The sequence below is a fragment of the Haemophilus sp. THUN1692 genome, assembly GCF_059704395.1.
This window is the reverse complement of record NZ_AP046579.1, coordinates 1433189-1488375: the sequence shown is the minus strand read 5'-3', so window position 1 is coordinate 1488375 and position 55187 is coordinate 1433189. Positions and strand designations below refer to the sequence as shown.

Sequence of the window (55187 nt, the reverse complement as noted above, 5' to 3'; positions counted from 1 at the left end):
CTGCTTTTACATATTGTAATGCGGCTTGTGCGGCGAGTTTTTTCATTTCTAATTGATTCATTTCTTTTCCTTTCCTTATCTTAATAAGTAAACGATCGAGTTACTTTATTACGAGAGTATTTAATAAACAAGTGTAATTTTTCTGCAACGAGAGGTTTAACGGATGAGCTATGATTCCGTTAAAAATAATTCCAATAGTTCATTGAGAAATAACTTGCCATGCTCAGTGATTTGCCAAGAATCAGCGTTTTCCACAATATAGTTTTGTTGAATGGCAAAATCAATTTGATTTTTTACCGCACTTTGAGATAAACCTGTGTAATCTTCAAATTCTTGTTTGGGCACCGCTTCTAACAAACGAAAGCGATTCATAAAAAACTCAAAAGGGCGGTCAATTTCTGGCACGTTTTTTTCTTCGTAAAGATATTCGCCACGCAAATAACCTTTCGGGTGCTTGGTTTTAGAAAAGCGGGTAATCTCGCCATTAGGGAAGGTCAGTTTCCCATGTGCGCCACAGCCAATAGCTAAATAATCCCCAAACCGCCAATAATTCAAATTATGTTTACATTGAAAATCAGCCTTTGCATAAGCCGAGGTTTCATATTGCTGGTAGCCCGCTACGGTTAAAAGTTGGTGGCCTTGCTCAAAAATATCCCAAAGCTCATCATCATCTGGTAATTTAGGTGGGCGGTAAGCAAACATCGTATTTGGCTCAATAGTGAGCTGATACCAAGAAAGGTGAGGAGGAGATAGCTCAATAGCTTGGCGAAGATCATCTAAGGCCTCTTCTAACGTTTGGTTTGGCAAATCGTGCATTAAATCCAAATTGAAACTTTTTAGCCCAGAAACTTTCGCTAAATTGACCGCACTTTTTGCCTCTGCTGCATTATGGATTCGTCCAAGACGCTGTAATTTGTCATCATTGAAACTTTGAATTCCCATAGAAATTCGCGTGATGCCTGCGGATACATAACCTTTAAAACGTTCAGCTTCTACCGTACCAGGATTAGCTTCTAATGTGATTTCAATATTATCTTCAAAATCAATCTGCGTTTTTATTTCTTTTAAGAGATACGCAATGCTTTCTGCCGAGAACAAACTTGGCGTACCGCCACCAATAAAAATTGAATGGAGTTTTCGTTGTTGAATGGAATCTTTAAAGCGCTGTAAATCGGCCTGTAGATCTTTTAGAAGGTGATGAATATAGTCTTGTTCTGGTATATCGCCTTTTTGTGCGTGCGAATTAAAATCACAATAAGGGCATTTTTGAACGCACCATGGAATGTGTACATAAAGAGAAAGTGGAGGAAGTTTGAGCATTCTGTTATTAACAAGTTTTAAATGTGAGAACAGTTAGAAAAAATACAAATTAACGTTGTGTAAATATGAAATTTTAGCTGACGCTGTGAATGTTGATAAAAAGGGCCTGTTTTCACAAGCCCTAAAACATTCAATTAATTGACCGCTCTTGTTGTCTTACTGGTCGCTTTACGGCGGGGTGATTTTGCCACTTTAGTTTCAACTTTGACAAATTCAATGCCTTCAGGCGGATTTTCCAATGCAAGACCAAGTACTTCATCAATGGTTTCTACTGCATGAATCGCAAGATTTTGTTTTACGTTTTCTGGAATTTCTTCGAGATCTTTAACATTCTCTTTTGGAATTAATACGGTTTTAATTCCGCCACGATGTGCCGCAAGAAGTTTTTCTTTTAATCCACCAATTGGTAATACTTTACCGCGTAAACTGATTTCACCTGTCATGGCTACATCAGCACGTACAGAATTACCTGTTAAGCAAGAAACTAATGCCGTACACATTGCAATACCTGCACTTGGACCATCTTTTGGTGTCGCACCATCTGGCACGTGAATGTGAATATCGCGTTTTTCATGGAATTCAGAATTGATACCCAATTTTTCAGCACGTGCACGGACTACGGTCATCGCGGCTTGGATAGATTCTTTCATCACATCGCCTAATGAACCAGTGAAGGTTAATTTACCTTTGCCAACCACTGACGCAGTTTCAATAGTCAGTAAGTCACCGCCCACTTCAGTCCACGCAAGACCTGTTACTTCACCCATACGGTTTTGGGTATCCGCTTTACCAAATTCAAAACGTTTCACACCAAGATAATCGTGCAGATTATCTGAATTTACCGTGATAGATTTAAGTTTTGGATTTACTAATAAATTTTTCACTGCTTTACGGCAGATTTTTGAAATTTCACGTTCTAATCCACGCACACCAGCTTCACGAGTGTAATAGCGGATAATATCTAAAATGGCATTTTCTTCGATGGTTAATTCGCCTTTTTTCAATCCATTACGTTCAATTTGTTTTTGTAACAAATGTTGCATCGCAATATTGAGTTTTTCATCTTCGGTATAACCAGAAAGACGAATGACTTCCATACGATCTAATAATGGACCTGGAATATTCATGGAATTTGATGTTGCTACAAACATCACATCAGAAAGATCATAATCCACTTCTAAATAGTGATCATTAAACGTGGTGTTTTGCTCAGGGTCGAGTACCTCAAGCAATGCTGATGCTGGATCACCTCGCATATCGGATGCCATTTTGTCGATTTCATCAAGCAAGAATAATGGATTTTTTACCCCCACTTTTGCCATCTTTTGAATTAATTTACCTGGCAATGCACCAATATAGGTTTTACGGTGACCACGGATTTCTGCTTCATCGCGAACACCGCCTAATGCCATGCGTACATATTTACGACCAGTAGCATTGGCAATAGACTGACCAAGAGACGTTTTACCTACCCCTGGTGGTCCTACTAAGCAAAGGATTGGACCTTTGATTTTGTTTAAACGCGCTTGCACCGCAAGGTATTCTAAAATACGTTCTTTCACTCGTTCTAAACCATAGTGATCCGCATCTAAAACTTGTTGAGCTTTTGCGATATCTTTCTTCACTTTGGTACGTTTATGCCATGGCACTTGAAGCATCCATTCAATGTAGCTACGAACAACGGTCGCTTCAGAAGACATGGCTGACATCATTTTGAGTTTTTGTAGCTCATTTTCCACTTTATCGCGTACGTCCGCAGGCATGCCTGCCGCTTCTACTTTTTGACGAAGTTGTTCCACTTCATCAATCGTATCTTCATTTTCGCCACTATCCATTTCTTTGCGAATAGCTTTAATTTGCTCGCTTAGATAATAGTTACGTTGGCTTTTCTCCATTTGTTTTTTTACGCGACCACGAATACGTTTTTCAACTTGGAGAATGTCCGCTTCTGATTCCATCATACCAAGCAAATATTCTAAGCGGTCTTGCACGTTAGCAAGTTCCAACACGCTTTGTTTATGACGAACACTTACCGGTAAATGAGCCGACATTGTGTCTGACAAACGATCTGCATCACCAAGGCGATGAAGTGCATTTAATACATCTGCAGGGATTTTTTTATTTAAGGTGAGATAATTTTCGAATTCAGAAAGTACCGCTTTTTTCGCAACATCTAACTCTTTTTCATCACCATAAGTGGTTTCGATAGGGGTAATTTTTGCGGAAAAGCACTTTTCGCCATCTTCAAAGCTGTTAATTTTCGCGCGGTTTTGACCTTCAACTAGCACTTTCACTGTGCCATCAGGTAATTTTAGTAATTGAATAATGTTAGCAATGGTACCCACATCAAATAAATCTTCAGGGGTAGGTTCTTCCAAATCTGCTTCTCTTTGAGATACCAAAAGAAGCTGTTTATCATCGTTCATCGCTTCTTCAAGAGCATTAATTGATTTTGCACGCCCTACAAAAAGTGGCATCACCATATAAGGGAAAACGACGACATCGCGTAATGGCAATACGGGCATCGTACGTTGGGTATTCTTCGCCATAATTTATCTCTCTTAATTCTTTCCTATAATTTGGGTAAATATTGGGGTAGGGAAACAGGAATTCAAGGAAAAGATTATAACAAAGTCTGAGTTGTAAAGTGGGTTTTAAACAAAAAAGAATTTTGGCAAATGAAGTGATAATCGCTAAAATGGCTGATAATTTTATTAAATTTCACAAAATATTGAGTTATGTCCACGAAAAATAATTTTATTTTCCCCACTTACGTTCAAATGTATCCTTATTCCAAGGATCGCCCTTTTCTCAAACAAGTGCGGGAAAAATTACGCTATTATGGCTATAAATGGTTGTATCAAAAGCAATGTAGCCAATTAGTGGATTTTCTTAATACAGAAACTCAATGGCAGCCTTTGTTTACACAAGATTATTATCGTGTGAACACCGTGTTGACAACTTTTTGCGATAAACGCTTTTCTGCTTCAGAACGTTTACCTGCGATTACGGAGAATTTACGTTTGGCAGAAGAAAAAATGGGACGTTCGCTTTGCCAACAATTATTAGATCAACAAAATATCGTGTTAACACAATTAACAGATGATTTGCGTTTATCTTTGAGTATCAATCATATAGATCCCTTTGAAGGGTATTTTTCTATTAATATTCGTAATCAACATAATGAGCGAGTATATGATGCGTCTTTCACTTTTTTGAGCCCGAATAAATTGCTTATTGCCTCGATTCAAGGCCCCTCAAGTGGCAATGCTCAAGAACTTGTAAAACAGGCTACGAAAGCATTGCACGGTATGCGTCCAATGTTTCTGTTAGTCAATGCATTCAAAATGCTCGCTGAAAAATGGAAATGTGAGCTAGTGGGCATTCCGCACAAAGCACAAGGAAAATATCGTCTTTCTGCGCGCAGTAAGATTTTGTTTAATTACGATGAGTTCTGGCAAGAGAATCAAGGGGAATATGGCAATAATTATTGGCAATTACCTTTAGATATTGAACGCAAACAGTTAGAAGATATCGCAAGTAAAAAACGTTCTATGTATCGTAAGCGTTATGAAATGTTAGACCAAATGGCATTGGATATTCAGCAACTTTAACGAAGAAAGTGCGGTAAAAATGAAAGAAATTTTACCGCACTTCTCAATTAGTTTTCTTGTTTTTTCACTTCATCCCACAACAAATCTAATTCAATAAGTGGCACATCATTAACTTGCTTACCTTGTTGTTGAACCGCTTGTTCTACTGCTCGAAAACGACATTCAAATTTTAAATTCGCTTTCCGTAATGCATCTTCAGGATCACATTTTAAGTGGCGAGCAAGATTGACGGTTGCGAACAATAAATCACCGATTTCCTCTTCCACTTTATTTTGTTCAATCGAAGTGCGGTTAATTTCAGCTTGAACTTCTTCTAATTCTTCCCGCACTTTGTCAAATACGGGTGAAATTTCTTCCCAATCAAACCCTACTTTTGAACAATGTTTTTGTAATTTTGCTGCTTGTATAAGAGAAGGCAAAGCACGAGGTACATTATCTAAAATAGAGGTTTCAGCACTTTTACCTTGTTTTTCTTTGGCTTTCATTTCGTTCCAACGGGAAAGGGCTTCTGTTTCGTCCCCCGCTTTTGCATCACCAAACACGTGAGGATGACGGCGCACAATTTTTTCAGCGACATCTTGTAACACATCGTCAAAAGTAAAGTATTTATCTTCTGTTGCAAGCTGGCTGAAGAAAACGACTTGTAACAATAAATCTCCTAATTCTTCGCGTAAATTTGGTATGTCTTTTTTCTCAATCGCTTCAATTACTTCGTAAGTTTCTTCCGTTAAGCAAGGAATCATGGATTCATAATTTTGTTTTAAATCCCAAGGGCATCCGCCATTTGGATTACGAAGTTGGGCGATGAGGTGAATAAAATCTTGAATAGAGTAGCGCATAATTTTATTTCCTTTGATGGAATGTTTTGGATAGTATAACGAACAAGAAAAATGGTGCAAATACCGTCGCTTTTTAGGCACATTTTCTTTATACTTTGCGCATTGAAATACTATTGATAAAGCTGGGAAAAATGGAAAAAATTATTATCGACCACGATCGTTTTCTTCGCACGATTTCGCGTATTTCTCACGAAATTATTGAAAAACATCAAACGTTAGATGATCTTGTGATTGTTGGGATTAAACGCCGTGGCGCGGAAATTGCCGAATTATTACAACGTCGAGTTGAAGAATTAAGTGGTATAAATTTACCTTCAATGGAACTGGATATCACCTTTTATCGCGATGATTTAACTTTGGTTGATCAGGAAGATAAAATGCCAGTTTATAGTGGTTCATCACAATATTTAAATATTCAAGATAAAACCGTCATTTTGGTTGATGATGTGTTGTTTACTGGTCGAACCATTCGTGCAGCAATGGATGCTCTCACCGATTTTGGTCGTGCTGCAAAAATTGAATTAGTGATTTTTGTTGATCGCGGGCATCGTGAATTACCAATTCGTGCTGATTACGTAGGTAAAAATGTACCAACAAGCCGTGATGAACTTGTGCAAGTTCGCACTGAAAAACAAGATGGCTGTTACGAAGTTGCTATTCTTGGGAAATAGATCTTGTCTATTGTGAACCTTCAATAGAATTGTTACTCTAACCAACGTTATTGACTCTTTTTTGATGAGATTAAAATGAAAAAATTTATTCTAAAATCTTTTTTATTGGCTACTTTAGGTTGTGTTGCTTTTACTTCTATGGCTCAAGCAGGAGAACGCGTTGTCGCAACAGTAGATGGCATTCCTATTTTAGAAAGCCAAGTTCGTGCAAATATGGGTAAAAAAGGCGATCGCCAAAATGCACTTGATAAAATTATTGATGATCTTTTAGTACAAAAAGCGATTCAAGAATCTGGTGTAAAAATTGATCCTCGTGAAATCGATCGTGTTGTGGAAGATACTGCGGCAAGAAATGGTTTAACTTATGGTCAATTTTTGGATGCGTTAGATTATCAAGGCATTTCATTAAATACATTTCGTCAACAAATTGCCAATCAAATGATGATGGGGGCAGTGCGTAATAAAGCTATCAATGAAAGCGTTGCGGTGACGCGTGAAGAAGTTGTTGCGCTTGGTCAAAAAATGTTAGATGAGGCAAAATTGCAAGGCACAGCACAAAAAGTAACGGGTAAAGAATACGAAGTTCGTCATATTTTGTTAAAACTTAACCCGATGTTAAATGATGTACAGGCCAAAGCTGAATTAACAAGAATTCGCTCTGATATTATTGCGGGCAAAATGACTTTTGCGGACGCCGCTTTAAAATATTCTAAAGATTATTTATCGGGTGCGAATGGCGGTAGTTTAGGTTATGCGTTCCCAGAAAGTTACGCGCCACAATTTGCACAGACTGTTGCGCAAAGTAAACAAGGTGTAATTTCTGCGCCATTTAAAACTGAGTTCGGTTGGCATATTTTGGAAGTGACAGGAACGCGTGATGGTGACCGCACGGCGGATGCTTATACGCAAAAAGCCTATGAACATTTGGTGAATAGTCAGTTACAAGACGCAAATAAAGATTGGGTAAAAGCATTACGTAAAACTGCGGATATTCAATATTTTAATAAATGATTTAATGTTTAAAAGAAAGGGGCTTAATTGCCCCTTTTGTTGTTTTTTATTTTCTCTTTCTTATACCTTATGAAGAAATTTTTAATTGCGATTTTACTTTTAATTTTGATTTTAGCGGGCGTGGCTAGTTTTGGTTATTACAAAATTACTGAATTTGTAAAAACACCAGTAAATGTGCAGGCAGATCAACTTTTAACTATTGAACGTGGTACAACAGGTTCAAAATTAGCCGCACTTTTTGAGCAAGAAAAGTTAATTGATGATGGAAAATTATTACCTTATTTGCTGAAGTTGAAACCTGAGCTAAATAAAATAAAAGCAGGGACTTATTCTCTTGAGAATGTTAAAACAGTGCAAGATTTACTGGATTTGCTTAATTCAGGTAAGGAAGTGCAGTTTAATGTAAAATGGATTGAAGGAAAAACCTTCAAGGATTGGCGAAAAGATCTTGAAAATGCACCGCAATTGGTGCAAACCTTGAAAGATAAGAGTAACGAGGAAATTTTCACATTACTTGATTTGCCAGATGTTGGTAGAAATCTTGAACTAAAAAATGTGGAAGGTTGGCTTTATCCTGATACTTACAACTATACACCTAAATCGACAGACTTGGAGTTACTTAAGCGATCGGCTGAGCGAATGAAAAAGGCGTTAAATAAGGCGTGGAACGAGCGTGATGAGGATTTACCTTTAGCGAATTCTTATGAAATGTTGATTTTGGCTTCTATCGTAGAAAAAGAAACGGGTATTGCTACTGAGAGAGCAAAAGTGGCCTCTGTATTTATCAACCGTTTGAAGGCAAAAATGAAATTACAAACAGATCCAACGGTAATTTATGGTATGGGTGAGAATTACAGTGGTAATATTCGTAAAAAAGATTTAGAAATGTCAACGCCTTATAATACTTATGTGATTGATGGATTGCCGCCAACGCCAATTGCTATGCCAAGTGAAAGTTCATTACAAGCTGTTGCAACCCCTGAAAAAACAGATTTTTATTATTTTGTGGCAGATGGTTCTGGTGGACATAAATTTACCCGAAATTTGAATGAACATAATAAAGCGGTACAAGAATATTTACGTTGGTATCGCAGCCAGAAAAATGCTAAATAAAAGTGTGGAAGAAAACATGAAAGGAAAATTTATTGTCATTGAAGGTTTGGAAGGTGCGGGGAAAAGCTCCGCTCATCAATCTGTTGTGCAAGTCTTGCATGAACTTGGTATTCAAGATGTCGTATTTACACGCGAGCCTGGTGGAACACCATTGGCAGAGAAATTACGTCATTTAATTAAACATGAAACTGAAGAACCTGTGACAGCGAAAGCAGAGTTATTAATGCTTTATGCGGCACGTATTCAGTTAGTGGATAACGTGATTAAACCTGCTTTAATGCAAGGAAAATGGGTGGTAGGTGATCGCCACGATATGTCATCTCAGGCGTATCAAGGTGGTGGACGTCAATTAGACCCGCATTTTATGCTCACTTTGAAAGAAACCGTATTAGGTGATTTTGAGCCAGATCTCACAATTTATTTGGATATAGATCCGATTGTCGGTTTAGCGCGAGCTCGTGGACGTGGCGAGTTAGACCGTATTGAGCAAATGGGTTTAGATTTTTTCCATCGCACTCGAGCACGCTATTTAGCGTTAGTAAAAAATAATCCAAAAGCAGTGGTGATTAATGCAGAGCAGAGTATTGAACTTGTTCAAGCTGATATTGAAAGGGCGGTAAAAAATTGGTGGAAATCAAACGAAAAATGACCGCGCTTTATCCTTGGTTAATGCCAATTTATCATCAAATTGCTCAAACCTTTGACGAAGGTTTGGGACACCATGCTGTGCTGATTAAAGCTGATTCTGGTTTAGGTGTAGAACGTTTATTTGATGTACTTGCACAGAAAATAATGTGTGTGGCTCAAGGCGATAAACCTTGTGGTCAATGCCATTCTTGCCATTTAATGCAAGCCCATAGCCATCCAGATTATCACGAATTAAGCCCTATTGATGGTAAGGATATTGGTGTTGATCAAGTACGCGACATTAATGAGATGGTTGCTCAACATGCACAACAAAACGGCAATAAAGTGGTGTATGTGCAAGGTGCGGAACGTTTGACAGAAGCGGCTGCCAATGCGTTATTGAAAACATTGGAAGAGCCTCGTCCAAATACTTATTTTTTACTTCAGACGGATAGTTCAGCAAGTTTATTAGCAACCATTTACAGTCGTTGTCAAGTGTGGAATCTGTCTGTGCCTAATGAGCAAACGGCTCTTGATTGGTTGAAATCAGAAAGTGCGGCTGAAAATCAGGAAATTTTGACCGCACTTGCGATGAATCTTGGTCGTCCGCTTTTAGCATTAGAGACGTTACAACAAGGACTTATTGAACAGCGTAAAAATTTCTTACGTCAATTTTGGGTGTTCTATCGCCGACGTTCACCATTGGAATTGCTTCCATTGTTTGATAAAGAACGCTATGTTCAGCAAGTGGATTGGATTTTGGCTTTTCTTTCCGATTGTTTAAAACATAAACTTGAAATTGGTAGTCATCGACAAGTTGCCGATCTTGGCCGTGGTATCGAACAATTCAGCGATGAGCAAACCGCTCTTGGTTTATTACAAGCAATCAAGATTATGCAAAAAGTGCGCTCAGATTTGCTTACAATTAATGGTGTGAATATTGACTTGATGCTATTAGATGGCTTGACTAGATTAGTAACTGAAGTATTTGAAACGCAATAAATTAAAGATATATCGTCTATGGTGTTCAAGCCTTAGGTATAAGGAAAAATAATTATGTTCATTGTTGACTCCCACTGCCATTTAGATGCTTTGGATTATGAAAATTTACACAAAAACATTGCAGATGTCGTGGAAAAAGCGCGCGCGCGTGATGTGAAACATTTGCTCGCGATTGGTGTAACATTAAGCCGTTTTGAGCAGGCTTATGACTCTTTACGCGAATTTAATAATGTCTCGCTTGCTTGCGGTGTTCATCCCCTTGATTTTGAAGAGGAACCTTATGACGCAGAACGCTTATTACGTTTAGCGCAAGATCCAAAAGTGATTGCGATTGGCGAAATTGGATTAGATTATTATTACAGTGCGGACAATAAAGCGGAGCAACAAGCGGTGTTTGGTAGCCAAATCGATATTGCAAACCAATTAGATAAGCCTGTGATTATTCATACACGTTCTGCGGGTGATGACACTATTGCAATGTTACGCCAACACCATGCTGAAAAGTGCGGTGGCGTTATTCATTGTTTTACGGAGACCATGGAATTTGCGAAAAAAGCGTTGGATTTGGGTTTTTACATTTCTTGTTCTGGCATTGTAACCTTTAAAAATGCCGAAGCGATTCGTGAGGTTATTCGTTATGTACCAATGGATCGCTTATTGGTGGAAACAGATTCGCCTTATCTTGCGCCAGTGCCTTATCGGGGGAAAGAAAATCAACCAGCTTATACGAGAGAAGTATGTGAATACGTGGCAATCTTAAAGGGCATTTCTGCTGAGGCGTTTGCTCGAATCACCACGCAAAATTTCGAGCGTTTATTTAAAATTCGTGTAGAATAAATGCACAGTTCTGACTAAGGAAAAGTATGCGAAAGTTTTTTAAATATTTCTTATTTATAGTTGTTTTTTTATTCCACGGTTTTATGTTTTCCGTAGTGAATTATGTATTTCCTCATTACGATGTGACGCGTGTTACTGGCGTAGAAGTTAAACGCGTTGATAAAGATGGCCCCATCACAAAATCGAATCCAGCTGATGGCCCAACACGTGATGTGTATTACATCAATACGCAAAATGACGATGGCAAAATTATGGTGTATCGCAATGAAGATACACGTTGGGGTTTTCCATTCTACTTCAAATTTGGCTCAGCCAATTTACAGGCTGAAGCTCAGGCTTTGGGTAATGACAATAAACTTGTGCAAATTAAATACTATGGTTGGCGTATTACGATGATGGATGAATATCGCAATGCAACCTCAATTAAAGAAATTACTGCTGATGACACGCCAAGTCTTCCAATCGTTTCTTGGATTTTCTATGCATTCCTGTTAGCTACTTTATTTTTGTCTATTCAATTTGTTCGCGGCTGGTTTGACAGCGAAGAGTAATATCCTGAACGGCCGCAAAGTGCGGTCGTTTTCTTTCATATTTTTGAGTAATGATTATGGAATTATTTCATACTATGTTGGCGATTATTGCCTTAATTCTAATTAGTGCAGTTGTTTCTTCTGCAGAAATTTCACTGGCGGGTTCGCGTAAATTGAAATTACAAACCCTTGCGAATGAAGGGGATGTGCGCGCGCTTCAAGTGCTTAAATTACAAGAGCATCCTGGTCGTTTTATTACTGTGGTTCAAATAGGTTTGAATATGGTGGCGATTCTTGGTGGGGGAATTGGTGAAAGCGCACTAAGCCCTTATATTGCGGAAATTTTAAGTCGTTCTTTTGTGGGAGATTGGATTGAACCAACCGCTTCTACAATCGCCTTTGTATTGGTTACTTGTTTCTTTATTTTATTTGCTGATCTTATTCCAAAACGTATTGCCATTACTTATCCTGAAATGGTGGCGTTGCGCGTTGTCGGCATTATGAATTTCAGTATGTTTGTGTTTAAGCCGCTTGTATGGTTTTTTGATACGCTTGCTAATGTATTTTTCCGCTTATTTCGTATTTCCACTGTGCGTGAAGATGGTATGACGTCTGAAGATATTTTCGCCGTAGTAGAAGCAGGCGCAGAGGCAGGTGTATTAAAAACTCAAGAGCATTATCTCATTGAAAACATTTTCGATATGCAAGCACGTACAGTAACTTCCACTATGACAACCCGTGAAAATATCGTGTATTTAGACCGCACTTTTTCTCGCCAAGAAGTCATGGATACGCTTTCTCGTGATTCTCATTCTAAAATTGTGATTTGTGACAATAGCCTAGACAAAATCTTAGGTTATGTAGAATCCCATACGTTGCTCACCATGTATTTGCAGAATGAAAATGTGGTGCTTACAGATCCCAAACTACTCCGTAAAGCATTATTTGTGCCTGATACGCTTTCTCTTTACGAGGTGTTGGAATTATTTAAATCTACCGGTGAAGATTTTGCGATTATTGTGAATGAATATGCCCTTGTAGTGGGTATCGTTACGCTAAATGATGTCATGAGTATTGTCATGGGGGAATTAGTTTCTAACGAAGAAGAATATATTGTTAGTCGTGATGAAAATTCGTGGCTTATTGATGGTGCAACGCCATTAGAAGATGTGACACGAGTGTTAGATATTGAATCTTTCCCAGATGAAGAAAATTACGAAACCATCAGTGGCTTTATGATGTATATGTTACGTAAAATCCCGAAAAAAACAGATTCTGTGGTTTACGGAAAATACAAGTTTGAAGTGATTGATACGGAAAACTTTAAAATCGATCAGATTTTGGTGTCTTTAGTAAAAGAGGCGGAATAATTACTGCCCTTTCTTTAATCCCCTTCAGCCAGTATAATGGCGGCGTTTTATTAACTTTAATCAGGTATGACTATGTTTAAAAAAATCTCTGTTTTATTTTTTACGTTAATGTTGGCAGGTTGTTCTTCTTGGTCATCGGTTACCAACTATATTCCATTTATGGGGAACGATAAAAAAGTGATTGATTTAGATAAGGATAAAATCGATCAAGAATCTTATGCGGTTGCTTATGAAGCGACTGTGGCGACATATAAAGGTCGCGTGAATGAAAATTTCTTTGTAGATAATTTTGCAAGTGGTGCGAATGACTGGTATTTAGGCCGTATTTTAGTTCCTGTGAAACAAATTCAGGATAAACTTTATACAGGCGGACATGATTCTGATGTATATGCTTATTATAGTGGCGTGTTACATGCGGAAGCATTGCAAGCTAACCTTAAACGTTTGAGCGCAAATTGTTGGGAAAAAGTGGATTCGCAAAGTATGACTCAAGGTATTTATGATGCGATGCGTGATTTGCAAAAAGGCAAAGAGCGCGGTGAAAATGATGAATATATTGCGCAAGGTAGTGAAGCACTGCTGAAAGCCTGTACATCTAAATAATTGTTTTTCAACAAGCTGCTGGTCGATTTATTTCACCAGCAGCTTTATTTTTAAATTATTAAGGAGCAAGAATGTTAGAACTTTCGGAAAGCAACATTCATTTAAATGCTAACACAGCTGATAAACAACAAGCGATTGAAATGGCAGCGTCCGCATTAGTTCAAGCAGATAATGTGGAAAATGGTTACTTGCAAGGAATGCTAGCGCGTGAACAGCAAACCTCAACCTTTTTAGGCAATGGCATCGCTATTCCTCATGGCACCTTGGATACTCGTTCGATGGTAAAGAAAACGGGTGTGCAAGTGTTTCAATTTCCTCAAGGCATAGAATGGGGCGAAGGAAATATTGCTTATGTCGTGATTGGTATTGCGGCGCGCTCTGATGAGCATTTGTCCTTATTACGTCAACTTACTCACGTTCTGAGTGATGAAGATACCGCAGCGAAATTAGCAAAAATAACGGATGTTGCTGAATTTCGTGAGATTTTAATGGGTGAAACTATCAAACCGTTTGAAATTCCTGCTGCTAATATCAGTTTAGATGTAGATACCCAAAGTTTATTAACTTTAGTTGCGATTAATGCGGGTCAATTGCAGGTGCAAAGTGCGGTAGAAAATCGCTTTATTTCTGAAGTGATTAATAATGCGGCATTACCGCTTGGCAAAGGATTATGGGTAACGGATTCTGTCGTCGGAAATGTGAAAAATGCTTTAGCATTTAGCCGTGCCAAAACAATTTTTAGCCACAATGGCAAAGCCGTAAAAGGCGTGATAACCGTTTCAGCCGTCAGTGATCAAATTAATTCAACTTTAGCGCGTTTATTAGATGACGATGTTCAAACAACCTTGCTCAATGGTAATTCAACAGAAATTTTGACCGCACTTTTGGGTTCATCGAGTGATGTTGAAACTCAATCTGTAGAAGGTGCTGTTGTAGGAACCTTTACGATTCGTAATGAACATGGTTTACATGCGCGTCCAAGTGCAAATTTGGTTAATGAAGTGAAAAAATTCACTTCGAAAATTACCGTGCAAAATCTTACTCGTGAAAGTGAAGTTGTCAGCGCAAAAAACTTGATGAAGATAGTTGCACTTGGTGTAACACAAGGGCATCGTTTACGTTTTGTGGCAGAGGGGGAAGATGCAAAACAAGCTATTGAAGCATTAGGCAAATCGATTGCTGATGGTTTGGGCGAGAATGTTTCTGCGGTGCCACCATCCGAACCAGATACCATTGAGATTATGGGGAAACAAATTCACGCACCAGCGGTAAGCGAAGATAATAACTTGCCAGCAAATGCCATTGAGGCAGTGTTTGTGATTAAGAACGAACACGGTTTGCACGCTCGCCCAAGTGCAGTGTTGGTAAACGAAGTGAAAAAATATAATGCCTCTGTGGCGGTTCAGAATCTTGATCGTAATTCTCAATTAGTGAGCGCTAAAAGCTTAATGAAAATTGTGGCATTAGGCGTAGTGAAAGGGACTCGTTTACGTTTTGTTGCGACGGGCGATGAAGCGCAACAGGCTATTGACGGAATCGGTGCTGTGATTGAATTGGGTTTAGGGGAATAGTATGGCAAGCGTCGTAACAATTACCTTAAATGCCGCTTATGATTTAGTAGGGCGTTTAAATCGTATCCAACTTGGTGAAGTAAATACCGTAGAAACCCTTGGCTTATTTCCTGCAGGGAAAGGCATTAATGTCGCAAAAGTACTAAAAGATTTAGGCGTTGATGTTGCAGTAGGTGGGTTCTTGGGCGAGGATAATTCAGTTGATTTCGAGCAAATGTTTAATAAGCAAGGCTTGGAAGATAAATTCCACCGTGTGGATGGCAAAACGCGTATCAATGTAAAAATTACCGAGACTGAAGCGGATGTGACAGATTTAAATTTCTTGGGATATCAAATAAGCCCACAAGTTTGGCAACAATTTGTGACGGATTCTTTGGCTTATTGTTTAGATTATGACATTGTCGCAGTGTGTGGCAGTTTACCTCGAGGTGTATCTCCTGAATTATTTGCTGATTGGTTAAATCAGCTTCACCAAGTTGGCGTTAAAGTTGTGCTTGATAGTAGCAATGCTGCGCTCACCGCTGGATTAAAAGCGAAACCTTGGCTAGTAAAACCCAACCATCGAGAACTTGAGGCTTGGGTTGGTCGTCCATTAAATCGTCTTGAAGAAATTATTGCTGCTGCATATCAACTCAAAGCGGAAGGCATTGAAAACGTGATTATTTCAATGGGCGCAAAAGGTTCTTTATGGATTAATAATAAAGGCGTGCTCAAAGCCGAACCAGCAAAATGTGAAAATGTAGTGAGTACTGTTGGAGCAGGGGATTCAATGGTAGCAGGCTTAATTTATGGTTTTGAAAAAGGTTTATCGAAAGCTGAAACCTTAGCTTTTGCTACGGCTGTGTCCGCTTTTGCAGTGTCTCAAAGTAATGTTGGTGTGAGTGATTTGAGTTTACTTGATCCCATTTTAGAAAAAGTACAAATAACGATGATTGAAGGATAATATGAAGTTATTTTTAACCCAATCAGATAATGTAGGCGATGCGAAAGCCTATTTATTACATGAAGTTTTTCGAGCTGCTGCACAAAAAGCGAATGTCTCCATTGTAGAAACACCAGCTGAAGCAGATCTTGTTCTCGTATTTGGTTCTGTATTACCAAACAACCCCGCTTTAGTCGATAAAAAAGTCTTTATTATCGGCGAAGCTATCGCCATGATTTCTCCTGAAGTAACGTTGGCAAATGCCTTAGCGAATGGGGCAGATTATGTTGCACCGAAAAGTGCGGTGACTTTTACAGGTGTTTCTGGTGTAAAAAATATTGTTGCGATAACTGCTTGTCCAACTGGCGTTGCACATACGTTTATGTCAGCCGAAGCGATTGAAGTCTATGCGAAAAAACAAGGTTGGAATGTAAAAGTTGAAACCCGTGGTCAAGTTGGGGCTGGTAATGAAATTACTGCAGAAGAAGTTGCCGCGGCTGATTTGGTATTTGTTGCAGCAGATATTGATGTGCCTTTAGATAAATTTAAAGGTAAGCCAATGTACCGCACTTCAACAGGATTAGCCTTGAAGAAAACCGAGCAAGAATTTGATAAAGCATTTAAAGAAGCCAAAATTTTTGATGGTGGAAATAATGCGGGATCGAAAGAAGAAAGCCGTGAGAAAAAAGGTGTGTACAAACACTTAATGACTGGCGTTTCTCATATGTTGCCGTTAGTGGTTGCAGGTGGGTTGTTGATCGCGATTTCCTTTATGTTCAGTTTTAATGTAATTGAAAATACAGGAGTTTTTCAAGATCTTCCCAATATGTTGATGAATATCGGTAGTGGTGTGGCGTTCAAGTTAATGATTGCCGTGTTTGCTGGTTACGTTGCATTTTCTATCGCTGATCGTCCAGGGCTTGCAGTTGGTTTGATTGCTGGGATGCTAGCAAGTGAAGCGGGTGCAGGGATTCTTGGCGGTATTATTGCGGGTTTCTTAGCGGGCTATGTGGTTAAAGGACTGAATGTGATTATTCAATTGCCAGCAAGCCTGACTTCATTAAAACCGATTTTAATTTTACCGCTCTTGGGTTCGATGATTGTTGGTTTGACGATGATTTACCTTATCAATCCACCAGTGGCTGAAATTATGAAAGAGCTAAGTAATTGGCTTACTTCAATGGGCGAAGTGAATGCGATTGTGTTAGGCGCAATTATCGGTGCAATGATGTGTATCGATATGGGCGGACCGGTAAATAAAGCAACATACACCTTTTCTGTTGGATTGATTGCATCCCAAGTTTATACGCCAATGGCTGCGACAATGGCCGCGGGGATGGTTCCACCAATTGGTATGACAGTTGCAACTTGGATTGCTCGCAATAAATTCACAGTTAGCCAACGCGATGCGGGGAAAGCATCATTTGTTCTTGGTTTATGTTTTATTTCTGAAGGTGCATTACCATTTGTAGCAGCAGATCCAATTCGTGTTATTATTAGTTCTGTGATTGGTGGTGCCGTGGCTGGTGCGATTTCAATGGGATTAAATATTGCATTACAAGCTCCACACGGCGGATTATTTGTCATTCCATTTGTATCTGAGCCATTGAAATATCTTGGTGCAATTGCGATTGGTGCTTTATCAACAGGTGTGGTTTACGCCATTATTAAATCGAAAAACAATGCGGAATAATACCGCACTTTGAATGTAAAAAAGCCGATTCATTTGAATCGGCTTTTGTTTTGGAATAGATTTATTTTTCACGATCGTCGATGGTTTGCAGCAAATAATTTCCTTCGGCGTCAGCAAGACTACGGAAACCTACATTCGTGATTTTATAGGGATACTTTGTTCGATAAGTAAAGTTTTCGTGATGATGACCGTGGAATACTTGCTTAACCCCCATCTTCATTGCCAAATCATTAATTACTTGGAAACCCATCGGATGTGGTTTAGGGGCTTCGTGACAAATCAACACATCCGCTTGTTGGTTTTCTAAAATTTCAATATCTGATGGAAAAATTGACGTGCGATGACGCAAAGGCACCCCGCCTCGCCAGATCTTCTCCTGTGGGCTATATTGGCAATAATGAATAGGATCAAAAAACATAGGGCGACTCGGTGGCATCCAGATTTGCCCGCGGAATACACCGCCTAACCCCGCAATGCGGGTGCCTTGAATATCAACTACGCGATTGTGTAAATTGCGTGATTGCCATTCAGAGCCCCAAATCGCATCAAAAGCACTAATTGTTTTGCTATCATGATTTCCATGAATAAACCAAATATCACAATGTTGCGCAAGTTTATCCAACTCATCTGTTGTCGTGAGCTGTAAATCGCCTAAAATTATGAGTGCGACATTCTCCAGTTCTCTCACAAAAGGGTAAATATGATCGTAGCTTCCGTGTGGATCACCGGCAAATAAGATCATTGATGTTTTCCTTTTATAACAAATGGACTATTTTGCAATTCACTGATTTCTTCTTCATTTAGCACTTTCTCAATGACTGCTTTCACTTGGTTATAGCGATCAAGATAACTTGGCGATTCAATCTCTATGTAAGGGACTTTATATTTATCTAACAGTTTTTTGAGTAGTTGTTGAAATTGTTGGCGTTGTTTTTGTGAGCCTAAGCTACGCAAGCCATCATCCACCCATTCAGTATTATTTTTAAGCAAAATAGTGACGTCGAAGGGATATTCTTTAATCATCGAGTCTAAAAATGGATGGGCTTTTCCTTCATACTGAATGCAGAACGCTTGCGTGGTGATGAAATCTGTATCAATAAATGCAATTTTATGTGCATGGCGCACGGCATAATCAATATATCGTTGGTGACCAAGAGCCATTTGCGGATAGTCAGAATATTGCATAGCCTGCTCATTACCACCGAGCTTTTCAAATACAAATTCACGCCCGTATTCCCATGCAGACGTGGTATTAAATACAGCTGCTAACTTATTAACCAGTACGCTTTTACCACTGCTTTCTCCGCCTAAAATCGCCACAGTTTTAGCAAAGAAAGGGCGAACTTCTTTTGGAATAAATTTCCAATATTGGAATGGTGTGGTGCGAATTTTGGTTGCGGACACATTAAAGAAAGTGCGGTCAGGATCAACTAACGAAACTTCTAAACCTAAGTATTTCTCGTAAGGCGCTTTATCTTGAGGTTCGCTACTAAATACGATTGAAGGTTCGAAATGTTTTTCATGGAATAAGGTTTTAACCGCTTCACTCCAAGATTGCCAGCCGTTTGGATAACTCGGAATACCGTCTTCAATCAAATGATGAATAAAAATCTGATTTTTTTGATATTTGAAAATTTGCTGCATCCAACGCAAACGATCTTGCACAGTTGGCATACGTTTCATTTTACTATCGTAAAACAATTTCAAATCGCGCTCTGTATCACTACACACGATAACGTGCAATTCATCTACTTTACTGAACGCTTCATAAATCATATTTATATGGCCTGTGTGTACAGGATAAAATTTCCCGAAAATGACACCGACTTTTTTCTCTTTTGCTTTTGACATAATCCGCTCTTAATAGCGTAAGAATTGAGTGCGTTTATTGTAGGCTAAATGAAAATATTTTTCACGTTATGATTTAGTGACTAGGTATTTTGCGCTATACTTAGCGCGCATTCTCAGGGCAGGGTGAAATTCCCTACCGGTGGTAAAGCCCACGAGCGTTTAAAAGTGCGGTCAATTTTTGGCAAATTTTCCCTGCTAAATTGTCCTGATTTTCACTTTTAAAGTCAGCAGATTTGGTGAAATTCCAAAGCCGACAGTAAAGTCTGGATGAAAGAGAATAAAACGAGTTGGGTTCCCAAATCGTTCATTTTATTTGCATTTCTCAGCCCTGATTCTGGTATTTAATTGAAATCTCAAATTAGGAAATTACTATGAATCAGTCAATTTTATCTCCATTCGGCAATACTGCTGAAGAACGCGTATTTAACGCAATTAATGCCTTCAAAAATGGAAATGGCGTATTAGTTTTAGATGATAAAGATCGTGAAAATGAAGGCGATTTAATTTTCCCAGCAGAAACAATCACGCTAGAACAAATGGCAAAATTAATTCGTTATGGCAGTGGCATTGTTTGTTTATGCATTACTGATGAACGTTGCCAACAACTCGATTTACCGCCAATGGTAGAACACAATAATAGCGTAAACAAAACAGCTTTTACGGTGACGATTGAAGCCGCGAAAGGTGTGTCTACAGGTGTATCTGCCGCAGACCGAGTAACAACCATTCAAACCGCGATTGCGGATAATGCACTTCCAACAGATTTACATCGCCCTGGCCATGTCTTCCCACTTCGTGCAGCAAATGGTGGCGTACTTACTCGCCGCGGGCATACTGAAGCTTCCGTTGATTTAGCACGTTTAGCAGGATTTAAAGAAGCTGGCGTTATTTGTGAAATCACGAATGACGACGGCACAATGGCTCGCGCCCCTGAGATTGTAGAATTTGCAAAGAAATTTGGTTATTCTGTGCTTACCATTGAAGATTTAGTTGAGTATCGTTTAGCACATAATATTTAAAATGAAGAAGTACGGTGAAAATTTCTATGATTTTTCACCGCACTTTTTATCTTATATCATTCCACATTTTATTTATTATTTATTTGGGTAACTTTTATGCACAGCACAGCACAGCACAGCACAATTATGTCATTAGTTTAACTACTGAACAAAAACGCCGAAAACACATTACCGAAGAATTCGGTAAGCAGAATATTCCCTTTGCATTCTTTGATGCTATCACGCCTGACCTTATTGAAGAAACCGCTAAAAAATTTAATATAACCTTTGATCGTTCATCAAAAGCAACTTTGTGTGATGCTGAGATAGCTTGTGCATTAAGCCATATCGTTTTATGGAGTTTCATTTTAGAAAATAATTTAGATTATATTAATATTTTTGAAGATGATATTTATTTGGGAGAAAATGCAAAAGAATTATTGAATATTGATTATATACCTGAAGATACTGATATATTGAAGTTAGAAGCTCATGGAAAAATAATTTATGGAAAGCGTAAGCAAATAAAATGTAATAGAAATATTTCCCGATTGAAATTTAAACATACTGGAACGGCTGGCTATTCAATCACCGCTAAGGGTGCCAGATATTTATTGAATAACATAAGAAATAAACAACTTTATCTTGCTATTGATACTATAATTTTTGATGAATTATTAAGCCAAAAAGATTATAAAGTTATGCAACTTTCCCCTGCAATATGCGCTCAAAGTTTTATTCTGCATGATGAAAATCATTTTGAGAGTAGTTTGCATAATGATAGGGAAAAAGTGCATAAAAACCAAATTCCTGCTAAACCTTTAGCTAAAATAAAAAATGAATTAATTAGAATAAAAAAACGGATATTCGGAAAACAAGTCCCATTTAAATAACAAAAGAGCGGTTAAAAATCTCATTGAATTTTAATCGCTCTTTTTTTGTTTATTTTGCTTTTGACAAATTTATTGCACCTTCATAGCCTAATTGTCGCCAAGCTTCATAAACCGTTACTGCGACAGAATTAGATAAGTTCATACTGCGGCTATTGGCTGTCATTGGAATGCGGATTTTTTGTTCCATCGGCATTTCATTCAAAATTGACATTGGAATTCCGCGAGTTTCTGGACCAAACATTAAATAATCACCAAGTTCAAACTTCACTAGGCTATGTGCTGGACTGCCTTTTGTTGTGAGTGCAAAGAGACGTTTGGGTTTTTCGCTTTCTAAAAAGGTTTCAAAAGTCTTGTGGCGTTTGATTTCCGCAAATTCGTGATAATCCAAACCTGAGCGGCGTAAGCGTTTATCATCCCAGGTGAAACCTAGCGGTTCAATTAAGTGCAAGCGAAATCCTGTGTTAGCACAAAGGCGGATAATGTTACCAGTATTTTGTGGGATCTCTGGTTCATATAAAACAATATCTAACATAATTTTTTCTCTAATTCTGATATAAACGATAACTCACCATTCCAGTCGTTTTTTCTTTCAATAACGTCCAGTTTTCAGGTGTGATGAGCGGTTTATCTTTCTCTGTTTCTACGTAAATTAACGCATTGGGTTTTAGCCAATTATTTTCACAAAGCAAGTTAATTGCTTGTTCTGCCAAATTAAAATGAAAGGGTGGATCTAAAAACACGACATCAAAGTGCGGTTGATTTTGTGGCTGTTTTAGAAAATCCAAACTACTTTGATTAATCACTTCAGCCTGTTCTGATGAGCATTTGAGCGTTTGTAAATTCTTTTTTAATTGATTGGCGACGGTTTTATCTAATTCTAAAAAAGTCACCCTTTTCGCTTGGCGAGAAAGTGCTTCAAAACCTAATGAACCACTCCCCGCAAAGCCATCTAAACATTCAGACTGATGAATATAAGGCATCAACCAATTAAAAAGCGTTTCTTTCACTCTATCGCCAGTTGGGCGTAAGCCTTCTGAATTTAATACTGGAAGTTTTCGCCCTCGCCATAGCCCAGCAATAATGCGAACCTCGCCCTTTGCATTTGGCGTTTGTATTTTTTTCATAAAGATTCGATTTTTATTGAAAATTGTGCTTAGTTTAGACGATTTTTTGCTAGAATAAACGACATTTTTATCGGATTACAGTTAAGAGAGCATTTTATGGCTGAAGAAAATAAAAAAGGTGGATTTTGGGCATCGTTATTTGGGCGTAATAAAAAGCAAGATGAACCTAAAATAGAGCCGATAATTGAAGAAGAAAAGATTAAAGATGTCGAGCCATCTATTGAAAAACTTGAAACTCATGATTTAGTTGAAGAAAAGCCTGAATTAGAGATAGTAGAAAGTGCGGTGGATTCTAAGCCGTTTTTAGCAGAAAGCATTGAAACGAATGAAATCGTTGAAGAAGAAAAAATACAGGAAATTTCAACCACACTTGAGCCAGTCGAAGAAATCATCGAAGCGAAAAATTTAGAAGATGAGCTTCCGATTACAGAAACCGTGGTTGAATCTGAAATTGTTGAAGATATTAAAGATGAGCTTCAGCCTGTTGTTGAAATTGAAACTCGCGAAAAGCCAAGTGAAGGGGGCTTTTTTAGTCGTTTAGTTAAGGGATTACTGAAAACTAAACAAAATATTGGCGCGGGTTTTCGTAGTTTTTTCTTAGGAAAGAAAATTGATGATGAGTTGTTTGAAGAATTAGAAGAACAACTTTTGATTGCGGATATTGGCGTGCCGACAACAAGTAAAATTATCAAAAATTTGACTGAGCATGCAAGTCGCAAAGAATTACAAGATGCTGAGCTTTTATATCAACAACTAAAAGTAGAAATGGCAGATATTCTTGAGTCAGTGGCACAACCGTTAGAGATTGATAGCACGAAAAAACCTTATGTGATTTTAATGGTGGGCGTAAATGGCGTGGGTAAAACGACGACAATTGGTAAGCTTGCACGTAAATTTCAGGCTGAAGGAAAATCAGTGATGCTTGCGGCGGGCGATACTTTCCGTGCGGCGGCCGTTGAGCAGCTTCAAGTTTGGGGAGAACGCAATCACATTCCAGTTGTTGCGCAAAGCACTGGTTCTGATTCTGCATCGGTGATTTTTGATGCGATGCAATCAGCGGCTGCACGTAATATTGATATTCTTATTGCGGATACCGCGGGTCGTCTACAAAATAAAAATAACTTAATGGACGAACTGAAAAAAATTGTTCGTGTTATGAAAAAATATGACGAAACTGCACCACATGAAATTATGCTTACGCTGGATGCTGGCACGGGACAAAATGCTATTAGTCAAGCGAAGTTATTTAATGAAGCTGTGGGCTTAACAGGGATCTCTCTAACTAAATTAGATGGCACGGCAAAAGGCGGTGTGATTTTTGCCATAGCCGATCAGTTTAAGTTGCCTATTCGCTATATCGGTGTAGGTGAGAAAATTGAAGATTTACGTGAGTTTAATGCGAAAGAATTTATTGAGGCATTATTCGTTCATGAAGAAGAATAAAAAGAATAAGGAAAAATTGTGATTAAGTTCTCAAATGTTTCTAAAGCCTATCATGGAGCAACGCAGCCAGCGTTACAAGGCTTGAATTTTCATCTTCCAGTGGGAAGTATGACTTACTTAGTTGGGCATTCAGGCGCAGGGAAAAGTACATTGCTCAAGCTTATTATGGGGATGGAAAAAGCCAATGCCGGTCAAATTTGGTTTAACGGGCACGATATTACTCGCTTGTCGAAATATGAAATTCCATTTCTGCGTCGCCAAATTGGTATGGTTCACCAAGATTATCGTTTATTAACAGATCGTACAGTGGCGGGAAATGTGGCATTGCCATTGATTATTGCAGGTATGCATCCAAAAGATGCGCATATACGTGCGATGGCATCTTTAGATCGTGTAGGATTGCGTAATAAAGCCCACTATTTGCCACCGCAAATTTCTGGCGGGGAGCAGCAACGCGTTGATATTGCACGTGCGATTGTGCATAAGCCTCAACTCTTACTAGCAGATGAGCCAACGGGTAATTTAGATGATGAACTTTCTTTAGACATTTTTAATTTGTTTGAAGAATTTAATCGCCTAGGAATGACTGTGTTAATTGCTACTCACGACATTAATTTAATTCAACAAAAACCAAAACCTTGTCTTGTACTTGAACAAGGTTATTTACGTTATTAAGGAATAATCATGAGCCGACCAACGGATGCATCCTTTTTTGTTCAAATAGCCTATACTTTGCGTGCAGTATGGGCAGATTTATGGCAACGTAAATTTGGCACGCTGCTCACGATTTTGGTGATTGCTGTATCTCTGACGATACCAACTGTGAGCTATTTAATGTGGAAAAATTTACATTTAGCAACCACTCAATTTTATCCTGAAAGTGAATTGACGATTTATCTTCACAAAAATTTAAGTGAAGAAGACGCGAATTTAGTAGTAGAGAAAATCCGTCAACAAGATGGGGTGGAATCACTGAATTATGTCTCTCGTCAAGAAAGTTTAAAGGAATTTAAAAGCTGGTCTGGCTTTGGTGAAGAATTAGAAATTCTAGATGATAATCCATTGCCTGCAGTCGTCATGGTAAAACCGACGAGCGAATTTAATGTTTCAGAAAAACGTGATGAGTTACGTACGAATTTAAATAAAATTAAAGGCGTGCAAGAAGTTCGCTTGGATAACGACTGGATGGAAAAATTAACCGCACTTTCTTGGTTAATCGCCCATGTGGCAATTTTCTGCACTGTATTAATGACGATAGCGGTCTTTTTAGTTATTGGTAACAGTATTCGCTCTGATGTGTATAGTAGCCGATCAAGTATTGATGTGATGAAATTGCTTGGTGCGACAGATCAATTTATCCTTCGTCCTTACCTTTATACGGGGATGATTTATGCTGTGTTAGGTGGGTTAGTTGCAGCAATTTTTAGTAGCTTTATTATCAGCTATTTTACTTCTGCAGTGAAATATGTAACGGATATTTTTGCTGTCCAATTCAGTTTGAATGGATTAGGCGTTGGCGAATTTGTATTTTTATTAGTGTGTTGCTTAATTATGGGATATGTTGGTGCGTGGATTGTAGCAAAACGACATATTACGCTATTAGATAACCATCAATAATTTTAATATGCTCTAAGTGCGGTGATTTTTCTAGGTATTTTTCGATGAGAAAATACGGCGATAAATGACCGCACTTTTTATTTGCTTTGAATAAATCCCTTGCAATTTGTTTAACTTTTGTGTAGTATTCACGAGCTTTCGATATGAAAGCCGTTTAATGTAATCATTTATTAAACGAGCATGACGATATGTCACGCTAAACAATGTTTCCGATTTGGAGACTATATAACAGGTAACTTGCACCTCCTTTTCTATTTTGAAGTTAGAATTGTGATTGGTGTTAGTTTTTTATTAGCTAAATTTTATTGGAGCTCTGGTCTAATGCAGAACCAAAGAATCCGTATCCGCTTAAAAGCTTTCGATCACCGTTTGATCGATCAATCTACTGCGGAGATCGTAGAAACAGCTAAACGTACTGGTGCACAAGTTCGTGGTCCAATCCCTTTACCAACTCGTAAAGAGCGTTTCACCGTGTTGATTTCTCCACACGTGAACAAAGACGCGCGTGACCAATACGAAATTCGTACACACAAACGTTTAGTAGATATCGTAGAGCCAACAGAAAAAACTGTTGATGCATTAATGCGTTTAGATTTGGCTGCCGGCGTGGACGTGCAGATCAGCCTAGGTTAATTAAGAGGTTATTACAATGATTGGTTTAGTCGGTCGTAAAGTTGGTATGACCCGTATCTTCAATGAAGACGGTGTTTCTGTACCAGTTACCGTTATCGAAATCGAAGCCAACCGCGTAACTCAAGTTAAAACTCTTGAAAACGATGGCTATACTGCAGTTCAAGTTACTACTGGTTCTAAAAAAGCGAATCGTGTAACTAAACCTGAAGCAGGCCATTTCGTGAAAGCAGGTGTTGAAGCTGGTCGCGGTTTATGGGAATTTCGTACTGAAGGTGAAGAATTCACTTTAGGTCAAGAAATCAATGTTGACATCTTTGCAGATGTTAAAAAAGTAGATGTTACTGGTACTTCTAAAGGTAAAGGTTTCCAAGGTGGTGTTAAACGTTGGAACTTCCGTACTCAAGATGCGACTCATGGTAACTCTTTATCACATCGTGTACTTGGTTCTATTGGTCAAAACCAAACTCCAGGTCGTGTGTTTAAAGGTAAAAAAATGGCAGGACATTTAGGTGCTGAGCGTGTAACCGTTCAATCACTTGAAGTTGTTCGTGTAGATGCTGAGCGTAAATTGCTATTAGTAAAAGGTTCTGTACCTGGTGCTATCAATGGCGATGTTATCGTTAAGCCAGCAGTTAAAGCATAAGTCTAGGAGATAGAGATGGAATTACAAGTTGTAGGTGCAAACGCACTAACTGTTTCTGAAACTACCTTCGGACGTGAGTTTAACGAAGCTTTGATTCACCAAGTTGTTGTTGCTTATGCAGCAGGTGCTCGTCAAGGTACTCGTGCGCAAAAAACTCGTGCTGAAGTGTCTGGTTCAGGTAAAAAACCTTGGCGTCAAAAAGGTACAGGTCGTGCTCGTTCTGGTGATATCAAATCACCAATCTGGCGTTCTGGTGGTACAACCTTCGCGGCTAAACCACAAGATCACAGCCAAAAAGTGAACAAGAAAATGTACCGTGGTGCTATCAAAAGCATTCTTTCTGAATTAGTTCGTCAAGACCGTTTGGTTGTTGTTAAAAAATTCGAATTAGATGCACCAAAAACTAAAGTATTAGTACAAAAATTAAAAGATTTAGCAGTTGAAGATGCGTTAATTATCACAGCAAGTTTAGATGAAAATCTGTTCTTAGCGGCACGTAACTTATATAAAGTTGATGTACGTGATGTTCAAGGTATCGATCCAGTTAGCTTAATCGCTTTCGATAAAGTGATTGTTACTGTTGACGCTGTGAAACAAATTGAGGAGATCCTAGCATGAGTCAAGAACGTTTGCTAAGCGTGCTACGTGCACCGCACATCTCTGAAAAAGCAACTAACAATGCTGAAAAATCTAACACTGTTGTACTTAAAGTTGCTTTAGATGCGAACAAAGCTGAAATTGCTGCTGCTGTTGCTCAATTATTTGAAGTAAAAGTTGACTCAGTTCGTACTGTGGTTGTTAAAGGTAAAACTAAACGCCGTGGTAACAAAATGGGTCGTCGCAGCGACTGGAAAAAAGCTTATGTAACTTTAGCCGAAGGCCAAAACTTGGACTTCGTGGACAGTGCAGAGTAATCGGAGGAAATTAGAGAATGGCTATCGTTAAATGTAAGCCGACCTCCGCTGGTCGTCGTCACGTTGTTAAAATCGTGAACCCTGAATTATACAAGGGTAAACCTTACGCGCCTCTTCTAGATACTAAATCTAAAACTGGTGGTCGTAACAATTATGGTCGTATTACCACTCGCCACATCGGTGGTGGTCATAAACAACATTACCGTTTAATCGATTTCAAACGTAACAAGTTAGATATCCCAGCGGTTGTTGAACGTTTAGAATATGATCCAAATCGTTCAGCTAACATTGCTTTAGTGCTTTATAAAGATGGTGAACGCCGTTATATCTTAGCACCTAAAGGTTTGTCAGTTGGCGATCAAATCCAATCTGGCGTTAACTCACCAATTAAAGTGGGTAACTCATTACCAATGCGTAATATCCCAGTTGGTTCAACAGTACATAACGTTGAATTAAAACCAGGTAAAGGCGGTCAAATCGCTCGTTCTGCTGGTGCTTATGTACAAATCATCGCTCGTGAAGGCAACTACGTAACTTTACGTTTACGTTCAGGCGAAATGCGTAAAGTATTAGCTGAATGTGTTGCTACAATCGGTGAAGTTGGTAACTCAGAACATATGCTTCGCGTATTGGGTAAAGCTGGTGCTAACCGCTGGAGAGGTATTCGCCCTACAGTTCGTGGTACTGCAATGAACCCAGTAGATCACCCACACGGTGGTGGTGAAGGTCGTAACTTTGGTAAACACCCAGTAACTCCTTGGGGCGTTCAAACTAAAGGTAAGAAAACTCGTCACAACAAGCGTACTGATAAATATATCGTACGTCGTCGTGGCAAATAATTTAAATTAATAAGAGGATAAGCCATGCCACGTTCTCTCAAGAAAGGTCCTTTCCTTGACCTACACTTGTTGAAGAAGGTAGAGAAGGCGGTGGAAAGCGGGGATAAAAAACCAATCAAAACTTGGTCCCGTCGTTCAATGATCATTCCTTCAATGATCGGATTGACCATCGCAGTCCATAATGGTCGTCAGCACGTTCCTGTTTATGTATCTGATGAAATGATCGGCCATAAATTAGGTGAATTTGCACCGACTCGTACATACCGCGGTCATGCGGCAGATAAGAAAGCTAAGAAATAAGAGGTAAATAGATGGAAACTATCGCAAAACATCGTTACGCTCGCACTTCTGCCCAAAAAGCTCGCTTAGTTGCCGATTTAATTCGTGGTAAAAAAGTTGCGCAAGCATTAGAAATCTTAACTTTTACTAATAAAAAAGCTGCGGCTTTAGTGAAAAAAGTATTAGAGTCTGCTATTGCTAACGCAGAGCATAATGATGGTGCAGATATCGATGATCTTAAAGTTGCTAAAATCTTCGTTGACGAAGGTCCTAGCATGAAACGTGTTATGCCACGTGCTAAAGGTCGTGCAGATCGTATTTTAAAACGTACTAGCCACATTACTGTGGTTGTGTCAGATCGTTAATAAGTAGAGGAATAGCAATGGGTCAAAAAGTAAATCCAAATGGTATTCGCCTAGGTATTGTAAAACCTTGGAACTCTACTTGGTTCGCGAATACACAAGATTTCGCCGACAATCTTGACGGTGACTTCAAAGTACGCAAATTCTTAACTAAAGAATTAGCAAACGCTTCGGTTTCACGTATTACTATTGAGCGTCCAGCGAAAAGTATTCGTGTAACAATTCACACAGCTCGCCCTGGTATCGTTATCGGTAAAAAAGGTGAAGATGTTGAAAAATTACGTAACGCAGTATCTCAAATCGCTGGCGTTCCGGCTCAAATCAACATTGCTGAAGTGAAAAAACCGGAATTAGATGCAAAATTAGTTGCAGACAGCATCGCTTCTCAATTAGAACGTCGTGTAATGTTCCGTCGTGCTATGAAACGTGCGGTACAAAGTGCAATGCGTTTAGGTGCTAAAGGTATCAAAGTTGAAGTTAGCGGTCGTTTAGGTGGTGCAGAAATCGCACGTTCTGAATGGTATCGTGAAGGTCGCGTACCTCTACATACTCTTCGTGCGGACATCGATTATAACACTGCAGAAGCTCACACAACTTACGGCGTAATCGGCGTTAAAGTGTGGATCTTCAAAGGTGAAATTCTTGGTGGAATGGCTGCCGTTGCGCAATCAGAACAACAACCTGCCGACAAGCCTAAAAAGGCTCCACGTGGCAAAGGTCGTAAGTAAGGAGAAACGCTAAATGTTGCAACCAAAACGTACAAAATTCCGTAAAGTTCACAAAGGCCGTAACCGTGGTATCGCGGGTGGTACTGAAGTTAGCTTCGGTACATTCGGGTTAAAAGCAGTTGGTCGTGGTCGTTTAACCGCTCGTCAAATCGAAGCGGCACGTCGTGCAATGTCACGTGCAGTAAAACGTCAAGGTAAAATCTGGATTCGTGTATTCCCAGATAAACCAATTACTGAAAAACCATTAGAAGTCCGTATGGGTAAAGGTAAAGGTAACGTTGAGTACTGGGTAGCCCTAATCCAACCGGGTAAAGTGCTTTATGAAATGGATGGTGTGTCTGAAGAAGTAGCAAGAAACGCATTTGCATTAGCAGCTGCTAAATTGCCAGTTAAGACCACTTTCGTAACTAAGACGGTGATGTAATGAAAGCTCAAGATTTACGTACAAAAAGTGTTGAAGAGCTGAATGCTGAATTAGTAAACCTTTTAGGTGAACAATTCAAGTTGCGTATGCAGACAGCCACCGGTCAGCTTCAACAAACCCATCAGGCTAAACAAGTGCGTCGTGATATTGCACGTGTAAAAACTGTATTAACCGAAAAGGCGGGTGAGTAATGACTGATAAAATTCGTAGCGTACAAGGTAAAGTTGTTAGCGACAAAATGGAAAAATCTTTCGTTGTTGCTATTGAACGTAAGGTAAAACACCCTTTATATGGTAAATTTATCCGTCGTACAACTAAATTACATGTACACGATGAGAACAATGAAGCCAAAGTTGGTGATACCGTAGAGATTCGCGAATGTCGCCCTCTATCAAAAACCAAATCTTGGACTTTAGTTCGTGTAGTTGAAAAAGCAGTTATTGCTTAATTTTCTACATTAAAAAATTTAAAGCCTTAGCGAAAGCTAGGGCTTTTTATGCTTTAAAGTGTGGTTAAAAAATAATATAAATAAAAGTATATTATGTGTGAAATTTTGTTTAAATAAGTTGAGATAGAAAATAGAATGGACAAGAGCTAAGAAAGTAACCGTAACAGCAGTTATTTTAGGTGCTGTTGCGGGTTATCAATTTAATGATTATGTTGAACAAACAAGATTTCCTATTGAGGTAGAATACCAATTAATGAGTAATTGTATTGGAAATTATGCTATCTTAGAAAAAAGAAAGATTTGTGCATGTGCGTTAGCTAAAGCAATAAATACAGTAGGAAAAGGTGGCGGAGAATATGAGTTTAAACAAAGTTTTAGTAAATATTATCAGAGATGTGATTAATTTGCTCTCTTTTTCAGTGAGCAAATTGTATTAGTGGTAACGATGTAAAAATTTTACTAGTTCAAATGGAATTTGTTGAAATGCTTTTTCAATACCAACAGATAAAATGGGTTCACTATATTGATAACCTGTTTGCTGTTCGATTTTTTGAAAAAAACGCCCTGAAGGATCAACCATCAAATAGGAATGGGTCATTTCTTCGTTATTCTCTGCGCTAATGATATTTTCAAATTGGCGATGATTTTCAAGAAAATAGTGAAATTGCTGATCATTAATTGAAAGAGCATCATTCATAATTGGTAAAACTTTAAATATTTTCCATTTTGTTGGTTTTACCTGTGAAATGAATTCCGATAATGATTCTGAGTAGTTATGTTTATTTACAACAGTATTAATTTTAATTTGAATTGTTGGGTTAATGCTGCGAATTATTTCAATATTCCGCAATAATAACTGATAATCCATAGCTTTATTATTAGTTTGGCGACCAATAAGTAGGTTTGTATTATCTTTAATTGAATCAATACTAAAGCCGATCATTTTAAATTGATTGGCAATAATTTGATTTAACTCTGGAGTTAATTTGCTACCATTTGTAATAGCAGCATAAAATCATATTATGCTTTTTAGCTTGCATAATAATGTTCTTTATTGCACTACGATATAAGAAAGTTTCACCGCCAACAAGATTTAATCGAATTTGTTCAAAGTGGCTTTGATATTTGTGATTAATTAGGGTTAAAAGCGTTTGAAATTGTTCAATTAGTTGAGAAACCTCATTATCAGAATGTAAGAGTTCTTTTTTATCTGGTTTTTGCCATTTGGCAAAACAGTATTGGCATTTAAAATTGCGGGCTTCCGTAATATGCCAATTAATAACTAGCTCGTTCATTTTTTTGCTCCATTATAACATTTTTTAAACCCAAATTTTTTCACATGCTTTTTAATATTTAAAAAAGCACGCTTGTCGCTAGGAGATGAAGCAACAAAAATATGTTGCAAGCCATCTGGAGAGATGAGTAAACTATGCTTGCTTCTATGTGTGAATAGCCAACCAATTTTTACAAGTTGAGTCACAAATTGATTAATATGTTTATCTGATGAATATTTCATATCAATTTCCTCTAATCTTAGCGCTTGGTGGTTCATTTTCACGATGAGAGCCTGATGTTCTTTGTGTATTACAAAGAGCAAATGTTTCCCGATACAGTTGTTTTCGAATTTTCATAACGAAATCCTTTTATTGATGAACATAATTTAATGTCCTAAAGCAATTGCTTTAGTGGAAACTAGTATAAGCAGCGAGATGGGGACAAATCGGGACAATTTGATAAAAATGAGAAAATTATGGAGAGCGTTCAATCATTATTACTCAAAAAAGAACTTAAGATTTTATTACGAAACGTGGGCTGGGATGTAAGAAGACTTGCTAAAGAATTATGTGATGATTATGCTAGATCGGGAGCGTGTGATGTTGATGAAGAAAAAGAATATGAAAAAATAAAAAAGCAGCTTTCTCGTTCGTCAACTAAGCCTGAGGTTTGGCACAGGTATATAAAGTTTATAACAGAACATAGATGCAATAAGCAAAAATATCAATATATACCAATAAATGAAAATGGTTCGTCTGAATTTGATGAGTTAGCTAATTGGATTAGAGATTTTACGTTGCAAACTGATTATAGCACCGAACGTCGTAAGCAGCATTGTTAGCTAAAGAGTGGTTAAAAAAATCAACGTTTTTGGACCGCTCTTTTTTTTTTGTGTGATTACAATTAATCTTAGTGGTAAACTGAAAATTCAGTTGATTTTAAGTGGTGAATTTGCTAGACTCAACAGCCTGTTTACCTTGGGGTAACAGGTTCGTCCCGAAAGGGTGTTTTTTTAATCTTAACGGAGCACTAATATGATCCAAGAACAGACTATGCTGGATGTTGCTGATAATTCAGGCGCTCGCAGCGTAATGTGTATCAAGGTTCTAGGTGGATCGCACCGTCGTTATGCTGCGATTGGTGACATCATCAAAATTACTGTAAAAGAAGCAATTCCACGCGGTAAAGTAAAAAAAGGTGATGTATTAAAAGCAGTTGTTGTGCGCACCAAGAAGGGTGTTCGTCGCCCAGATGGCTCAGTTATTCGTTTCGATGGTAACGCTTGTGTAATTTTAAATAATAACACTGAGCAACCAATCGGTACTCGTATTTTTGGACCAGTGACTCGTGAACTTCGTTCTGAGAAATTCATGAAGATCATTTCTTTAGCTCCAGAAGTACTGTAAGGGGAATGTAATGGCTGCTAAAATCCGTCAAAATGATGAAGTAATTGTTCTTACTGGTAAAGATAAGGGCAAACGTGGCAAGGTAACTAAAGTGTTACCAAACGGTAAAGTGTTTGTTGAAGGTATCAACATCATTACTAAACATGAAAAACCAGTTCCTGCATTAGGAAAAGCTGGTGGTTTAGTGAAAAAAGAAGCTGCAATTGACGCTTCAAATGTTGCGATTTTCAATCCTAAAACAAATAAAGCTGACCGTGTAGGTTTTAGATTCGAAGACGGCAAAAAAGTACGTTTCTTCAAATCTAACAATGAAATTATCTAACAAACTGGAGTAATGCGATGGCGAAACTGCATGATTACTACAGAGATCAAGTAGTAAGCGAATTAAAAAATAAATTCGGCTACAAATCTGTCATGCAAGTCCCACGAATCGAAAAGATTACCCTGAATATGGGTGTGGGTGAAGCATTGACCGACAAAAAATTGCTAGACAACGCAGTAGCGGACTTAGCAGCAATCAGCGGTCAAAAACCTTTAGTAACTAAAGCTCGTAAATCTGTTGCTGGCTTTAAAATCCGTCAGGGATATCCAATCGGTTGTAAAGTAACACTACGCGGTGAGCGTATGTGGGAGTTCTTTGAACGTTTAATTACAATTGCTGTTCCACGTATTCGTGACTTCCGCGGTTTAAGCGCGAAATCATTCGATGGTCGTGGTAACTATAGCATGGGTGTGCGTGAACAAATCATCTTCCCTGAAATCGATTACGATAAAGTAGATCGTGTACGTGGTTTAGATATCACTATCACAACTACTGCTAAGAATGATGAAGAAGGTCAAGCACTACTTGCTGCCTTTAATTTCCCATTCCGTAAATAAGGCAGGTTATAATGGCTAAACAATCAATGAAAGCACGCGATGTAAAACGCGTTAAATTGGCTGAAAAATTCTACGCAAAACGTGTTGAATTAAAGAAAATCATTTCTGATGTCAATGCCTCTGATGAAGATCGTTGGGATGCAGTGTTAAAGTTACAAACTTTACCACGTGATTCTAGCCCATCTCGTCAACGTAACCGTTGCCGCCAAACTGGACGTCCTCATGGCGTTTTACGTAAGTTTGGTTTAAGCCGAATTAAGGTTCGTGAAGCTGCAATGCGCGGTGAAATCCCGGGCCTTAAAAAAGCGAGCTGGTAATATACCACTTTATTTTGGAATCGGAGAAAAAGTACAATGAGTATGCAAGATCCAATCGCAGATATGCTGACCCGTATTCGTAACGGTCAAGCTGCGAACAAAGTTGCAATCAATATGCCTTCTTCCAAGCTAAAAGTGGCAATTGCCAACGTATTAGCTGCTGAAGGTTATATCGAAAGCGTAAAAGTTTTAGAAGGTGCTAAACCTGAATTGGAAATTACTTTAAAATATTTCCAAGGCAAACCAGTTGTAGAAAGCATCCAACGTGTAAGTCGTCCTGGTCTTCGTATTTACAAACGTAAAGATGAATTACCAAAAGTTATGGGCGGTTTAGGTGTTGCAGTTATTTCTACATCTAAAGGTGTTATGACTGACCGCGCTGCTCGTCAAGCAGGTTTAGGCGGTGAGATCATCTGTTATGTAGCTTAATAGAGGGGTAGGAAAATGTCTCGTGTTGCAAAGGCACCTGTTAATATTCCTGCCGGCGTTGAAGTTAAACTCGACGGTCAGCTATTAACAGTAAAAGGTAAAAATGGCGAGTTATCTCGCAAAATTCATGAATCAGTTGAAGTAAAACAAGATAACGGACAATTTACGTTCACTCCACGTGAAGGTTTTGTTGAAGCAAATGCTCAATCGGGTACTGCACGTGCATTAGTTAATGCAATGGTTATCGGTGTTACTGAAGGTTTCACTAAAAAATTAGTATTGGTGGGTGTAGGTTACAGAGCTCAACTTAAAGGTAATGCAATTGCATTAAGTTTAGGCTATTCTCACCCAGTAGAGCACACTTTGCCGGCAGGTATTACTGCAGAATGTCCATCTCAAACCGAAATCGTATTGAAAGGTGCAGACAAACAGTTGATCGGTCAAGTTGCAGCAGATATTCGTGCTTATCGCCGTCCTGAGCCTTATAAAGGTAAAGGGGTACGTTACGCTGATGAAGTGGTACGTATCAAAGAGGCTAAGAAGAAATAATTAAGGTAACACTATGGATAAGAAATCAGCTCGTATCCGTCGTGCAGCTCGTGCACGTCATATGATGAGAGAGCAAGGTGTAACTCGTTTAGTTATTCACCGCACTCCGCGTCATATTTATGCACAAGTTATTGCACCAAACGGTTCAGAAGTGCTTGCCGCTGCTTCAACTGTTGAGAAAGCAATTCGTGAGCAAGTAAAATACACCGGTAATAAAGATGCTGCTGCTGCAGTAGGTAAAGCTGTTGCAGAACGCGCATTAGCAAAAGGCGTTCAAGCTATTGCTTTTGATCGTTCCGGTTTTAAATATCATGGTCGTGTCCAAACTTTAGCGGACGCTGCACGTGAAGCTGGTCTACAGTTCTAATGAGGTAAATTGAGATGTCAAACATCGAAAAACAAGTTGGTGAACTGCAAGAGAAGCTAATCGCAGTAAACCGTGTATCAAAAACTGTAAAAGGTGGTCGTATTATGAGTTTCACTGCATTAACTGTGGTGGGCGATGGTAATGGCCGAGTAGGTTTTGGTTATGGTAAAGCACGCGAAGTTCCAGCAGCGATCCAAAAAGCAATGGAAAAAGCACGTCGTAATATGATTAACGTTGCTTTGAATGAGGGTACATTACAGCATCCAGTTAAAGGTGTTCATACTGGTTCACGTGTATTTATGCAGCCAGCAAGCGAAGGTACAGGTATCATCGCTGGCGGTGCAATGCGTGCAGTATTAGAAGTTGCAGGTGTACGTAACGTTCTTTCTAAAGCGTATGGTTCTACCAACCCAATTAACGTTGTTCGTGCAACTATTGATGCATTAGCAAACATGAAATCACCAGAAATGGTTGCTGCAAAACGCGGTAAAACTGTTGATGAAATCTTGGGGTAATGAATAATGGCTAAAACTATTAAAGTAACACAAGTTCGTAGCTCAATTGCTCGTTTACCGAAGCATAAAGCTACCTTGCGTGGTCTTGGTCTTCGCCATATGCACCACACTGTTGAGTTAATTGATACGCCTGCAGTACGTGGTATGATTAACCAAGTTTCATACATGGTTAAAGTGGAGGAGTAAGAGATGCGTTTAAATACTCTGTCTCTGGCTGAAGGTGCAAAGCATAACGCTAAACGCCTTGGTCGTGGTATTGGTTCAGGTTTAGGCAAGACTGGTGGTCGTGGTCATAAAGGTCAAAAATCTCGTACTGGTGGCGGTGTTCGTCGCGGTTTCGAAGGTGGTCAAATGCCGTTATACCGTCGTTTACCAAAATTTGGTTTTACTTCAATGAAGGCTGCAGTAACTGCAGAAGTTCGTTTGAACGAGTTAACCAAAGTTGAAGGTAATGTAGTAACCTTAGAAACATTAAAAGCAGCCAATATCTTAACTAAAGATATCCAATTCGCTAAAGTAGTTTTAGCGGGTGAAGTGAAATCTGCGGTAACAGTTCGTGGTTTGCGTGTAACTAAGGGTGCAAAAGCAGCAATTGAAGCTGCTGGCGGTTCAGTTGAGGAATAATTAGCAAATGGCTAAACAACCAGGTTATCAAGCAAGAAGTACTAATAGCGGTAAAGGTGAATTAAAAAGCCGATTACTTTTCGTTTTAGGTGCGCTTATCGTTTACCGAATTGGTTCTTTCATTCCGGTTCCTGGTATTGATGCGGCTGTGCTAGCTCAATTAGTTGAACAACAAAAAGGCACCATCATTGACATGTTTAACATGTTCTCTGGTGGTGCATTAAGCCGTGCATCTATCTTAGCATTAGGTATTATGCCGTATATCTCGGCATCTATTGTAATTCAGTTGCTTGCAACGGTTTCTCCTGCTTTAGCAGAATTAAAGAAAGAAGGTGCTGCTGGTCAACGTAAAATTTCTAAGTATACTCGGTATGCGACAGTTGTTTTTGCAACCATTCAGGCAGTAGCTATTTCAACAGGTTTACCAAATATGTTACCAGGCTTAGTGCCAAATGTTGGATTTGCTTTTTACTTCACTTCAGTTGTTAGCTTAGTAACTGGAACTATGTTCCTCATGTGGTTAGGTGAACAAATTACTGAAAGAGGTATTGGTAACGGTATTTCAATTCTTGTTTTTGGCGGTATCGTAGCTGGTTTACCATCAGCTATACTTCAAACTATTGAGCAGGCTCGTCAAGGACAGATGCATCCATTAGTGCTTCTTCTGATCGCAGCTATTGTATTTGCAGTAACTTATTTCGTTGTTTTTGTTGAAAGAGGACAACGTAGAATTCGCGTTGAATATGCAAAGCGTCAACAAGGTCGTCAAATTTTAGGTGGTCATTCGACACATTTACCATTGAAAGTAAATATGGCAAACGTAATGCCGGCAATTTTTGCCTCAAGTATTATTTTATTTCCAGCTACCTTAACTCAATGGTTTGGACAAAATGATAAGTTTGAGTGGTTAAATAATTTATCTATGTTGTTGAATCCTGGTCAGCCTCTTTATTTGCTTGTTTATGCTGTAGCAATTATTTTCTTTAGCTTCTTTTACACTGCAATGCAGTATAATCCGCGAGATACAGCAGATAATCTAAAAAAATCTGGTGCATTTATTCCAGGAATTAGACCAGGGGAACAAACCTCTCGTTATATTGATAAAGTTATGACTCGTCTTACACTGATTGGCGGTCTTTATGTAACGTTTGTGTGTTTAGTTCCTTATATTATGACATCGGCTTGGGATGTTAAATTTTACTTCGGTGGAACATCTCTTTTAATTGTAGTCGTTGTAATTATGGATTTCATCGTGCAGGTTCAGAGTCACTTAATGTCGTCTCAATATGAATCTGCGTTGAAAAAAGCAAACCTTAAAGGTTTTGGACAATAATTGTTCATTTAGTAGAAAAGGATAAGCAATGAAAGTTCGTGCTTCCGTAAAGAAAATGTGTCGTAACTGTAAAATTGTTAAACGTGAAGGTGTTGTACGTGTATTGTGCAGCGATCCTAAACATAAACAACGTCAAGGTTAATTCATATTTTTTCTTGCAAAGAACCAGTTGAGCAGTTATACTGCTCAACTCATTTATGTCCTTGGTATTCTGTTTGAGTATCCTGAAAACGGGCTTTTCAAGATCAGAATACCAAATTAGTTAAAATAATAGGAGTGCATAGTGGCCCGTATTGCAGGCATTAACATTCCTGATCATAAACACGCTGTAATCGCTTTAACTGCAATTTACGGTATTGGTAAGACTCGTTCAAAAGCTATTTGTGCTGTAGCGGGTATTGCTGAAGATGTTAAGATCAGAGAATTGTCTGAAGAGCAGATTGACAAACTGCGTGACGAAGTTGGTAAATTTACCGTTGAAGGTGATTTACGTCGTGAAGTAACACTAAACATCAAACGTCTTTTAGACTTAGGTTGTTATCGTGGTTTACGTCACCGTCGTAGTTTACCGGTACGTGGTCAACGTACTAAAACTAATGCGCGTACCCGTAAGGGTCCACGTAAGCCGATCAAAAAATAGTCGGGGTAAATAAAGAATGGCTAAAGCACCAGTTCGTGCACGTAAACGTGTAAAAAAACAAGTCGTAGATGGCGTAGCACATATTCACGCATCTTTCAATAATACAATCGTTACTATTACTGACCGTCAAGGTAACGCTCTAGCATGGGCGACTGCAGGTGGTTCAGGTTTCCGTGGTTCTCGTAAATCTACCCCGTTCGCTGCACAAGTTGCTGCTGAACGTTGTGCTGAAATTGTTAAAGAATTCGGCTTAAAGAACTTGGAAGTTATGGTTAAAGGTCCGGGTCCAGGTCGTGAATCTACAATTCGCGCGTTAAACGCAGCGGGTTTCCGTATCACGAATATTACTGATGTGACTCCGATTCCTCATAACGGTTGTCGTCCACCGAAAAAACGTCGCGTCTAAGACGTATATAGGATAGTTGGAGAAAGAAAATGGCAAGATATTTGGGTCCAAAACTCAAGCTCAGCCGTCGTGAAGGTACTGATTTATTTCTTAAATCAGGCGTGCGTGCGATTGATTCAAAATGTAAAATTGATACAGCACCTGGTCAACATGGTGCTCGTAAACCGCGTTTGTCTGACTATGGTAGTCAATTACGTGAAAAACAAAAAGTTCGTCGTATCTATGGTATTTTAGAACGTCAATTCCGTAACTACTATAAAGAAGCAAACCGTTTAAAAGGTAACACTGGTGAAAATTTATTAGTGTTATTAGAAGGTAGATTGGATAACGTTGTTTATCGCATGGGATTTGCTGCAACTCGTGCAGAAGCTCGCCAATTAGTGAGCCATAAAGCGATTGTTGTAAATGGTCGTGTTGTTAACATTCCATCTTTCCAAGTTTCTGTAAATGATGTTGTTGCTGTTCGTGAGAAATCTAAAAAACAAGCACGTATTAAAGCGTCATTAGAATTAGCAGAACAAAGAGAAAAACCAACATGGTTAGAAGTTGATTCTGCAAAAATGGAAGGTGTGTTCAAACGTGTTCCTGAACGTTCTGATTTATCAGCAGATATTAACGAACATCTGATCGTTGAGCTTTACTCTAAATAATAGTTAAGCTTAAAAGCAAAGAGAGGATAAAATGCAGGGTTCTGTTACAGAATTTTTAAAACCACGTTTAGTAGATATTGAACAAATTAGTTCAACTCATGCTAAAGTGATCTTAGAGCCGTTAGAGCGTGGTTTTGGCCATACTCTAGGTAATGCATTACGTCGTATCCTTCTGTCTTCAATGCCAGGTTGTGCTGTAACTGAAGTGGAAATTGATGGCGTATTGCACGAATATAGTAGTAAGGAAGGTGTTCAAGAAGATATTCTTGAAGTTCTTTTAAACCTTAAAGGTCTAGCGGTTAAAGTACAGAATAAAGATGATGTTATTCTGACACTAAATAAATCTGGAATTGGCCCTGTTGTTGCAGCGGATATTACCTATGATGGTGATGTTGAAATTGTGAATTCGAATCATGTAATCTGTCACTTAACTGATGAAAATGCATCAATCAGTATGCGTATTCGAGTTCAGCGTGGTAGAGGATATGTTCCAGCTTCAGCTCGCACTCATAGTCAAGCAGAGGAGCGTCCAATTGGTCGCTTACTTGTTGATGCTTGTTACAGCCCAGTTGATCGCATTGCATATAATGTTGAAGCAGCTCGTGTTGAACAACGTACTGACCTAGATAAACTTGTTATCGAGTTAGAAACTAATGGTACGCTTGAGCCTGAAGAAGCAATTCGTCGTGCTGCAACAATCTTAGCAGAGCAACTCGATGCATTCGTTGATTTGCGTGATGTTCGTCAACCTGAAATTAAGGAAGAAAAACCGGAATTTGATCCGATTTTATTACGTCCTGTAGATGATTTAGAGTTGACAGTTCGTTCTGCTAACTGTTTGAAAGCAGAAACAATTCATTATATCGGTGATTTAGTACAACGTACAGAAGTTGAATTATTAAAAACACCTAATCTTGGTAAGAAATCTCTTACTGAGATTAAGGATGTGCTCGCTTCACGTGGCTTGTCACTTGGTATGCGCCTTGAAAATTGGCCACCAGCAAGTATTGCTGAAGACTAGTTTGGTCATAGGTTAAGATTTTTCTGAGAAGGATAAGATCATGCGCCATCGTAAGAGTGGTCGTCAACTAAACCGTAATAGCAGCCATCGCCAAGCGATGTTTCGTAACTTAGCAAGTGCTTTAGTTAGTCATGAAATCATTAAGACTACTTTGCCTAAAGCTAAAGAATTACGCCGTGTAGTTGAACCGTTAATTACATTAGCAAAAGTAGATAGCGTTGCAAACCGTCGTTTAGCATTCGCTCGTACTCGCAACGTTGAAACTGTTGCAAAATTATTTAATGAATTAGGTCCACGTTTTGCTCAACGTGCAGGTGGTTACACTCGCATTTTGAAATGTGGTTTCCGTGCAGGCGATAATGCACCAATGGCATACATTGAGTTAGTTGATCGCCCAGAAGTTGCTGAAGCAGCTACTGAGGAATAAAAATCAATTCAAAGGAAAAGCTCACTTTTTAGTGAGCTTTTTTATTATAGCCAGCCAAAAGTCTGGCTATAAAAACCATACGCTATGCGTATGGAGCCAAATAGCTTAAGCGATGAACAGAAAAAATCCTCGCTATATAATGAACAAGGCTGACAACCAAAATTCAACATATAGGAGGATTATCATGGTAAGTAAAACCAGTGACGATTCAAGTCTATCACACACAAAATGGAACTGTAAGTATCACATTGTATTTATCCCGAAGTATAGAAGAAAAGCAATTTATGGAAAGTTAAGAGCAGATATAGGTCAAATATTGAGGCAGTTATGTGACTATAAAAATGTGGAGATAATAGAAGCGCATGCAATGCCAGACCATATCCATATGCTCTTAAAAATCCCAGCTAAAATATCAGTATCAGGTTTTATGGGCTATCTGAAGGGGAAGTCAGCGCTGATGATTTTTGAAAGACACGCGAACTTAAAATATAGATATGGAAATAGGCATTTCTGGGCGAAAGGATTTTTTGTAAGCACAGTAGGGTTAAATACAAAAGTGGTAGAGGATTATATAAGAAACCAAGAAAAAGAAGATATGGTTCAAGATAATTTATCAACGAAAGAACATGTTGACCCCTTTAAGGGTTAATCAAGGAAATAATTAGACGCGGTTGTCAGTTCTCACAAGCCCCTTGAGGGGCTTGTGAAGTATAGGCTCTTATAGGGGAGCCTAAAAACCGCACGTTTTACGTGCGGATTGTTATTTTATATGTAAGTAAAAAGTGCTTTATTTACTGAAATATTATTTAGATAGATAGTTCAAAACATAATCTTGAATTTAAGAGCAGATTCGTAAATGTCTTGTATTTTTGTCTAGAATTCCTTGTTTCTTTAATTCTTGACTAATACGAATAGCAGTTTCTGTTTCGCATCCACAAAATTCAGCTACTTCTCGGTAGGTCCAAGGATAATCGGGATAACTTTCAGTTAGATTTTCAATTGCATCAATTATACGCTCGTAGCTTCGTTTATAGGCTGTACTACTTACTCGGTGTTCTGCGTCATATAATTCATTCGAAAGTTGTTTTATAAGATAGCAGGAAAAATCAGGATTATTTGCGATAAAAGTAGTGTGATTTCCAGGAAATATACGAATAATATCTGTTTCTAGTAACACCTTTGCACTACAATGATAAGTTGTTTCACTAAAGATTGTTCTAAACCCAAAATACTCGTTAGCATGATAAAGTCGAATCAAGGTTTCTTTACCATTTTCTAAGCTATGATAAAGCCCAACTAGCCCCTGTCTTAAAAAATAAAATTCTTTAGGTTTTTCACCTTGAGTATAAATTAAGCTGTTTTTCCCTAGTGTTTTACTTTCAGAAATAACGCATTGGTGTAGGTTTTGAGGTAAATAAGGTGATGAGCTTGACATAAATATCCTTTTAATACATAAAGAACTTTAGGTTACTATACAAATTTCTGTTTTTATCCGCTATAAGCAAGTTTTAAAAGTGTTAACTTGGTAACAAAATTTTTATTTTAAATGAATAATGTTATTTTGCTTTACCAAAGCATTTTGCAAATTCTTTCAAATAGGGTTCCATGTGAGAGAGCGCTGCATAATAGGCTTCACATAGTTGATTATGTGGTTTTCCAAATCCTTGAACCGTTCGATGTTTTGGGCAACCTCCATGACGGCAAAACGAAATTTACAGCTTTTGCATCGTTCGGAAAGAAAGGATTTCGCTGAACCGAAATGTTTTTGTTTTATGTTATCAACCAATGTTACTAGTGGTGTTTCTATCAGGTTTCCCAACTTGTACTCAGAGTAAACATAATGATCGCAACTATAAATATCTCCATTTTGTTCAATAACTAATTGATCACCACAGGTTTCACGAAAAATACATAAATCAGGTTGTAATTCAAGATAGGCCATAAACCATTGTTCAATAAACTGAATCCCAATTTTTCCTACATCATTAGCGTACCATTCATCAAAAATATTAATTAGAAACTGCCCATAATCCTTTGCAGAGGCTTGTTGCTTATAATCTCCCGTTAGTGGAATAAATTGCATATATGGCGATCCAATTCGTTTTAGAAAATGATAGATTTCTTTTCCATGTAGGACATTTAGGTTATGCACTACTGTGAGAGTATTAAAAGACACTTGATAGTTATGTAGTAAATCTAGTGCATCTATTACTTGTTGAAATGTGCCTTTGCCATTTTTAGTTAAACGATAGGCATCATGTAAGTGTTCTGGACCATCTATAGAAAGCCCCACAAGAAAATTATGATCATGTAGAAAACGGCACCAATCGGCATTAAGTAATACACCATTGGTTTGTAGAGAATTTTCAATTTGTTTTCCATTAGCATATTTATGCTGAAAATCGACCGCTCTTTTATAGAAATCAAGGTCTGCCATGGTTGGCTCACCGCCTTGCCAGAGGAACGTTATTTGTTGTTGAGGGGCTGTTTCTATGTAAGATTTGATATAGGTTTCTAATACCTCATCACTCATGGATCGTTGATTTAAATGAGGTTTTTCCAAGTAAAAGCAATACTGGTAATCTAAATTACAAATTGAGCAGTAGGTTTTGCCATTAATTGAAATGCGTTCATACATCATATCCTTTCTATTTTTTCATCATAACAGAATATTTTTAAGTGTATATGATGCTGATCATAAGATATGCTTATCTCCTTACGTCACAATTAGAATACATTATTAAGCTGATTTTCTTGATAGGAGTAGCAATGGCAATTAGTACAGTTTTTATCTTACTGATTTGCGGTATTTGTACCAATATGGTTTCTGCTATTTTTGGTATTGGCGGTGGGGTATTGATGGTGCCAATTTTACGTACATTATTTCCTGAATTGCCGATTCAAGTTATTTCAGCTACGTCACTCACAATTGTAATGTGTACCGCATTGATTAATTTATTATTTTTCCATAAGCAAAAAATTAAAATTGATCATATCAATATGATTTTATGGTCTATTGCTATGGTGATTAGCGTGCAAATTGGTTTTGAATTAAGTTTTTATTTTTCTACAGCGATAATTAGTTTAATTTTTACGGTTAGTTTAAGTGCGCTAGCGATTAAAACATTTTTAAACAGATCGAGAACACAAATAGAAGTGTTTAATATGTCTCCTATGGAACGAGCTAAAGGTAGTATTAGTTGCTGCGGAGGAGGTTTAATTGCGGGTATTACAGGTATTGGAGGCGGCTCTATCCTTGCTCCGCTTGTTGGCCAATTAAAAGGGGTAAAAACACAGCAAATTGCCGTTTATACGAACTACATGATGATTATTGGTGGTATTGGTAATTTATATGGTTATCTCACAAGAGTCTTCCCTTATGATGTCAGTCTAAGTGGCCAATTAGGATATGTAAATTTTCTTGTGGTTGGTATTGTTACCTTGAGTTCATTTGGAATGAGTTTCTTCTCAATGAAATTGCGTGGATTAATGAATCCGGCTTTAACAAGAAAATTATTGGCGATTATTTTATTTTGTATTGCAGCCTATATGTGTATTTTGGAATTTGTATTCCGTTAAACCGAATAAACTAGACCTAGTTATTCTAGGTCTATTCCACAATTAGCGTTTTCGCAATCTCTCTTGCTTGTGCATCAATTTCGAGTACATCATCAATATTTTGAATAGTATAAGGCGAAATTTTCTCAATTGTTTTCGAATTAATTTTTGCAATATCCATAAAGCTAATTTGACGATCTAAAAATGCTTGTACAGCAATTTCATTAGCTGCATTCATTGCTGTTGTCGCATATTGACCCGCGGCAAAGGCATCAATAGCCAGTTTTAAATTTGGATAGCGATTAAAATCAGGTTCAATAAACGTCAGTTCTTTGACTTTAAAGAAATCGAGTGGTTCTACCCCAGCAAAAGTGCGGTGAGGATATGCCATAGTTTCTGCAATTGGTGTACGCATATCTGGATTTCCCATTTGAGCAATGACTGATCCATCAACATAACGTACCATAGAATGAATAATCGATTGTGGATGAATAATGACTTCCATTTCTTCCGCACTTGCATTGAAAAGCCAGCGAGCCTCAATGTATTCCAAGCCCTTATTCATCATTGTAGCTGAATCGACAGAGATTTTTTTACCCATAGACCAATTAGGGTGTGCAACCGCTTGTTCTGGTGTGATGTTGGTGAATTGTTCGAGTGGCGTGTAACGGAATGGCCCGCCAGATCCAGTGAGAATAATTTTACTTACACCTAATTCAGAAAGTGAGCAAAAACCAATTTTTTCTTGTGCTTCTGGCGGTAACGATTGAAAGATAGCATTATGTTCACTATCTACTGGTAAAAGCTTCGCACCATAGTTTTTTACGGCATCAATAAAAAGCTGCCCGCAGGTTACCAATGATTCTTTATTTGCTAGTAATACACGTTTACCCGCTTTAACCGCTGAAAGAGTCGGTAACAATCCTGCTGCACCAACAATCGACGCCATTATCTGATCGGCATCTGGGTGTGCTGCGAGTTCGCAAATAGCTCGTTGTCCGGCTAATACTTCCGTTGGAATATGATGTGCAATTAATTTCTCACGTAAAATTTTAGCAGCATTTACATCATCAAGAGCCGCAAAGTGCGGTCGGAATTTTATGCATTGTTCAAACATTGCTTCTACATTTTTTCCACCTACGAGTGCAAATGCATGATATTTCTGAGGGTTATTTTCGATAACAGAAAGGGTACTCTTACCGATTGATCCCGTTGAGCCAAGAATGACAATGTTTTGTTTTTGCATAGAATCTTTACCGCACTTTTGTTGATTATATTTTCATTGGTACGTCTAAATTCGCATACCTAATAAAATAAAGGCAGACAAAACTGTCTGCCTTTCGCATTTTTTATGATTAGAAATCCATTAATTCTTTTTCTTTATCCGCTAATACTTCATCTACTTTTTTAATGTAAATATCTGTGATTTTTTGGATTTCTTCTTCTGCTTTATGTTGTTCGTTTTCGCTGATTTCTTTGTCTTTTAATAATGCTTTGATTTTATCATTCGCATCACGACGGACGTTACGAACCGCAACTTTACCTTGTTCACCTTCGCCTTTTACAATTTTGATTAAATCGCGACGGCGTTCTTCTGTTAATGGAGGAAGCGGAACACGGATTGTGGTACCCGCTGAAGATGGGTTTAAACCTAAATCTGAGGTTAAAATTGCTTTTTCTACCGCAGAGATTAAAGAACGATCAAAAACAGTTACAGCTAAAGTACGCGCATCCTCTGCCACTACGTTTGCTAATTGGCGAAGTGGGGTCGCGGCACCGTAATATTCAACTTGAATTGCATCAAGTAAACTCGGTTGTGCACGACCAGTACGGATTTTCGAAATATGGCCTTTTAATGCTTCAAGGCTTTTTTCCATACGATCCTGAGCATCTTTTTTAATTTGGTTAAGCATTACATTGTCCTTTTAATTGACGAAAGTTAAAACGTGGTGATTTTACTGGATTTTTGTCAATTTTTGAATACATTTATCAGCTTGAAAACAGATAAAAAATGACCGCACTTCAGTTACCCAAAGTGCGGTTAATATTTTTAGTATTTTTAATTAAGCTTTAGGACCAGCTGCAATTAAAGCTTTGCCTTCTTCGTTAGTTGCATATTTAACAAAGTTTTTCACAAAGCGGCCTGCTAAGTCTTCAGCTTTTGATTGCCATTGTGCTTTATCTGCGTAAGTATTACGAGGATCCAAGATCGCAGAATCTACACCTAGTAATGCTTTAGGAATTGCTAAGTTGAAGATTGGTAATTCGCCCATTTCAGCTTTTTCAATTGAGCCATCTAAGATTGCATCAATGATTCCGCGAGTATCTTTGATTGAGATACGTTTACCTGTGCCATTCCAACCAGTATTCACTAAGTAAGCCTCAGCACCTGCTGCTTGCATACGTTTTACTAACACTTCAGCATATTGAGTTGGGTGAAGGGTTAAGAACGCCGCACCGAAACATGCTGAGAAAGTTGGAGTTGGTTCAGTAATACCACGTTCAGTACCTGCTAATTTTGCAGTGAAACCAGATAAGAAGTAGTATTTAGTTTGTTCTGGTGTCAATTTAGATACTGGTGGTAATACGCCAAATGCATCTGCAGTTAAGAAAATAACTTTAGTTGCGTGACCTGCACGAGAAACTGGTTTTACAATGTTATCGATGTGATAAATTGGGTAAGACACACGAGTATTTTCTGTTTTTGAACCATCATCGAAATCAACAGAACCATCTGCACGAACAACTACGTTTTCTAATAATGCATCGCGACGGATAGCGCGGTAAATATCTGGTTCATTTTCTTCTGAAAGGTGAATAGTTTTCGCATAGCAACCACCTTCAAAATTAAAGATGCCCACATCATCCCAACCGTGCTCATCATCACCGATTAATTCACGTTTTGGATCGGTTGAAAGGGTTGTTTTACCTGTGCCAGATAAGCCGAAAAAGATTGCTACATCGCCATCTTTACCAACGTTAGCTGAGCAGTGCATTGCGCCTACTCCTTTAAGTGGTAGGAAGTAGTTCATCATTGAGAACATACCTTTTTTCATTTCACCGCCGTACCAAGTACCACCGATTAATTGAATGCGCTCAGTTAAGTTGAAAGCAACAAAGTTTTCTGAATTTAGACCCTGTTCTTTCCAGTTTGGATTGGTTACTTTAGAGCCGTTCATTACAACGAAATCTGGTTCAAAATTTTTTAGTTGTTCTTCAGTAGGGCGAATAAACATGTTTTTTACAAAATGAGCTTGCCATGCAACTTCAGTTACAATACGTACTGCAATACGGTCGTGTTCGCTAGCGCCACAGAAACCATCAACTACAAATAAGCGTTTACGAGAGAGTTGGTTAGTTACCAAGTCTTTTAAGCTTTGCCATGTAGCTTGGTTCATTGGTTTGTTGTCATTTTTCGCTGCTTCAGATGTCCACCAAACAGTATCTTTGGTTTTTTCATCTAACACGATATATTTATCTTTTGGTGAACGGCCAGTGAAGATACCAGTATCTACAGCTACTGCACCAGTTGTAGTTAAAGTACCTTTTTCAAAGCCTTCTAAACCTGGATTGGTTTCTTCTTCGAACAATTGCTCGTAGCTTGGATTGTAGACAACTTCTTTTACGTCATAAATGCCTAGAGCTTCAAGTTCTTTTACTACTTTGTTTAAGTCTGTCATAAGTCACCTCTAATATTTAAGATTAAAATTTAACTGTCGCCTATTCTAAAGAATGTCAATGCAAAAAAATGTTAACTAGATCTCATTTTTGAAAAATTATAGTTCTTTATTACCTATTTTTAGGTGTATTGATGATGTAGATCAAAAATCCCGACATAGCGTCGGGATTGTTTTTAAAGTTTTGTTGATTTTAATTTTTCAATCGCTTCTTTATTAAAGAAGTAGTGTGTACCACAGCACTCACATTGCATATCAATACTGCCTTTATACTCGGCTAATATTTCGTCAATTTCTTCATCAGAGATGAGCAGTAATGTAGAACCAGAACGTTCTGCAGAGCAGCCACAGAAAAATTGTACATCTTGTGCTGGATAAAGATTGACAGTTTCTTCATGATACAAACGATAGAGTAACCCTTCTGCAGGGAGACCAAATAATTCTTCATCTTTTACTGTTGCTGCGAGCGTAGTTAAATGCTCAAAATCTTCTGGTGTACCAGAACCATCAGGCATAATTTGTAATAACATACCTGCTGCTACTGGCTTGCCTTCATATTTTCCAGTACGAATAATTAATTGAGTTTGAAGCTGTTCTGAACGTACAAAATAATCTTCCAAGCATTCTGTGATCGTCGGTTTATCCAGACTAATTACACCTTGATAGCGTTCGCCTTCTTTTGGTGCAATAGTAATGACCAATACGCCTTTGCCAACCATATTGTGCAGACTCATATTTTCAGTGATGTTGCCATCCACTCGAGCGAGGGCGCGGATTTGTTGTTGATCATTGCCATTTACTAATGCTAAGCGTAATGGGCCATCGCCTTGAATTTGTACGGTGATATTGCCGTCAAATCTTAGTGTGGCAGTGAGCAAATTAGTCGCCACCATCATTTCACCCAATAAATCCTGTACTGCTTTCGGATAGTGATGAGTATTTAATGTATCAGTGAATGCTTTATTTAAGCGAACCCATTCCCCACGAACCGCACGGTTTTGGAAAAGATAACGGTAAAGCTTGTCATTGTCTTGAGTATAGTCTTGTTGATTGGTCATTGATCATTCCTAATTGAAATAAAAAGTGCGGTAGTTTTTCCCGCACTTTTTGTTTTTATCATCTTATTTAAGTGTCGCTACTCATAATTGGGACTATTCACTGGATTGCAAGGGAGTCTTGTGAAATCCAATTGTGATATGCGTGTTAAAATATGATTAAGCAAATCTTGTTTTGGCTTCAGCAATAGCTTCGGCAACACGCAATGGCGATACACCACCTTTTGCACAACGTTTGTCTAAGCAAGATTGGAGGGAAAGAATCTCGTAAACATCATCTCCCACTACTTCACTAAATTGGCGGAATTCAGGGATAGTAAGATCTTCTAATCCTTTGCCTTTCTCGATGGCATAAACAACCGTTTCACCCACGATATGATGGGAATCTCGGAAAGGTACGCCCTTAGAGACTAAATAATCCGCTAATTCAGTTGCGTTTGAATAGCCTTTTAACGCGGCTTCACGAGTACGTTCAACATTTACTTTCAATTCATCTAATACGAACTTTGCCATGTCCACACAGTTTTGCCAAGTATCTAAGGCATCAAAAATACCTTCTTTGTCTTCTTGCATATCTTTATTATACGCGAGTGGCAAGCCTTTTAAGGTGACTAGCATGCCTGTTAATGAGCCGATCACTCTGCCGGCTTTGCCTCGAATTAACTCACATGCATCAGGATTTTTCTTTTGTGGCATTAATGATGAGCCAGAAGTCACGCGGTCAGATAATTCCACGAAATTTGCCTCTCCGCTGTTAAAGATAATCATATCTTCAGCAAAGCGGGAAAGATGCGCCATACTGAGGGATGCGATGGAAAGCAACTCTACGATATGATCGCGATCAGAGACGCTATCTAAGCTATTTCTAGTCGCGAAAGCAAAACCAAGATCGTGCGCAAGTGAATCACGATCTACGGCATAAGCTGTACCAGCCAGCGCACCACTACCAAGTGGACAGGTATTCATACGATTATACGCATCTGTTAAACGTGAATAGTCGCGGTCGAACATTTCCACATACGCCATACACCAATGAGCAAAAGTGATTGGTTGAGCTCGTTGTAAATGGGTATAGCCAGGCATTACTGCTTGTTGCGTGTTCTCTGCGGTTTGAACTAAGTGACGTTGCAAATTACGTACTGATTCTTGTAATTCAACCACACGTTGTTTGCACCATAGTTTTATATCTACAGCCACTTGATCGTTACGGCTACGGCCAGTATGTAATTTTTTACCAAGATTACCAACTTTATCGATTAGCTTACTTTCAACCCAACTATGAATATCTTCAGCATCATCTTGTAAAATTGCTTGCGGATTTGACCGCACTTCAATAAGTAATTCATTTAGTGCTTGTTCAAGTTGATGCTGTTCTTCGATAGTTAATACATTGACTTTCACCAAGGCTTTGGACCAACCAATTGAGCCTTGAATATCCTGTTCTGCTAAACGATAATCAAAACGTAACGAGTCATTAAAATCTTTAAAACGTTTATCCGCAGCCTGCGTAAAACGCCCACCCCAAAGTGCCATAATCTTTCCTTTTTATTTTAATTAATTATTCTATTATTGTGCATATTTATGCATAAAGCAATATTCTATATTAATAATAAAACAAAAATGGACAAAATCTTTCATTTTGTCCATTTTATCTGCATTAGTGCTATTTATAGCGTTTTTGCTAAATTTTTGATAAAGGTTTTGAATTCTTTACCTAATTTTTCGTGACGAATACCGTATTCTACGAACGCTTCCATATAGCCAATTTTATCACCACAGTCGAATGTTTCACCTGTCATATGGAATGCTTCAACAGTTTCTTTTTCAATGAGCATATCAATAGCATCGGTTAATTGGATTTCATCACCAACACCAATTGGCGTCTTTTCCAACAAGTCCCAAATTGCTGCTGAGAATACATAACGACCAACTACAGCAAGATTTGACGGCGCATCTTCAATAGAGGGTTTTTCAACAATGCTATTAATTTTTGCACTTTCACCAACACTAAGATCTGCACCTCCACAATCTGCAACACCATAGCTGCTTACATTTTCTTGTGGAACAGGCGTTACCATAATTTGGCTTGCACCAGTTTCATTAAAGCGTTTAATCATTGCAGAAAGATTTTCTTTTTTCTGGTCTGCACTGAAATCAGCTAACAATACGTCAGGTAATACAACAGCAAATGATTCATTGCCTACAAGTGGGCGACCGCACAACACGGCGTGACCAAGTCCTTTTGCATTACCTTGGCGAACATGCATGATAGTTACATCTTTTGGACAGATAGAACGCACTTCTTCTAGAAGTTGACGCTTAACACGTTTTTCTAGCATTGTTTCTAGTTCAAAAGATGTATCAAAATGGTTTTCGATAGCATTTTTTGATGAATGCGTGACAAGCACAATTTCTTTTATGCCTGCGGCAACACATTCATTTACCACGTATTGAATCAATGGTTTATCAACCAAAGTAAGCATTTCCTTCGGAATTGCCTTCGTGGCAGGCAACATACGTGTACCAAGACCGGCTACAGGAATAATTGCTTTCATAATATAAAATCCATTATTTATGATTATGATGAACTGTCTAATTGTTCATCTTTCATCTGTTTAATTCGTTGATAAATTTCTTCTCGGTGAACGGATACTTCTTTAGGCGCTTCTACACCGAGTTTAACTTGGTTTCCACGTACACTCAAAATCGTGATAGAAATATCATTTCCAATAAGTACACTTTCGCCAACTTTACGAGTCAAGATTAACATCTTTTATCTCCTTAGTTTGCATTTATTAGATGTCCCTATCAATCAAGGAAGGGTTGGATCTCACCAACCGGCTTGTACTACAGATTTTTGTTTAACCAGTCCTGCGCCACTTTAACTGCTTGTGCCACATTTTCTGGTTGGGAGCCTCCTGCCATTGCCATATCCGGACGACCACCGCCTTTACCCCCGACCTGTTGAGCCATTAAATTAACGAGCTCCCCAGCTTTTACTTTGGTAGTTAAATCGTTTGTTACACCAACGACAAGGTTGACTTTTTCATCTAAGATCGATGCGAATGCGATTACGCCTGAGCCGAGTTGATTTTTTAAATCGTCGACCATCACACGTAATGATTTTGTTTCTATACCATCCAATTGTTGTGCGATAACAAAAACACCGTTGATTTTCACTGCACTTTTCACAAAATCAGAACCAGCCTGCATTGCGGCTTTTTCTTTTAGACCTTGCAATTCTTTTTCCACTTTCTTCGCTTTGTCTTGAAGTTGCTGGATTTTTTCCGCTAAGGTATTTACGTCTGATTTTAATAAGTCCGCGCTTTGGGTCAGAATACGTTGTTGATTATGTAACCACTCAATCGCATTTTCACCTGTTACCGCTTCAATACGACGAACGCCTGCCGCCACAGCGCTTTCAGTAATAATTTTAAATAGACCGATATCGCCAGTGCGTTTTGCGTGAATACCACCACAAAGCTCAATTGAGAAATCGCCCATGGTTAATACGCGAACGTTATCACCATATTTCTCACCAAAGAGCGCCATTGCCCCTTTGGCTTTTGCTGAATCAATGTCCATGATATCCGTTTGAACAGGGAAGTTAGCACGGATTTTTTGGTTTACTAATGTTTCAATTTGAGTTAACTGTTCTTTTGTAATAGCTTCTGGTTGAGCAAAGTCAAAACGCAAGGCTTTATCTGAAACAAGTGAGCCTTTTTGCACAACATGTTGACCTAAAACTTGACGTAAGGCTGCGTGCAATAAGTGTGTTGCTGAGTGATTGAGCGATGTGTTGTGGCGACGTTCTGCATCCACAATAGCATTCACTGATTGCCCTATTTTCAAACTTCCTTGCGTTAATTCTCCAATGTGTCCAAATACTTGCCCATATTTTTGGGTATCTTTCACATTAAAGGTCACGCCTTGTGCGCTTAAGTATCCGCTATCGCCAATTTGGCCACCTGATTCTGCATAAAACGGTGTATTTTCTAAAATAACGACCGCACTTTGACCTGCTTCGATACTTTCCACTGATTTACCATCATAGAAAAGTGCGGTGATTTTTGCTTGAGATTCGACTTCAGTATAGCCCTCAAACTTGGTTTCACCATCTACACGAATAATGCTGTTGTAGTCCACACCAAACTGACTCGCTGCTTGAGCACGAGTACGTTGTGCTTCCATTTCACGGTCAAAGGCTTGTTCATCAATAGTGATATTGCGCTCACGACATACATCAGCCGTTAAATCCAATGGGAAACCATAAGTATCATAAAGTTTGAATGCAACTTCACCTGAAAGAACGCCATCTTTCACTTGAGCAAGGGCTTCATCTAATAAGCTCAAGCCACGTTCTAGAGTGCGAGCGAATTGTTCTTCTTCTAAACGTAATAGTTTTTCAACATTTACTTGTTTTGCTTTTACGTCTTTGCCTGCTTCTGCCATTACTTCAATTAGAGTTGGCACGAGTTTATAGAAAAAAGCTTCTTTGGCACCTAATAAGTGACCGTGACGAACTGCGCGACGAATAATACGACGTAAGACATAACCGCGGCCTTCGTTTGATGGAATAACGCCATCAGCGATTAAATATGCACAAGAACGAATATGGTCAGCAATAACACGTAATGATTTATTACTTAAATCTGTTGTGCCAACAACTTCAGCCGTTTTTGCGATTAATGTTTTGAAAATATCAATCTCGTAGTTTGAGTTCACATGTTGCAATACAGCAGAAATACGCTCTAAGCCCATACCTGTGTCAACTGATGGGCGTGGTAATTTTTCCATTGTGCCATCGGCTAAACGGTTGAATTGCATGAACACAACGTTCCAGATTTCGATATAACGGTCGCCATCTTCTTCTGGTGAGCCTGGAGGGCCGCCCCAAATATGATCACCGTGATCGTAGAAAATTTCAGTACAAGGACCGCAAGGACCAGTGTCGCCCATTGCCCAGAAGTTGTCTGATGCGTAAGGTGTGCCTTTATTGTCACCAATGCGAATAATGCGTTCAGCAGGAACACCGACTTCTTTATTCCAGATATTGTAGGCTTCGTCATCGGTTTCATACACGGTTACCCATAGTTTTTCTTTAGGTAAACCAAGCCATTGTGGGGAGGTTAAATATTCC

At 38.5% G+C, this 55187-nt stretch carries 68 protein-coding genes, 2 pseudogenes and 1 riboswitch (2 of these 71 running past the window's edge); of the genes and pseudogenes, 49 read left to right on the top strand and 21 right to left on the bottom strand.

All coding sequences use genetic code 11. The features are described from left to right. The 3 genes from rpiA to lon all read right to left on the bottom strand — a co-directional run. Positions 1-61, bottom strand: partial view of a ribose-5-phosphate isomerase RpiA gene (gene rpiA, locus AC6H0A_RS07565; RefSeq protein WP_005627100.1) — the 5' portion only. 599 nt of this gene lie to the left of the window's left edge; 61 of the gene's 660 nt are visible here — the first part of the coding sequence; its start codon is at positions 59-61; its stop codon lies beyond the left edge, outside the window. A gap of 107 nt (positions 62-168) precedes the next feature. Continuing rightward, a complete protein-coding gene (gene hemW, locus AC6H0A_RS07560) occupies positions 169-1320 on the bottom strand; it encodes a radical SAM family heme chaperone HemW (protein ID WP_005640929.1) in 1152 nt (383 codons plus the stop codon). Positions 1321-1454: 134 nt separating this feature from the next. Further along, a complete protein-coding gene (lon, locus tag AC6H0A_RS07555) occupies positions 1455-3869 on the bottom strand; it encodes an endopeptidase La (RefSeq protein ID WP_005640931.1) in 2415 nt (804 codons plus the stop codon). Between the two features lie 189 nt (positions 3870-4058). Here lon and AC6H0A_RS07550 point away from each other — a divergent pair, with 189 nt between their 5' ends. Further along, the gene (locus AC6H0A_RS07550) at positions 4059-4934 is read left to right on the top strand and encodes a VirK/YbjX family protein (RefSeq protein ID WP_005640933.1); all 876 of its coding nucleotides are present in this window, start codon (positions 4059-4061) and stop codon (positions 4932-4934) included. A gap of 47 nt (positions 4935-4981) precedes the next feature. Here AC6H0A_RS07550 and mazG read toward each other — a convergent pair whose 3' ends face one another. Next, entirely contained in the window at positions 4982-5773 is a 792-nt protein-coding gene (mazG, locus tag AC6H0A_RS07545; protein WP_179230797.1) for a nucleoside triphosphate pyrophosphohydrolase, read from the bottom strand. Between the two features lie 131 nt (positions 5774-5904). Here mazG and pyrR point away from each other — a divergent pair, with 131 nt between their 5' ends. From pyrR to AC6H0A_RS07485, 12 genes are all read left to right on the top strand, one after another. Beyond that, entirely contained in the window at positions 5905-6444 is a 540-nt protein-coding gene (gene pyrR, locus AC6H0A_RS07540) for a bifunctional pyr operon transcriptional regulator/uracil phosphoribosyltransferase PyrR (RefSeq protein ID WP_005626142.1), read from the top strand. A gap of 75 nt (positions 6445-6519) precedes the next feature. Next, positions 6520-7455 (top strand): peptidylprolyl isomerase, encoded by a 936-nt coding sequence (locus tag AC6H0A_RS07535; protein ID WP_005640939.1) that lies wholly within the window; start codon positions 6520-6522, stop codon positions 7453-7455. A gap of 69 nt (positions 7456-7524) precedes the next feature. Then, the gene (gene mltG / locus AC6H0A_RS07530; RefSeq protein WP_044232529.1) at positions 7525-8568 is read left to right on the top strand and encodes an endolytic transglycosylase MltG; all 1044 of its coding nucleotides are present in this window, start codon (positions 7525-7527) and stop codon (positions 8566-8568) included. Between the two features lie 16 nt (positions 8569-8584). Then, positions 8585-9217: a dTMP kinase gene (tmk, locus tag AC6H0A_RS07525; RefSeq protein ID WP_179230800.1), complete on the top strand. Its 633-nt coding sequence runs from the start codon at positions 8585-8587 to the stop codon at positions 9215-9217. Next, complete coding sequence (locus tag AC6H0A_RS07520) at positions 9214-10197, top strand: DNA polymerase III subunit delta' (RefSeq protein WP_179230798.1); 984 nt, start codon at positions 9214-9216, stop codon at positions 10195-10197. The genes tmk and AC6H0A_RS07520 overlap by 4 nt, the downstream gene beginning before the upstream one ends. Positions 10198-10251: 54 nt before the next feature. After that, on the top strand, positions 10252-11034 hold the full coding sequence (locus AC6H0A_RS07515; RefSeq protein WP_005640946.1) for a YchF/TatD family DNA exonuclease: 783 nt from the start codon (positions 10252-10254) through the stop codon (positions 11032-11034). Positions 11035-11060: 26 nt separating this feature from the next. Then, positions 11061-11585 (top strand): DUF1523 family protein, encoded by a 525-nt coding sequence (locus AC6H0A_RS07510; protein ID WP_005640947.1) that lies wholly within the window; start codon positions 11061-11063, stop codon positions 11583-11585. Between the two features lie 50 nt (positions 11586-11635). Beyond that, the gene (paeA, locus tag AC6H0A_RS07505) at positions 11636-12934 is read left to right on the top strand and encodes a polyamine export protein PaeA (protein ID WP_005640950.1); all 1299 of its coding nucleotides are present in this window, start codon (positions 11636-11638) and stop codon (positions 12932-12934) included. 72 nt (positions 12935-13006) lie between these two features. After that, positions 13007-13537, top strand: a complete 531-nt coding sequence (locus tag AC6H0A_RS07500; protein ID WP_005640951.1) for an HI_0449 family lipoprotein — start codon at positions 13007-13009, stop codon at positions 13535-13537. Positions 13538-13608: 71 nt separating this feature from the next. Beyond that, positions 13609-15108, top strand: a complete 1500-nt coding sequence (fruB, locus tag AC6H0A_RS07495; RefSeq protein WP_005640953.1) for a fused PTS fructose transporter subunit IIA/HPr protein — start codon at positions 13609-13611, stop codon at positions 15106-15108. A 1-nt stretch (position 15109) separates the two neighbouring features. Continuing rightward, entirely contained in the window at positions 15110-16051 is a 942-nt protein-coding gene (gene fruK, locus AC6H0A_RS07490) for a 1-phosphofructokinase (RefSeq protein WP_005640955.1), read from the top strand. A 1-nt stretch (position 16052) separates the two neighbouring features. Continuing rightward, positions 16053-17723: a fructose-specific PTS transporter subunit EIIC gene (locus tag AC6H0A_RS07485; protein ID WP_005640956.1), complete on the top strand. Its 1671-nt coding sequence runs from the start codon at positions 16053-16055 to the stop codon at positions 17721-17723. A 61-nt stretch (positions 17724-17784) separates the two neighbouring features. Here the strand turns inward: AC6H0A_RS07485 and AC6H0A_RS07480 are convergent, their stop codons facing one another. Both AC6H0A_RS07480 and nadR read right to left on the bottom strand, forming a co-directional pair. Continuing rightward, positions 17785-18465 carry a metallophosphoesterase family protein gene (locus AC6H0A_RS07480; protein ID WP_005640958.1) on the bottom strand — a complete coding sequence of 227 codons (681 nt, stop codon included), beginning with the start codon at positions 18463-18465 and terminating at the stop codon, positions 17785-17787. Next, a pseudogene (gene nadR / locus AC6H0A_RS07475) lies at positions 18462-19685 on the bottom strand (multifunctional transcriptional regulator/nicotinamide-nucleotide adenylyltransferase/ribosylnicotinamide kinase NadR). Before nadR ends, AC6H0A_RS07480 begins: the two are co-directional and overlap by 4 nt. Next, a riboswitch (FMN riboswitch) is annotated at positions 19680-19857 on the top strand. (Overlaps the previous pseudogene by 6 nt.) An 88-nt stretch (positions 19858-19945) precedes the next feature. Here nadR and ribB point away from each other — a divergent pair. Then, positions 19946-20593, top strand: coding sequence for a 3,4-dihydroxy-2-butanone-4-phosphate synthase (ribB, locus tag AC6H0A_RS07470; RefSeq protein ID WP_005640962.1), 648 nt, complete (start codon positions 19946-19948; stop codon positions 20591-20593). Between the two features lie 14 nt (positions 20594-20607). After that, complete coding sequence (locus tag AC6H0A_RS07465) at positions 20608-21465, top strand: glycosyltransferase family 25 protein (RefSeq protein ID WP_497512611.1); 858 nt, start codon at positions 20608-20610, stop codon at positions 21463-21465. A gap of 49 nt (positions 21466-21514) precedes the next feature. Here the strand turns inward: AC6H0A_RS07465 and trmL are convergent, their stop codons facing one another. Further along, positions 21515-21997, bottom strand: coding sequence for a tRNA (uridine(34)/cytosine(34)/5-carboxymethylaminomethyluridine(34)-2'-O)-methyltransferase TrmL (trmL, locus tag AC6H0A_RS07460; protein WP_005640966.1), 483 nt, complete (start codon positions 21995-21997; stop codon positions 21515-21517). Positions 21998-22007: 10 nt separating this feature from the next. Beyond that, a complete protein-coding gene (rsmD, locus tag AC6H0A_RS07455; protein ID WP_005640968.1) occupies positions 22008-22589 on the bottom strand; it encodes a 16S rRNA (guanine(966)-N(2))-methyltransferase RsmD in 582 nt (193 codons plus the stop codon). A 96-nt stretch (positions 22590-22685) separates the two neighbouring features. Between rsmD and ftsY the strand changes: the two genes are divergently transcribed. The 14 genes from ftsY (at position 22686) to rpsQ (ending at position 30919) form a co-directional block, all read left to right on the top strand. Continuing rightward, complete coding sequence (ftsY, locus tag AC6H0A_RS07450) at positions 22686-24032, top strand: signal recognition particle-docking protein FtsY (RefSeq protein ID WP_497512610.1); 1347 nt, start codon at positions 22686-22688, stop codon at positions 24030-24032. Positions 24033-24050: 18 nt separating this feature from the next. Next, entirely contained in the window at positions 24051-24707 is a 657-nt protein-coding gene (ftsE, locus tag AC6H0A_RS07445; RefSeq protein WP_005640972.1) for a cell division ATP-binding protein FtsE, read from the top strand. A 9-nt stretch (positions 24708-24716) separates the two neighbouring features. Next, the gene (ftsX, locus tag AC6H0A_RS07440) at positions 24717-25649 is read left to right on the top strand and encodes a permease-like cell division protein FtsX (RefSeq protein ID WP_005640974.1); all 933 of its coding nucleotides are present in this window, start codon (positions 24717-24719) and stop codon (positions 25647-25649) included. Positions 25650-25970: 321 nt separating this feature from the next. Then, positions 25971-26282, top strand: coding sequence for a 30S ribosomal protein S10 (gene rpsJ, locus AC6H0A_RS07435; RefSeq protein ID WP_001181005.1), 312 nt, complete (start codon positions 25971-25973; stop codon positions 26280-26282). 16 nt (positions 26283-26298) lie between these two features. Beyond that, the gene (gene rplC, locus AC6H0A_RS07430; protein WP_005632753.1) at positions 26299-26925 is read left to right on the top strand and encodes a 50S ribosomal protein L3; all 627 of its coding nucleotides are present in this window, start codon (positions 26299-26301) and stop codon (positions 26923-26925) included. Between the two features lie 15 nt (positions 26926-26940). Further along, positions 26941-27543 (top strand): 50S ribosomal protein L4, encoded by a 603-nt coding sequence (gene rplD, locus AC6H0A_RS07425; protein ID WP_005640976.1) that lies wholly within the window; start codon positions 26941-26943, stop codon positions 27541-27543. Further along, entirely contained in the window at positions 27540-27839 is a 300-nt protein-coding gene (gene rplW, locus AC6H0A_RS07420; RefSeq protein WP_005632756.1) for a 50S ribosomal protein L23, read from the top strand. The genes rplD and rplW overlap by 4 nt, the downstream gene beginning before the upstream one ends. A 17-nt stretch (positions 27840-27856) precedes the next feature. Further along, positions 27857-28678, top strand: a complete 822-nt coding sequence (gene rplB, locus AC6H0A_RS07415; protein ID WP_005640979.1) for a 50S ribosomal protein L2 — start codon at positions 27857-27859, stop codon at positions 28676-28678. A gap of 24 nt (positions 28679-28702) precedes the next feature. Next, positions 28703-28978, top strand: coding sequence for a 30S ribosomal protein S19 (gene rpsS / locus AC6H0A_RS07410; RefSeq protein ID WP_005539416.1), 276 nt, complete (start codon positions 28703-28705; stop codon positions 28976-28978). Positions 28979-28989: 11 nt separating this feature from the next. Next, positions 28990-29322, top strand: coding sequence for a 50S ribosomal protein L22 (gene rplV / locus AC6H0A_RS07405; RefSeq protein WP_005625897.1), 333 nt, complete (start codon positions 28990-28992; stop codon positions 29320-29322). Positions 29323-29339: 17 nt separating this feature from the next. Beyond that, entirely contained in the window at positions 29340-30047 is a 708-nt protein-coding gene (gene rpsC, locus AC6H0A_RS07400; RefSeq protein WP_005640982.1) for a 30S ribosomal protein S3, read from the top strand. A 13-nt stretch (positions 30048-30060) separates the two neighbouring features. Then, positions 30061-30471, top strand: a complete 411-nt coding sequence (gene rplP, locus AC6H0A_RS07395) for a 50S ribosomal protein L16 (protein ID WP_005640983.1) — start codon at positions 30061-30063, stop codon at positions 30469-30471. Next, positions 30471-30662 (top strand): 50S ribosomal protein L29, encoded by a 192-nt coding sequence (rpmC, locus tag AC6H0A_RS07390; RefSeq protein ID WP_005625888.1) that lies wholly within the window; start codon positions 30471-30473, stop codon positions 30660-30662. Before rplP ends, rpmC begins: the two co-directional genes overlap by 1 nt. After that, positions 30662-30919, top strand: coding sequence for a 30S ribosomal protein S17 (gene rpsQ, locus AC6H0A_RS07385; RefSeq protein ID WP_005625886.1), 258 nt, complete (start codon positions 30662-30664; stop codon positions 30917-30919). The genes rpmC and rpsQ overlap by 1 nt, the downstream gene beginning before the upstream one ends. 433 nt (positions 30920-31352) lie before the next feature. Here the strand turns inward: rpsQ and AC6H0A_RS07380 are convergent, their stop codons facing one another. Genes AC6H0A_RS07380 through AC6H0A_RS07370 form a run of 3 tightly spaced genes read right to left on the bottom strand, consistent with a single transcriptional unit; the run spans position 31353 to position 32435 of the window. Further along, a complete protein-coding gene (locus AC6H0A_RS07380; protein WP_253181231.1) occupies positions 31353-31880 on the bottom strand; it encodes a viperin family antiviral radical SAM protein in 528 nt (175 codons plus the stop codon). A 28-nt stretch (positions 31881-31908) separates the two neighbouring features. Next, entirely contained in the window at positions 31909-32214 is a 306-nt protein-coding gene (locus AC6H0A_RS07375; RefSeq protein ID WP_005640986.1) for a hypothetical protein, read from the bottom strand. Next, positions 32211-32435, bottom strand: coding sequence for a hypothetical protein (locus AC6H0A_RS07370; RefSeq protein ID WP_044232507.1), 225 nt, complete (start codon positions 32433-32435; stop codon positions 32211-32213). The genes AC6H0A_RS07375 and AC6H0A_RS07370 overlap by 4 nt, the downstream gene beginning before the upstream one ends. A 234-nt stretch (positions 32436-32669) precedes the next feature. Between AC6H0A_RS07370 and AC6H0A_RS07365 the strand changes: the two genes are divergently transcribed. The 19 genes from AC6H0A_RS07365 (at position 32670) to tnpA (ending at position 42406) form a co-directional block, all read left to right on the top strand. After that, the gene (locus AC6H0A_RS07365; RefSeq protein WP_044232510.1) at positions 32670-33035 is read left to right on the top strand and encodes a hypothetical protein; all 366 of its coding nucleotides are present in this window, start codon (positions 32670-32672) and stop codon (positions 33033-33035) included. A gap of 193 nt (positions 33036-33228) precedes the next feature. Further along, a complete protein-coding gene (gene rplN, locus AC6H0A_RS07360; protein WP_005548786.1) occupies positions 33229-33600 on the top strand; it encodes a 50S ribosomal protein L14 in 372 nt (123 codons plus the stop codon). A 10-nt stretch (positions 33601-33610) separates the two neighbouring features. After that, positions 33611-33922, top strand: a complete 312-nt coding sequence (gene rplX, locus AC6H0A_RS07355) for a 50S ribosomal protein L24 (protein WP_005635734.1) — start codon at positions 33611-33613, stop codon at positions 33920-33922. Between the two features lie 17 nt (positions 33923-33939). Beyond that, the gene (gene rplE / locus AC6H0A_RS07350; RefSeq protein ID WP_005625881.1) at positions 33940-34479 is read left to right on the top strand and encodes a 50S ribosomal protein L5; all 540 of its coding nucleotides are present in this window, start codon (positions 33940-33942) and stop codon (positions 34477-34479) included. 11 nt (positions 34480-34490) lie between these two features. After that, positions 34491-34796, top strand: a complete 306-nt coding sequence (rpsN, locus tag AC6H0A_RS07345) for a 30S ribosomal protein S14 (RefSeq protein WP_005625879.1) — start codon at positions 34491-34493, stop codon at positions 34794-34796. Between the two features lie 36 nt (positions 34797-34832). Beyond that, a complete protein-coding gene (rpsH, locus tag AC6H0A_RS07340; protein ID WP_005625877.1) occupies positions 34833-35225 on the top strand; it encodes a 30S ribosomal protein S8 in 393 nt (130 codons plus the stop codon). Positions 35226-35240: 15 nt separating this feature from the next. Continuing rightward, entirely contained in the window at positions 35241-35774 is a 534-nt protein-coding gene (rplF, locus tag AC6H0A_RS07335) for a 50S ribosomal protein L6 (RefSeq protein ID WP_005625876.1), read from the top strand. Between the two features lie 13 nt (positions 35775-35787). After that, positions 35788-36141 (top strand): 50S ribosomal protein L18, encoded by a 354-nt coding sequence (gene rplR, locus AC6H0A_RS07330; RefSeq protein ID WP_005640990.1) that lies wholly within the window; start codon positions 35788-35790, stop codon positions 36139-36141. A gap of 14 nt (positions 36142-36155) precedes the next feature. Beyond that, entirely contained in the window at positions 36156-36656 is a 501-nt protein-coding gene (rpsE, locus tag AC6H0A_RS07325; RefSeq protein ID WP_005625871.1) for a 30S ribosomal protein S5, read from the top strand. 6 nt (positions 36657-36662) lie between these two features. Then, positions 36663-36842, top strand: coding sequence for a 50S ribosomal protein L30 (rpmD, locus tag AC6H0A_RS07320; RefSeq protein ID WP_005543631.1), 180 nt, complete (start codon positions 36663-36665; stop codon positions 36840-36842). A gap of 3 nt (positions 36843-36845) precedes the next feature. Continuing rightward, a complete protein-coding gene (gene rplO, locus AC6H0A_RS07315; RefSeq protein ID WP_005640993.1) occupies positions 36846-37280 on the top strand; it encodes a 50S ribosomal protein L15 in 435 nt (144 codons plus the stop codon). Positions 37281-37287: 7 nt separating this feature from the next. After that, complete coding sequence (secY, locus tag AC6H0A_RS07310; RefSeq protein ID WP_005640995.1) at positions 37288-38613, top strand: preprotein translocase subunit SecY; 1326 nt, start codon at positions 37288-37290, stop codon at positions 38611-38613. Positions 38614-38641: 28 nt separating this feature from the next. After that, entirely contained in the window at positions 38642-38755 is a 114-nt protein-coding gene (gene rpmJ, locus AC6H0A_RS07305) for a 50S ribosomal protein L36 (protein WP_005625868.1), read from the top strand. A gap of 141 nt (positions 38756-38896) precedes the next feature. Further along, the gene (gene rpsM, locus AC6H0A_RS07300; RefSeq protein ID WP_005640997.1) at positions 38897-39253 is read left to right on the top strand and encodes a 30S ribosomal protein S13; all 357 of its coding nucleotides are present in this window, start codon (positions 38897-38899) and stop codon (positions 39251-39253) included. 16 nt (positions 39254-39269) lie between these two features. Continuing rightward, the gene (rpsK, locus tag AC6H0A_RS07295; RefSeq protein ID WP_497512609.1) at positions 39270-39659 is read left to right on the top strand and encodes a 30S ribosomal protein S11; all 390 of its coding nucleotides are present in this window, start codon (positions 39270-39272) and stop codon (positions 39657-39659) included. Positions 39660-39688: 29 nt separating this feature from the next. Then, a complete protein-coding gene (gene rpsD, locus AC6H0A_RS07290; RefSeq protein WP_005625866.1) occupies positions 39689-40309 on the top strand; it encodes a 30S ribosomal protein S4 in 621 nt (206 codons plus the stop codon). 31 nt (positions 40310-40340) lie between these two features. Continuing rightward, positions 40341-41330 carry a DNA-directed RNA polymerase subunit alpha gene (locus tag AC6H0A_RS07285; RefSeq protein WP_005640999.1) on the top strand — a complete coding sequence of 330 codons (990 nt, stop codon included), beginning with the start codon at positions 40341-40343 and terminating at the stop codon, positions 41328-41330. A 40-nt stretch (positions 41331-41370) separates the two neighbouring features. Next, entirely contained in the window at positions 41371-41757 is a 387-nt protein-coding gene (gene rplQ / locus AC6H0A_RS07280) for a 50S ribosomal protein L17 (protein ID WP_005635737.1), read from the top strand. Positions 41758-41941: 184 nt separating this feature from the next. After that, a complete protein-coding gene (tnpA, locus tag AC6H0A_RS07275) occupies positions 41942-42406 on the top strand; it encodes an IS200/IS605 family transposase (protein WP_005639541.1) in 465 nt (154 codons plus the stop codon). Between the two features lie 189 nt (positions 42407-42595). Here tnpA and AC6H0A_RS07270 read toward each other — a convergent pair whose 3' ends face one another. Together AC6H0A_RS07270 and AC6H0A_RS07265 are read right to left on the bottom strand one after the other, a co-directional pair. After that, on the bottom strand, positions 42596-43192 hold the full coding sequence (locus AC6H0A_RS07270; RefSeq protein ID WP_005643200.1) for a Crp/Fnr family transcriptional regulator: 597 nt from the start codon (positions 43190-43192) through the stop codon (positions 42596-42598). A 121-nt stretch (positions 43193-43313) separates the two neighbouring features. Further along, a pseudogene (locus AC6H0A_RS07265) lies at positions 43314-44391 on the bottom strand (anaerobic sulfatase maturase). Between the two features lie 135 nt (positions 44392-44526). Here AC6H0A_RS07265 and AC6H0A_RS07260 point away from each other — a divergent pair. Further along, positions 44527-45336 (top strand): sulfite exporter TauE/SafE family protein, encoded by an 810-nt coding sequence (locus AC6H0A_RS07260; protein WP_005643197.1) that lies wholly within the window; start codon positions 44527-44529, stop codon positions 45334-45336. 31 nt (positions 45337-45367) lie between these two features. Here AC6H0A_RS07260 and ispC read toward each other — a convergent pair whose 3' ends face one another. From ispC to alaS, 8 genes are all read right to left on the bottom strand, one after another. Continuing rightward, positions 45368-46561 (bottom strand): 1-deoxy-D-xylulose-5-phosphate reductoisomerase, encoded by a 1194-nt coding sequence (ispC, locus tag AC6H0A_RS07255; RefSeq protein ID WP_005643195.1) that lies wholly within the window; start codon positions 46559-46561, stop codon positions 45368-45370. Positions 46562-46670: 109 nt separating this feature from the next. Next, positions 46671-47228 (bottom strand): ribosome recycling factor, encoded by a 558-nt coding sequence (gene frr / locus AC6H0A_RS07250; protein ID WP_005632773.1) that lies wholly within the window; start codon positions 47226-47228, stop codon positions 46671-46673. A 150-nt stretch (positions 47229-47378) separates the two neighbouring features. Next, positions 47379-48995 (bottom strand): phosphoenolpyruvate carboxykinase (ATP), encoded by a 1617-nt coding sequence (gene pckA, locus AC6H0A_RS07245; RefSeq protein ID WP_005643193.1) that lies wholly within the window; start codon positions 48993-48995, stop codon positions 47379-47381. 173 nt (positions 48996-49168) lie between these two features. Then, complete coding sequence (gene hslO, locus AC6H0A_RS07240) at positions 49169-50050, bottom strand: Hsp33 family molecular chaperone HslO (RefSeq protein WP_005643190.1); 882 nt, start codon at positions 50048-50050, stop codon at positions 49169-49171. 156 nt (positions 50051-50206) lie between these two features. After that, entirely contained in the window at positions 50207-51580 is a 1374-nt protein-coding gene (argH, locus tag AC6H0A_RS07235; RefSeq protein WP_005643188.1) for an argininosuccinate lyase, read from the bottom strand. Between the two features lie 134 nt (positions 51581-51714). Further along, a complete protein-coding gene (galU, locus tag AC6H0A_RS07230) occupies positions 51715-52602 on the bottom strand; it encodes a UTP--glucose-1-phosphate uridylyltransferase GalU (RefSeq protein ID WP_005643186.1) in 888 nt (295 codons plus the stop codon). A 23-nt stretch (positions 52603-52625) separates the two neighbouring features. Beyond that, on the bottom strand, positions 52626-52817 hold the full coding sequence (gene csrA / locus AC6H0A_RS07225) for a carbon storage regulator CsrA (protein WP_005625841.1): 192 nt from the start codon (positions 52815-52817) through the stop codon (positions 52626-52628). Positions 52818-52894: 77 nt separating this feature from the next. Continuing rightward, positions 52895-55187, bottom strand: partial view of an alanine--tRNA ligase gene (gene alaS, locus AC6H0A_RS07220; protein ID WP_005643184.1) — the 3' portion only. The gene runs 332 nt beyond the window's last position; the window shows 2293 of its 2625 coding nt (coding positions 333-2625); its start codon lies beyond the right edge, outside the window; its stop codon occupies positions 52895-52897.

What these genes read in the sequence shown, in the direction of transcription:
- fruK (WP_005640955.1), top strand. Translation starts at nt 15,110, where the DNA reads ATGGCAAGCGTCGTAACAATTACCTTAAATGCCGCTTATGATTTAGTA.
- secY (WP_005640995.1), top strand. Translation starts at nt 37,288, where the DNA reads ATGGCTAAACAACCAGGTTATCAAGCAAGAAGTACTAATAGCGGTAAA.
- rpsJ (WP_001181005.1), top strand. Translation starts at nt 25,971, where the DNA reads ATGCAGAACCAAAGAATCCGTATCCGCTTAAAAGCTTTCGATCACCGT.
- rplN (WP_005548786.1), top strand. Translation starts at nt 33,229, where the DNA reads ATGATCCAAGAACAGACTATGCTGGATGTTGCTGATAATTCAGGCGCT.
- rpmD (WP_005543631.1), top strand. Translation starts at nt 36,663, where the DNA reads ATGGCTAAAACTATTAAAGTAACACAAGTTCGTAGCTCAATTGCTCGT.
- pyrR (WP_005626142.1), top strand. Translation starts at nt 5,905, where the DNA reads ATGGAAAAAATTATTATCGACCACGATCGTTTTCTTCGCACGATTTCG.
- rpsS (WP_005539416.1), top strand. Translation starts at nt 28,703, where the DNA reads ATGCCACGTTCTCTCAAGAAAGGTCCTTTCCTTGACCTACACTTGTTG.
- tnpA (WP_005639541.1), top strand. Translation starts at nt 41,942, where the DNA reads ATGGTAAGTAAAACCAGTGACGATTCAAGTCTATCACACACAAAATGG.
- AC6H0A_RS07285 (WP_005640999.1), top strand. Translation starts at nt 40,341, where the DNA reads ATGCAGGGTTCTGTTACAGAATTTTTAAAACCACGTTTAGTAGATATT.
- AC6H0A_RS07370 (WP_044232507.1), bottom strand. Translation starts at nt 32,435, where the DNA reads ATGAAATATTCATCAGATAAACATATTAATCAATTTGTGACTCAACTT.
- galU (WP_005643186.1), bottom strand. Translation starts at nt 52,602, where the DNA reads ATGAAAGCAATTATTCCTGTAGCCGGTCTTGGTACACGTATGTTGCCT.
- paeA (WP_005640950.1), top strand. Translation starts at nt 11,636, where the DNA reads ATGATTATGGAATTATTTCATACTATGTTGGCGATTATTGCCTTAATT.
- AC6H0A_RS07375 (WP_005640986.1), bottom strand. Translation starts at nt 32,214, where the DNA reads ATGAACGAGCTAGTTATTAATTGGCATATTACGGAAGCCCGCAATTTT.
- AC6H0A_RS07510 (WP_005640947.1), top strand. Translation starts at nt 11,061, where the DNA reads ATGCGAAAGTTTTTTAAATATTTCTTATTTATAGTTGTTTTTTTATTC.
- rpmJ (WP_005625868.1), top strand. Translation starts at nt 38,642, where the DNA reads ATGAAAGTTCGTGCTTCCGTAAAGAAAATGTGTCGTAACTGTAAAATT.
- AC6H0A_RS07500 (WP_005640951.1), top strand. Translation starts at nt 13,007, where the DNA reads ATGTTTAAAAAAATCTCTGTTTTATTTTTTACGTTAATGTTGGCAGGT.
- AC6H0A_RS07535 (WP_005640939.1), top strand. Translation starts at nt 6,520, where the DNA reads ATGAAAAAATTTATTCTAAAATCTTTTTTATTGGCTACTTTAGGTTGT.
- AC6H0A_RS07260 (WP_005643197.1), top strand. Translation starts at nt 44,527, where the DNA reads ATGGCAATTAGTACAGTTTTTATCTTACTGATTTGCGGTATTTGTACC.
- rpsQ (WP_005625886.1), top strand. Translation starts at nt 30,662, where the DNA reads ATGACTGATAAAATTCGTAGCGTACAAGGTAAAGTTGTTAGCGACAAA.
- frr (WP_005632773.1), bottom strand. Translation starts at nt 47,228, where the DNA reads ATGCTTAACCAAATTAAAAAAGATGCTCAGGATCGTATGGAAAAAAGC.
- rpmC (WP_005625888.1), top strand. Translation starts at nt 30,471, where the DNA reads ATGAAAGCTCAAGATTTACGTACAAAAAGTGTTGAAGAGCTGAATGCT.
- AC6H0A_RS07270 (WP_005643200.1), bottom strand. Translation starts at nt 43,192, where the DNA reads ATGTCAAGCTCATCACCTTATTTACCTCAAAACCTACACCAATGCGTT.
- rplQ (WP_005635737.1), top strand. Translation starts at nt 41,371, where the DNA reads ATGCGCCATCGTAAGAGTGGTCGTCAACTAAACCGTAATAGCAGCCAT.
- AC6H0A_RS07480 (WP_005640958.1), bottom strand. Translation starts at nt 18,465, where the DNA reads ATGATCTTATTTGCCGGTGATCCACACGGAAGCTACGATCATATTTAC.
- AC6H0A_RS07485 (WP_005640956.1), top strand. Translation starts at nt 16,053, where the DNA reads ATGAAGTTATTTTTAACCCAATCAGATAATGTAGGCGATGCGAAAGCC.
- rpsC (WP_005640982.1), top strand. Translation starts at nt 29,340, where the DNA reads ATGGGTCAAAAAGTAAATCCAAATGGTATTCGCCTAGGTATTGTAAAA.
- rplC (WP_005632753.1), top strand. Translation starts at nt 26,299, where the DNA reads ATGATTGGTTTAGTCGGTCGTAAAGTTGGTATGACCCGTATCTTCAAT.
- tmk (WP_179230800.1), top strand. Translation starts at nt 8,585, where the DNA reads ATGAAAGGAAAATTTATTGTCATTGAAGGTTTGGAAGGTGCGGGGAAA.
- mazG (WP_179230797.1), bottom strand. Translation starts at nt 5,773, where the DNA reads ATGCGCTACTCTATTCAAGATTTTATTCACCTCATCGCCCAACTTCGT.
- rpsD (WP_005625866.1), top strand. Translation starts at nt 39,689, where the DNA reads ATGGCAAGATATTTGGGTCCAAAACTCAAGCTCAGCCGTCGTGAAGGT.
- rplW (WP_005632756.1), top strand. Translation starts at nt 27,540, where the DNA reads ATGAGTCAAGAACGTTTGCTAAGCGTGCTACGTGCACCGCACATCTCT.
- ftsY (WP_497512610.1), top strand. Translation starts at nt 22,686, where the DNA reads ATGGCTGAAGAAAATAAAAAAGGTGGATTTTGGGCATCGTTATTTGGG.
- rplD (WP_005640976.1), top strand. Translation starts at nt 26,941, where the DNA reads ATGGAATTACAAGTTGTAGGTGCAAACGCACTAACTGTTTCTGAAACT.
- rplB (WP_005640979.1), top strand. Translation starts at nt 27,857, where the DNA reads ATGGCTATCGTTAAATGTAAGCCGACCTCCGCTGGTCGTCGTCACGTT.
- csrA (WP_005625841.1), bottom strand. Translation starts at nt 52,817, where the DNA reads ATGTTAATCTTGACTCGTAAAGTTGGCGAAAGTGTACTTATTGGAAAT.
- rpsH (WP_005625877.1), top strand. Translation starts at nt 34,833, where the DNA reads ATGAGTATGCAAGATCCAATCGCAGATATGCTGACCCGTATTCGTAAC.
- hemW (WP_005640929.1), bottom strand. Translation starts at nt 1,320, where the DNA reads ATGCTCAAACTTCCTCCACTTTCTCTTTATGTACACATTCCATGGTGC.
- rpsK (WP_497512609.1), top strand. Translation starts at nt 39,270, where the DNA reads ATGGCTAAAGCACCAGTTCGTGCACGTAAACGTGTAAAAAAACAAGTC.
- rplE (WP_005625881.1), top strand. Translation starts at nt 33,940, where the DNA reads ATGGCGAAACTGCATGATTACTACAGAGATCAAGTAGTAAGCGAATTA.
- rpsE (WP_005625871.1), top strand. Translation starts at nt 36,156, where the DNA reads ATGTCAAACATCGAAAAACAAGTTGGTGAACTGCAAGAGAAGCTAATC.
- ispC (WP_005643195.1), bottom strand. Translation starts at nt 46,561, where the DNA reads ATGCAAAAACAAAACATTGTCATTCTTGGCTCAACGGGATCAATCGGT.
- rplV (WP_005625897.1), top strand. Translation starts at nt 28,990, where the DNA reads ATGGAAACTATCGCAAAACATCGTTACGCTCGCACTTCTGCCCAAAAA.
- ribB (WP_005640962.1), top strand. Translation starts at nt 19,946, where the DNA reads ATGAATCAGTCAATTTTATCTCCATTCGGCAATACTGCTGAAGAACGC.
- rplP (WP_005640983.1), top strand. Translation starts at nt 30,061, where the DNA reads ATGTTGCAACCAAAACGTACAAAATTCCGTAAAGTTCACAAAGGCCGT.
- rsmD (WP_005640968.1), bottom strand. Translation starts at nt 22,589, where the DNA reads ATGAAAAAAATACAAACGCCAAATGCAAAGGGCGAGGTTCGCATTATT.
- argH (WP_005643188.1), bottom strand. Translation starts at nt 51,580, where the DNA reads ATGGCACTTTGGGGTGGGCGTTTTACGCAGGCTGCGGATAAACGTTTT.
- lon (WP_005640931.1), bottom strand. Translation starts at nt 3,869, where the DNA reads ATGGCGAAGAATACCCAACGTACGATGCCCGTATTGCCATTACGCGAT.
- mltG (WP_044232529.1), top strand. Translation starts at nt 7,525, where the DNA reads ATGAAGAAATTTTTAATTGCGATTTTACTTTTAATTTTGATTTTAGCG.
- AC6H0A_RS07365 (WP_044232510.1), top strand. Translation starts at nt 32,670, where the DNA reads ATGGAGAGCGTTCAATCATTATTACTCAAAAAAGAACTTAAGATTTTA.
- rplF (WP_005625876.1), top strand. Translation starts at nt 35,241, where the DNA reads ATGTCTCGTGTTGCAAAGGCACCTGTTAATATTCCTGCCGGCGTTGAA.
- AC6H0A_RS07515 (WP_005640946.1), top strand. Translation starts at nt 10,252, where the DNA reads ATGTTCATTGTTGACTCCCACTGCCATTTAGATGCTTTGGATTATGAA.
- AC6H0A_RS07520 (WP_179230798.1), top strand. Translation starts at nt 9,214, where the DNA reads ATGACCGCGCTTTATCCTTGGTTAATGCCAATTTATCATCAAATTGCT.
- rplO (WP_005640993.1), top strand. Translation starts at nt 36,846, where the DNA reads ATGCGTTTAAATACTCTGTCTCTGGCTGAAGGTGCAAAGCATAACGCT.
- AC6H0A_RS07550 (WP_005640933.1), top strand. Translation starts at nt 4,059, where the DNA reads ATGTCCACGAAAAATAATTTTATTTTCCCCACTTACGTTCAAATGTAT.
- trmL (WP_005640966.1), bottom strand. Translation starts at nt 21,997, where the DNA reads ATGTTAGATATTGTTTTATATGAACCAGAGATCCCACAAAATACTGGT.
- fruB (WP_005640953.1), top strand. Translation starts at nt 13,609, where the DNA reads ATGTTAGAACTTTCGGAAAGCAACATTCATTTAAATGCTAACACAGCT.
- ftsX (WP_005640974.1), top strand. Translation starts at nt 24,717, where the DNA reads ATGAGCCGACCAACGGATGCATCCTTTTTTGTTCAAATAGCCTATACT.
- hslO (WP_005643190.1), bottom strand. Translation starts at nt 50,050, where the DNA reads ATGACCAATCAACAAGACTATACTCAAGACAATGACAAGCTTTACCGT.
- rplX (WP_005635734.1), top strand. Translation starts at nt 33,611, where the DNA reads ATGGCTGCTAAAATCCGTCAAAATGATGAAGTAATTGTTCTTACTGGT.
- pckA (WP_005643193.1), bottom strand. Translation starts at nt 48,995, where the DNA reads ATGACAGACTTAAACAAAGTAGTAAAAGAACTTGAAGCTCTAGGCATT.
- rpsN (WP_005625879.1), top strand. Translation starts at nt 34,491, where the DNA reads ATGGCTAAACAATCAATGAAAGCACGCGATGTAAAACGCGTTAAATTG.
- rplR (WP_005640990.1), top strand. Translation starts at nt 35,788, where the DNA reads ATGGATAAGAAATCAGCTCGTATCCGTCGTGCAGCTCGTGCACGTCAT.